This is a genomic window from Shinella sp. G-2 (assembly GCF_050172695.1).
Taxonomy (GTDB): Bacteria; Pseudomonadota; Alphaproteobacteria; order Rhizobiales; family Rhizobiaceae; genus Shinella.
Map to the genome: position 1 here is coordinate 1 of NZ_JBBEYH010000017.1, position 54,187 is coordinate 54,187.

At 65.5% G+C, this 54,187-nt stretch carries 57 protein-coding genes and 1 riboswitch (1 of these 58 cut by a window edge); of the genes, 20 read left to right on the plus strand and 37 right to left on the minus strand.

Annotated features, from left to right (window positions below; genetic code table 11):
- Positions 1 to 59: 59 nt before the first annotated feature.
- The 15 genes from V8U06_RS20585 to V8U06_RS20655 all read right to left on the minus strand — a co-directional run bounded on the left by V8U06_RS20585 (position 60) and on the right by V8U06_RS20655 (position 14,892).
- The gene (locus tag V8U06_RS20585) at positions 60 to 926 is read right to left on the minus strand and encodes a sigma-70 family RNA polymerase sigma factor (protein WP_427142286.1); all 867 of its coding nucleotides are present in this window, start codon (positions 924 to 926) and stop codon (positions 60 to 62) included.
- The gene (locus V8U06_RS20590) at positions 916 to 1,377 is read right to left on the minus strand and encodes a carboxymuconolactone decarboxylase family protein (RefSeq protein WP_427142287.1); all 462 of its coding nucleotides are present in this window, start codon (positions 1,375 to 1,377) and stop codon (positions 916 to 918) included. The genes V8U06_RS20585 and V8U06_RS20590 overlap by 11 nt, the downstream gene beginning before the upstream one ends.
- A 147-nt stretch (positions 1,378 to 1,524) precedes the next feature.
- A complete protein-coding gene (gene guaA, locus V8U06_RS20595; RefSeq protein ID WP_427142288.1) occupies positions 1,525 to 3,087 on the minus strand; it encodes a glutamine-hydrolyzing GMP synthase in 1,563 nt (520 codons plus the stop codon).
- A gap of 53 nt (positions 3,088 to 3,140) precedes the next feature.
- Positions 3,141 to 3,785 carry a 5'-methylthioadenosine/S-adenosylhomocysteine nucleosidase gene (locus tag V8U06_RS20600; RefSeq protein ID WP_226920903.1) on the minus strand — a complete coding sequence of 215 codons (645 nt, stop codon included), beginning with the start codon at positions 3,783 to 3,785 and terminating at the stop codon, positions 3,141 to 3,143.
- On the minus strand, positions 3,782 to 4,231 hold the full coding sequence (locus V8U06_RS20605; RefSeq protein WP_226920901.1) for a PaaI family thioesterase: 450 nt from the start codon (positions 4,229 to 4,231) through the stop codon (positions 3,782 to 3,784). Before V8U06_RS20605 ends, V8U06_RS20600 begins: the two co-directional genes overlap by 4 nt.
- A gap of 72 nt (positions 4,232 to 4,303) precedes the next feature.
- A complete protein-coding gene (locus V8U06_RS20610; protein WP_427142289.1) occupies positions 4,304 to 4,759 on the minus strand; it encodes a TspO/MBR family protein in 456 nt (151 codons plus the stop codon).
- A 44-nt stretch (positions 4,760 to 4,803) separates the two neighbouring features.
- Positions 4,804 to 5,898, minus strand: a complete 1,095-nt coding sequence (locus tag V8U06_RS20615; protein WP_427142290.1) for a DUF1513 domain-containing protein — start codon at positions 5,896 to 5,898, stop codon at positions 4,804 to 4,806.
- Positions 5,898 to 7,028: an imelysin family protein gene (locus tag V8U06_RS20620; RefSeq protein ID WP_427142291.1), complete on the minus strand. Its 1,131-nt coding sequence runs from the start codon at positions 7,026 to 7,028 to the stop codon at positions 5,898 to 5,900. Before V8U06_RS20620 ends, V8U06_RS20615 begins: the two co-directional genes overlap by 1 nt.
- On the minus strand, positions 7,028 to 8,563 hold the full coding sequence (locus V8U06_RS20625) for a di-heme oxidoredictase family protein (RefSeq protein ID WP_427142292.1): 1,536 nt from the start codon (positions 8,561 to 8,563) through the stop codon (positions 7,028 to 7,030). Before V8U06_RS20625 ends, V8U06_RS20620 begins: the two co-directional genes overlap by 1 nt.
- Positions 8,564 to 8,608: 45 nt before the next feature.
- Positions 8,609 to 9,886 (minus strand): imelysin family protein, encoded by a 1,278-nt coding sequence (locus V8U06_RS20630; protein WP_427142293.1) that lies wholly within the window; start codon positions 9,884 to 9,886, stop codon positions 8,609 to 8,611.
- Between the two features lie 195 nt (positions 9,887 to 10,081).
- Complete coding sequence (locus tag V8U06_RS20635) at positions 10,082 to 11,371, minus strand: RsmB/NOP family class I SAM-dependent RNA methyltransferase (protein WP_427142294.1); 1,290 nt, start codon at positions 11,369 to 11,371, stop codon at positions 10,082 to 10,084.
- Positions 11,372 to 11,448: 77 nt separating this feature from the next.
- On the minus strand, positions 11,449 to 11,811 hold the full coding sequence (locus V8U06_RS20640; protein WP_427142295.1) for a septal ring lytic transglycosylase RlpA family protein: 363 nt from the start codon (positions 11,809 to 11,811) through the stop codon (positions 11,449 to 11,451).
- 360 nt (positions 11,812 to 12,171) lie between these two features.
- A complete protein-coding gene (locus V8U06_RS20645) occupies positions 12,172 to 13,050 on the minus strand; it encodes an SDR family oxidoreductase (RefSeq protein WP_427142296.1) in 879 nt (292 codons plus the stop codon).
- On the minus strand, positions 13,047 to 14,189 hold the full coding sequence (gene queG / locus V8U06_RS20650) for a tRNA epoxyqueuosine(34) reductase QueG (protein ID WP_427142297.1): 1,143 nt from the start codon (positions 14,187 to 14,189) through the stop codon (positions 13,047 to 13,049). Before queG ends, V8U06_RS20645 begins: the two co-directional genes overlap by 4 nt.
- Positions 14,190 to 14,199: 10 nt before the next feature.
- Positions 14,200 to 14,892 carry a glutathione S-transferase family protein gene (locus V8U06_RS20655; protein WP_226920888.1) on the minus strand — a complete coding sequence of 231 codons (693 nt, stop codon included), beginning with the start codon at positions 14,890 to 14,892 and terminating at the stop codon, positions 14,200 to 14,202.
- Between the two features lie 189 nt (positions 14,893 to 15,081).
- Here V8U06_RS20655 and V8U06_RS20660 point away from each other — a divergent pair, with 189 nt between their 5' ends.
- The gene (locus V8U06_RS20660; protein WP_226920887.1) at positions 15,082 to 15,888 is read left to right on the plus strand and encodes an undecaprenyl-diphosphate phosphatase; all 807 of its coding nucleotides are present in this window, start codon (positions 15,082 to 15,084) and stop codon (positions 15,886 to 15,888) included.
- A 38-nt stretch (positions 15,889 to 15,926) separates the two neighbouring features.
- On the opposite strand, the gene V8U06_RS20665 is transcribed toward V8U06_RS20660, so the two are convergent.
- The 7 genes from V8U06_RS20665 to dnaN all read right to left on the minus strand — a co-directional run bounded on the left by V8U06_RS20665 (position 15,927) and on the right by dnaN (position 20,959).
- Positions 15,927 to 16,076 carry a hypothetical protein gene (locus V8U06_RS20665; RefSeq protein ID WP_226920886.1) on the minus strand — a complete coding sequence of 50 codons (150 nt, stop codon included), beginning with the start codon at positions 16,074 to 16,076 and terminating at the stop codon, positions 15,927 to 15,929.
- Between the two features lie 251 nt (positions 16,077 to 16,327).
- Positions 16,328 to 17,308, minus strand: a complete 981-nt coding sequence (locus V8U06_RS20670; RefSeq protein ID WP_427142298.1) for a complex I NDUFA9 subunit family protein — start codon at positions 17,306 to 17,308, stop codon at positions 16,328 to 16,330.
- Positions 17,309 to 17,427: 119 nt separating this feature from the next.
- The gene (locus tag V8U06_RS20675; RefSeq protein WP_226920884.1) at positions 17,428 to 17,715 is read right to left on the minus strand and encodes a DUF1330 domain-containing protein; all 288 of its coding nucleotides are present in this window, start codon (positions 17,713 to 17,715) and stop codon (positions 17,428 to 17,430) included.
- Positions 17,716 to 17,731: 16 nt separating this feature from the next.
- Entirely contained in the window at positions 17,732 to 18,430 is a 699-nt protein-coding gene (pyrF, locus tag V8U06_RS20680; RefSeq protein ID WP_226920878.1) for an orotidine-5'-phosphate decarboxylase, read from the minus strand.
- Positions 18,431 to 18,432: 2 nt separating this feature from the next.
- A complete protein-coding gene (locus tag V8U06_RS20685; RefSeq protein ID WP_427142299.1) occupies positions 18,433 to 19,014 on the minus strand; it encodes a histidine phosphatase family protein in 582 nt (193 codons plus the stop codon).
- 9 nt (positions 19,015 to 19,023) lie between these two features.
- Complete coding sequence (gene pmtA, locus V8U06_RS20690; RefSeq protein WP_427142300.1) at positions 19,024 to 19,626, minus strand: phospholipid N-methyltransferase PmtA; 603 nt, start codon at positions 19,624 to 19,626, stop codon at positions 19,024 to 19,026.
- A gap of 214 nt (positions 19,627 to 19,840) precedes the next feature.
- Positions 19,841 to 20,959, minus strand: coding sequence for a DNA polymerase III subunit beta (gene dnaN, locus V8U06_RS20695; RefSeq protein ID WP_226920872.1), 1,119 nt, complete (start codon positions 20,957 to 20,959; stop codon positions 19,841 to 19,843).
- Positions 20,960 to 21,190: 231 nt separating this feature from the next.
- Between dnaN and rsmI the strand changes: the two genes are divergently transcribed.
- The 10 genes from rsmI to V8U06_RS20745 all read left to right on the plus strand — a co-directional run bounded on the left by rsmI (position 21,191) and on the right by V8U06_RS20745 (position 31,594).
- A complete protein-coding gene (gene rsmI / locus V8U06_RS20700) occupies positions 21,191 to 22,117 on the plus strand; it encodes a 16S rRNA (cytidine(1402)-2'-O)-methyltransferase (RefSeq protein WP_427142301.1) in 927 nt (308 codons plus the stop codon).
- On the plus strand, positions 22,107 to 22,475 hold the full coding sequence (locus V8U06_RS20705; protein WP_427142302.1) for a YraN family protein: 369 nt from the start codon (positions 22,107 to 22,109) through the stop codon (positions 22,473 to 22,475). The genes rsmI and V8U06_RS20705 overlap by 11 nt, the downstream gene beginning before the upstream one ends.
- Before the next feature lie 102 nt (positions 22,476 to 22,577).
- Positions 22,578 to 23,876, plus strand: coding sequence for an extracellular solute-binding protein (locus V8U06_RS20710; RefSeq protein ID WP_226920866.1), 1,299 nt, complete (start codon positions 22,578 to 22,580; stop codon positions 23,874 to 23,876).
- Positions 23,877 to 23,941: 65 nt separating this feature from the next.
- Positions 23,942 to 24,823, plus strand: a complete 882-nt coding sequence (locus V8U06_RS20715) for an ABC transporter permease subunit (protein ID WP_427142303.1) — start codon at positions 23,942 to 23,944, stop codon at positions 24,821 to 24,823.
- A gap of 13 nt (positions 24,824 to 24,836) precedes the next feature.
- Positions 24,837 to 25,679 (plus strand): sn-glycerol-3-phosphate ABC transporter permease UgpE, encoded by an 843-nt coding sequence (gene ugpE / locus V8U06_RS20720; protein WP_226920862.1) that lies wholly within the window; start codon positions 24,837 to 24,839, stop codon positions 25,677 to 25,679.
- A gap of 12 nt (positions 25,680 to 25,691) precedes the next feature.
- Positions 25,692 to 26,828, plus strand: a complete 1,137-nt coding sequence (locus V8U06_RS20725; protein ID WP_427142304.1) for a sn-glycerol-3-phosphate import ATP-binding protein UgpC — start codon at positions 25,692 to 25,694, stop codon at positions 26,826 to 26,828.
- Complete coding sequence (locus tag V8U06_RS20730) at positions 26,825 to 27,817, plus strand: endonuclease/exonuclease/phosphatase family protein (RefSeq protein WP_427142305.1); 993 nt, start codon at positions 26,825 to 26,827, stop codon at positions 27,815 to 27,817. The genes V8U06_RS20725 and V8U06_RS20730 overlap by 4 nt, the downstream gene beginning before the upstream one ends.
- A gap of 60 nt (positions 27,818 to 27,877) precedes the next feature.
- Positions 27,878 to 28,822, plus strand: a complete 945-nt coding sequence (gshB, locus tag V8U06_RS20735; RefSeq protein WP_427142306.1) for a glutathione synthase — start codon at positions 27,878 to 27,880, stop codon at positions 28,820 to 28,822.
- 206 nt (positions 28,823 to 29,028) lie between these two features.
- Positions 29,029 to 30,561 (plus strand): YifB family Mg chelatase-like AAA ATPase, encoded by a 1,533-nt coding sequence (locus tag V8U06_RS20740; protein WP_427142307.1) that lies wholly within the window; start codon positions 29,029 to 29,031, stop codon positions 30,559 to 30,561.
- Positions 30,562 to 30,697: 136 nt separating this feature from the next.
- Positions 30,698 to 31,594 carry a hypothetical protein gene (locus tag V8U06_RS20745; protein WP_427142308.1) on the plus strand — a complete coding sequence of 299 codons (897 nt, stop codon included), beginning with the start codon at positions 30,698 to 30,700 and terminating at the stop codon, positions 31,592 to 31,594.
- 351 nt (positions 31,595 to 31,945) lie between these two features.
- Here the strand turns inward: V8U06_RS20745 and V8U06_RS20750 are convergent, their stop codons facing one another.
- From V8U06_RS20750 to dut, 5 genes are all read right to left on the minus strand, one after another.
- Positions 31,946 to 32,344, minus strand: coding sequence for a VOC family protein (locus V8U06_RS20750; protein WP_427142309.1), 399 nt, complete (start codon positions 32,342 to 32,344; stop codon positions 31,946 to 31,948).
- Between the two features lie 230 nt (positions 32,345 to 32,574).
- Positions 32,575 to 33,543: a cysteine synthase A gene (gene cysK / locus V8U06_RS20755; RefSeq protein WP_427142310.1), complete on the minus strand. Its 969-nt coding sequence runs from the start codon at positions 33,541 to 33,543 to the stop codon at positions 32,575 to 32,577.
- A 127-nt stretch (positions 33,544 to 33,670) separates the two neighbouring features.
- Entirely contained in the window at positions 33,671 to 34,288 is a 618-nt protein-coding gene (locus V8U06_RS20760) for a LysE family translocator (protein WP_427142311.1), read from the minus strand.
- A gap of 100 nt (positions 34,289 to 34,388) precedes the next feature.
- Positions 34,389 to 35,270 carry a GNAT family N-acetyltransferase gene (locus V8U06_RS20765; protein ID WP_427142312.1) on the minus strand — a complete coding sequence of 294 codons (882 nt, stop codon included), beginning with the start codon at positions 35,268 to 35,270 and terminating at the stop codon, positions 34,389 to 34,391.
- 3 nt (positions 35,271 to 35,273) lie between these two features.
- Entirely contained in the window at positions 35,274 to 35,735 is a 462-nt protein-coding gene (gene dut, locus V8U06_RS20770) for a dUTP diphosphatase (RefSeq protein ID WP_427142313.1), read from the minus strand.
- A 94-nt stretch (positions 35,736 to 35,829) separates the two neighbouring features.
- Here dut and V8U06_RS20775 point away from each other — a divergent pair, with 94 nt between their 5' ends.
- Both V8U06_RS20775 and thiD read left to right on the plus strand, forming a co-directional pair.
- Positions 35,830 to 37,410, plus strand: a complete 1,581-nt coding sequence (locus tag V8U06_RS20775; RefSeq protein WP_427142314.1) for a peptide chain release factor 3 — start codon at positions 35,830 to 35,832, stop codon at positions 37,408 to 37,410.
- A 228-nt stretch (positions 37,411 to 37,638) separates the two neighbouring features.
- A riboswitch (TPP riboswitch) is annotated at positions 37,639 to 37,735 on the plus strand.
- 40 nt (positions 37,736 to 37,775) lie between these two features.
- A complete protein-coding gene (gene thiD / locus V8U06_RS20780; RefSeq protein ID WP_427142315.1) occupies positions 37,776 to 38,579 on the plus strand; it encodes a bifunctional hydroxymethylpyrimidine kinase/phosphomethylpyrimidine kinase in 804 nt (267 codons plus the stop codon).
- Positions 38,580 to 38,582: 3 nt separating this feature from the next.
- Here thiD and V8U06_RS20785 read toward each other — a convergent pair whose 3' ends face one another.
- The 4 genes from V8U06_RS20785 to V8U06_RS20800 form a co-directional block, all read right to left on the minus strand.
- The gene (locus V8U06_RS20785) at positions 38,583 to 39,197 is read right to left on the minus strand and encodes a LysE family translocator (protein ID WP_427142316.1); all 615 of its coding nucleotides are present in this window, start codon (positions 39,195 to 39,197) and stop codon (positions 38,583 to 38,585) included.
- Positions 39,198 to 39,272: 75 nt separating this feature from the next.
- Positions 39,273 to 40,073: an AraC family transcriptional regulator gene (locus V8U06_RS20790; protein WP_427142317.1), complete on the minus strand. Its 801-nt coding sequence runs from the start codon at positions 40,071 to 40,073 to the stop codon at positions 39,273 to 39,275.
- A gap of 3 nt (positions 40,074 to 40,076) precedes the next feature.
- Positions 40,077 to 40,481, minus strand: coding sequence for a GFA family protein (locus tag V8U06_RS20795; RefSeq protein WP_427142318.1), 405 nt, complete (start codon positions 40,479 to 40,481; stop codon positions 40,077 to 40,079).
- Positions 40,482 to 40,536: 55 nt separating this feature from the next.
- On the minus strand, positions 40,537 to 41,448 hold the full coding sequence (locus V8U06_RS20800; RefSeq protein WP_427142319.1) for a pirin family protein: 912 nt from the start codon (positions 41,446 to 41,448) through the stop codon (positions 40,537 to 40,539).
- A 274-nt stretch (positions 41,449 to 41,722) separates the two neighbouring features.
- Between V8U06_RS20800 and V8U06_RS20805 the strand changes: the two genes are divergently transcribed.
- Entirely contained in the window at positions 41,723 to 42,544 is an 822-nt protein-coding gene (locus V8U06_RS20805) for a class II glutamine amidotransferase (protein WP_226920833.1), read from the plus strand.
- On the opposite strand, the gene coaBC is transcribed toward V8U06_RS20805, so the two are convergent.
- From coaBC to ubiE, 5 genes are all read right to left on the minus strand, one after another.
- On the minus strand, positions 42,537 to 43,742 hold the full coding sequence (gene coaBC / locus V8U06_RS20810; RefSeq protein WP_427142365.1) for a bifunctional phosphopantothenoylcysteine decarboxylase/phosphopantothenate--cysteine ligase CoaBC: 1,206 nt from the start codon (positions 43,740 to 43,742) through the stop codon (positions 42,537 to 42,539). The two genes, V8U06_RS20805 and coaBC, sit on opposite strands and share 8 nt — an antisense overlap.
- Before the next feature lie 106 nt (positions 43,743 to 43,848).
- A complete protein-coding gene (locus V8U06_RS20815) occupies positions 43,849 to 44,067 on the minus strand; it encodes a hypothetical protein (protein ID WP_427142320.1) in 219 nt (72 codons plus the stop codon).
- Between the two features lie 131 nt (positions 44,068 to 44,198).
- Positions 44,199 to 45,002: a potassium channel family protein gene (locus V8U06_RS20820; protein WP_427142321.1), complete on the minus strand. Its 804-nt coding sequence runs from the start codon at positions 45,000 to 45,002 to the stop codon at positions 44,199 to 44,201.
- A 46-nt stretch (positions 45,003 to 45,048) separates the two neighbouring features.
- The gene (gene ubiB, locus V8U06_RS20825) at positions 45,049 to 46,623 is read right to left on the minus strand and encodes a 2-polyprenylphenol 6-hydroxylase (protein WP_427142322.1); all 1,575 of its coding nucleotides are present in this window, start codon (positions 46,621 to 46,623) and stop codon (positions 45,049 to 45,051) included.
- Positions 46,624 to 46,660: 37 nt separating this feature from the next.
- Positions 46,661 to 47,437 (minus strand): bifunctional demethylmenaquinone methyltransferase/2-methoxy-6-polyprenyl-1,4-benzoquinol methylase UbiE, encoded by a 777-nt coding sequence (ubiE, locus tag V8U06_RS20830; protein ID WP_427142323.1) that lies wholly within the window; start codon positions 47,435 to 47,437, stop codon positions 46,661 to 46,663.
- A 179-nt stretch (positions 47,438 to 47,616) separates the two neighbouring features.
- Here ubiE and mutM point away from each other — a divergent pair, with 179 nt between their 5' ends.
- The 5 genes from mutM to V8U06_RS20855 all read left to right on the plus strand — a co-directional run bounded on the left by mutM (position 47,617) and on the right by V8U06_RS20855 (position 52,763).
- Complete coding sequence (gene mutM / locus V8U06_RS20835; RefSeq protein WP_427142324.1) at positions 47,617 to 48,504, plus strand: bifunctional DNA-formamidopyrimidine glycosylase/DNA-(apurinic or apyrimidinic site) lyase; 888 nt, start codon at positions 47,617 to 47,619, stop codon at positions 48,502 to 48,504.
- A 27-nt stretch (positions 48,505 to 48,531) separates the two neighbouring features.
- Positions 48,532 to 49,305, plus strand: a complete 774-nt coding sequence (locus tag V8U06_RS20840) for an enoyl-CoA hydratase (protein WP_427142325.1) — start codon at positions 48,532 to 48,534, stop codon at positions 49,303 to 49,305.
- A gap of 191 nt (positions 49,306 to 49,496) precedes the next feature.
- Positions 49,497 to 49,763, plus strand: a complete 267-nt coding sequence (gene rpsT / locus V8U06_RS20845; protein WP_226920817.1) for a 30S ribosomal protein S20 — start codon at positions 49,497 to 49,499, stop codon at positions 49,761 to 49,763.
- Between the two features lie 866 nt (positions 49,764 to 50,629).
- Positions 50,630 to 52,186 (plus strand): chromosomal replication initiator protein DnaA, encoded by a 1,557-nt coding sequence (gene dnaA / locus V8U06_RS20850; protein WP_427142326.1) that lies wholly within the window; start codon positions 50,630 to 50,632, stop codon positions 52,184 to 52,186.
- A 76-nt stretch (positions 52,187 to 52,262) separates the two neighbouring features.
- Positions 52,263 to 52,763: a GNAT family N-acetyltransferase gene (locus V8U06_RS20855; RefSeq protein ID WP_427142327.1), complete on the plus strand. Its 501-nt coding sequence runs from the start codon at positions 52,263 to 52,265 to the stop codon at positions 52,761 to 52,763.
- A gap of 9 nt (positions 52,764 to 52,772) precedes the next feature.
- On the opposite strand, the gene gcvA is transcribed toward V8U06_RS20855, so the two are convergent.
- Positions 52,773 to 53,669: a transcriptional regulator GcvA gene (gcvA, locus tag V8U06_RS20860; protein ID WP_427142328.1), complete on the minus strand. Its 897-nt coding sequence runs from the start codon at positions 53,667 to 53,669 to the stop codon at positions 52,773 to 52,775.
- Positions 53,670 to 53,806: 137 nt separating this feature from the next.
- On the opposite strand from gcvA, the gene V8U06_RS20865 reads away from it, so the two are divergent.
- Positions 53,807 to 54,187, plus strand: partial view of a DMT family transporter gene (locus V8U06_RS20865; protein ID WP_427142329.1) — the 5' portion only. 549 nt of this gene lie beyond the right edge of the window; the window shows 381 of its 930 coding nt (coding positions 1-381); the start codon lies at positions 53,807 to 53,809; the stop codon falls past the right edge of the window.

Sequence of the window (54,187 nt, forward strand, 5' to 3'; positions counted from 1 at the left end):
CTCGGGCTTCATTCACCTCATCGCAGCGATGATATGGATGCAGTGAATGTCGATCCGTCCTAGGACTTGCAGCCGGTCAGGCCGGTCAGCTTGTCCGGATTGCGCGTGATGTAGACGGCGGCGATGCGGCCGTCGGCGATCTCCACCGCGGTCGTCTGCACGTGACCGCCGACGCGGCTCACGAAGCCGGGCAGGCCGTCTATGACGGCATGACCTAGGAATTCCATCTGCGGACCCGGCTTGCGCGCCAGCCCGAGATAGAGGCGGATGAGGCGATCGACGCCGTGAATGGCGTTCGGGAAGGTGAGCACCTTGCCGCCGCCGTCCGAGCGCAGCGTCACGTCCGCCGCCAGCATCGCGCCGAGCGCCGCCGCATCACCCGCACGGCAGGCTTCGAAGAAGGCCCGTGCCAGCGCTTCGCCCTCCTTGCGCGGAATTTCATACCGCGGCTGATCGATCCGCACATGGGCGCGCGCCCGCGCCGCGAGCTGCCGGGTCGCCGCGGGACTGCGTTGCAGCGTCGCCGCCACGGTGTCGAGCGGCTGGTCGAAGACGTCGTGCAGCAGGAACGCCGCACGTTCCAGCGGCGAAAGCCGCTCCAGCGCCACCATGAGCGTGAGCGTGATGTTGTCGGCGCGTGTGTCCTCATCCGCCGGCTCGATCAGCGGTTCGGGCAGCCACGTGCCGGGATAGGTCTCGCGCCGCGCGCGGGCGGATTTCATCGCATCGAGGCAGAGGCGCGAGACGATGCGGGTGAGCCATGCCGCGGGTTCGGCCACCGCTTCGCGGTCGCTGCGGTGCCAGCGCAGCCAGGCCTCCTGCACGATATCCTCCGCCTCGGCGCGCGAACCGAGCATGCGATAGGCAAGACGCAGCAGGCGGGGCCGCTGCGTCTCGAAAACCGCGGTGGCCGGGTCAGGCCGCATGGCGCTTGTCGACCGGATGCTCCGCGCGGAAACCGACCTGCACCCGGTTCCAGACATTGATCGCACCGATGGCGAGCGGCAGCCAGGCCTGTTCATCGGGCGTGAAGGCGGCCTGAACAGCGTGCCAGTCTTCGTCGGGCGCACCCGTTTCGGCCACCAGAGTCAGGGCTTCCGTCCAGGCAAGAGCCGCCCGTTCCCGTTCGGTGTAGAGCGAGGAATCGCGCCAGCCGGCGAGGAGGTGGAGCCGCATCGGATCTTCACCGTCCTTCAGCGCCTCGCCGACATGCATATGGATACAATAGGCGCAGCCGTTGATCTGCGAGGCGCGCAGCTTGATGAGATGCAGCAGGCTCGCCTCCAGCGGGCTGGCCTTCAGGGCGGCTTCCAGGGCGAACATCGCCTTGAAGGCGGGTTCGGCGCGTTTGAAATAATCGGTCATGCGGGCGGACATTCCAGTCTCCTTTTCAATCCTACACCGCCATGACGAGGCAGGCATGCCGGATGTGACATGGTCCGCGCGATTTTTTTGCCGACAAGCAAAAGCCCCGGCGCGAACACCGGGGCTTTCAGGATTTCCGTCATGTCGAGAGCCGTGCTCTCATTCCCACTCGATCGTGCCCGGCGGCTTGCTCGTCACGTCATAAACGACGCGGTTGATGCCGCGGACTTCGTTGATGATGCGGGTGGCGGCACGGCCGAGGAAGTTCATGTCGTAGTGATAGAAGTCGGCGGTCATGCCGTCGACCGAGGTAACGGCGCGCAGCGCGCAGACGAATTCGTAGGTGCGTCCGTCGCCCATGACGCCGACGGTCTGGACCGGCAGCAGCACGGCGAAGGCCTGCCAGATCTTGTCGTAGAGACCGGCCTTGCGGATTTCGTCGAGATAGATGGCGTCGGCTTCGCGCAGGATCTCCAGCTTGTCGCGGGTGATGCCGCCCGGGCAGCGGATGGCAAGACCCGGACCCGGGAAGGGGTGGCGGCCGATGAAGCTGTCCGGCAGGCCGAGCTCGCGGCCGAGCACGCGCACTTCGTCCTTGAAGAGCTCGCGCAGCGGCTCGACGAGCTTCATGTTCATGCGCTCGGGCAGACCGCCGACATTGTGGTGCGACTTGATCGTCACCGAGGGGCCGCCGGTGAAGGAGACGCTTTCGATGACGTCGGGATAGAGCGTGCCCTGGGCGAGGAATTCCGCGCCGCCGAGCTTGCCGGCCTCTTCCTCGAACACCTCGATGAACAGGCGGCCGATGATCTTGCGCTTGGTCTCGGGGTCGGAAACGCCTTCCAGTTCGCCGACGAAGCGGTCGACGGCGTCGACATGGATGAGGTGCAGGTTGTAGTGCTCGCGGAACATGGCGACGACGTCGGCCGCCTCGTTCTTGCGCATCAGGCCGTGGTCGACGAGGATGCAGGTAAGCTGCGCGCCGACGGCCTCATGGATGAGGAGCGCCGCGACGGAACTGTCGACGCCGCCCGAAAGGGCGCAGATGACACGCTTGTCGCCGACCTGTTCGCGGATCGCCTCGACGGCGCGGGCGCGGTAGGCGGACATCGACCAGTCGCCCTTGATGCCGGCGATCTTGTGCACGAAGTTCGACAGCAGCTTGGCGCCGTCGGGCGTGTGCACCACTTCCGGGTGGAACATGGTCGTGTAGTAGCGCTTCGCCTCGTTGACGCAGATGGCGAAGGGGGCGTTTTCCGAAACGCCGATGATCTCGAAGCCTTCGGGCGCGACGGTGACGCGGTCGCCGTGGCTCATCCAGACCGGATATTTCTTGCCGACTTCCCAGAAGCCCTCGAAGAGCGGACTGTCCTTCAGGATCTCCACGTCGGCGCGGCCGAATTCACGGGCATGTCCGCCCTCGACGGTGCCGCCGAGCTGGGTGGCGAGCGTCTGCTGGCCGTAGCAGATGCCGAGGATCGGCAGGCCGGAATCGAAGGCGATCTGCGGTGCGCGGGGGCTGCCCTGGTCGAGAACCGAGGCCGGGCCGCCGGAGAAGATGATCGCCTTCGGCTGCATGCGGTGGAAGGCGTCTTCCGCCGACTGGAAGGGAACGATCTCGCAATAGACGCCTGCTTCGCGCACGCGTCGCCCGATGAGCTGGGTCACCTGGCTGCCGAAATCGATGATGAGAACGCTGTCGGGATGAGCTGTCTGGGTCATGGCGAGCCTTTAAAGAATATCCGCGCGGCGCGCAACGGGGCAGAGCCGGATTTTCAGCCGTTGCGCGCGATGGTGGACGAGGCGATGGCGCTTTCCAGCGCATCGACCGCGTCGGCCAGTTTCTCGTCGATCACATGCAGGTATTCCGTCCAGTCGCCGATATGGGTGAGTTCGGCCTTGCCGTCCGAAATGCCGCGAAGACCGATGAGCGGCACGTTGAAGGCCTGGCAGGCGCGCAGTTCGGCATAGGTTTCCATCTCTACCATGTCGGCGTCGATGGTGGCATAGGCGGCGCCCGAGACGATGTTGGCGCCAGTCGAAAGCCGGGCCTTGGCGATGCCGGGAATGGAGCAGGGCAGGGCGATTTCGGCCGGCTGATCGAGGAAGGGCGTCGCGCCTTTGGTGAAGCCGAGCGGGGAAGCGTCCATGTCGCGGTAGGAGACGGAGGTCGCCTGGTAGACGCCGGTCTGTTCCAGCGTCGCCGAGCCCGCCGAGCCGAGCGAGACGACGTAGTCGGGAAGATTTCCCTCCGCTTCCAGATGGCAAAGGGCGAGCGTCAGTTGCACGGCCGCCTCGACCGGGCCGACGCCGGTCATGAAGGGCGCGATGCGGGCCTTCAGGTGCGGGCCGTATTCGGCATCGGCGGCCATGACATAGAGGATGCGCTTGCTGCCGACAGTCTTGAGGGTAAAGCTCATTCGGCGATGTCCTCGCGGCCGCGCACGACCATCATCGTGCCGGTCATGGACGCGATCAGCTTGGCGGGACCGTCGGAGACGGCATAGCCGCGCCCGTCGGCGACGATGATGTTGCTGCCGGGCTTGGTGACCTCGCCGCGGAACAGGAAGCGCTCGCCGCGCCCCGGCGACATGAGGTTCACCTTGAACTCGATGGTGAGGATGGAGGCATCCGCATCGATGACGGAATAGGCGGCATAGCCGCAGGCGGTGTCGAGGGCGGCGGAGATGACGCCGGCATGGAGGAAGCCGTGCTGCTGGGTCAGCTTGTCGTCGAAGGGCAGTTCGATCTCCACCGTGCCGTGCTCGACACGGGTGAGTTCGGCGCCGATCAGCCGCATCGCCGCCTGCCGGTCGAAGCTCTTTGCGATGCGGTCGGCGAAGGTCGCCGATGGAAAACCTGTCATGATGCGCCCGTGCTGCCAGCCCCTGGATCGGCCGAAGGTTGCACGGCGCATGCTGCGCTGCAAGCGCTCCCGTCAGTTGAGCGCGAGAATTGCGCCATTGAGCGCGCTCGCGAAGGCGACCCAGGCGAGATAGGGCAGAAAGAGCAGGGCGGCGGTGCGGTCCTGCCGCCAGGAGACGGCGATGAAACCGGCGACGGAAACGAGAAGGCCGAGGATGATGATCATCGCGGATGTCGGATCCCGGAGGCCGAAGAAGACCGGCGACCAGGCAAAGTTGAAGATCATCTGGGCGAACCATAGCCGCATCGCCATGGAGCGGCGAAGAGAAAGCCAGGTGCGGGCGCCGACCACGCCGATGACGATGTAGAGCAGGCTCCAGACCGGCGCGAAGACCCAGTTCGGCGGGTTGAAGGATGGTTTGGCCAGCGACTGATACCAGTCGTCGGGCACATTGCTGGCGCCGATCAGCAGGCCTATGCCGAGAACGAGGATGATGAAGGCGAGATAGACGAGAGGCTTGTTGTTCATGCCGGGGAGGTAGAGCGCCCCGGCCCGTCGTCCAGGGGTGAAAATCAGCGGGGCGTCAGGCTGGCAATGTGCTGGTCCCAGGCGACGCCTTCGCGGCGGCCGGCGAAGCGCCCGTCATAGGAGGAGACGGCAAAGCCGTGCGGCGCGGCGGCGATGCCGGCGGCATCCGCGACGGCCTCCTCCCTGAGCACGCGGCCGGTCCCGGCATCGAGCAGAACGAAGCGACCGCCGTTGGGCGAGGTCAGGCCGACATGGTTCTCGTGCCGGTTGACGGCGATGGCGCCCACATAATTGGCAAGCCCGATGGTGGTCTCTTCCGGCAGGGAGAGGAAGGTGAGGTCCTCGCCCTTGCCGAAATGGCCGACGAGCGGCGGCAGGTCGTTGCGCGGACCCTCATACTGGCAGGCGAACCAGATGCGGCCCTTGGCGTCGAGGTCGATGTGGCGGGTGGAAAGCTGGCGCAGCGTGTCCGGCAGCGCATGCCGCTCGACGAGCGCGCCCGTCGCCGCGTCGACAAGGGCAAGCGAGGGCTCCATATGGTCGAGGTTCAACTTGGTGCGGCCGAAGTCCGGATGGGTCTCGATACCGCCGTTCGCGGCGATCAGCAGGCTGCCGTCGTCGCTGACGGAAAGGTCGTGCGTGCCGATGCCGAAGGTCGAATATTCGCCGATGCGGCGATAGCCGTCGCGGGCGTCGTAGAGGCCGATGACGCCCCGGTTGGCGTCGAAATCGTTCTCGCTGGCATAGAGGGTCCGTCCGTCCGGCGAAAAGCAGCCATGGCCGAAGAAATGCCGGTCCTCGGCGGCGGCGATGGTGACGGGGGGCGTTGCGCCGGAACGGTCGATGACCAGCGCGAAGGTGCCGGGGCGCCGCGCAAAGGCGACGAGATGGTTGGTGACGGGAGAAAAGGCCATGCCGTGGCTGCGGGCGGGCAGCGGCGTTCGTTCGATGATCGTGCCGTCTTCCGTCAGGACCGCGATGCCGAAGCTGCCGTCGGGCTCCCTGTAGCCGGAGGCGAAGACCGCGTCGGTGCGGGCAAGCGCGAAGGCCGGGCGGGCGGCGAGCGAGGCCGCCCAGGCCGCGCCCGCCATGCGCAGGAAGGCGCGGCGGTCGAGCCGCGCGCTGGGGCGGGCCGGCATCAGTCGCCGTCCGCGAAGGAGAAGCCGGCGCCGAGGCCCATCGCGCCGCCATATTCGCCGTTGAGACGCAGGATCAGGTCCCGCGTGTTGACGAGCAGGAAGGCGATCTTCTGCTGTTCCTCGGGCGTCGAAACGGCCTTTTCAATGTCGGTGTCGATGGTCGGCGCCACCCGGTGCAGCGATTTCAGCACGAAATCGATGTTGCCGCCGATGGAGACGAAGTTCGGGTCGATGAGGCCGACCATGCCGGATTTGTCGAAGAGCATGTGCAGGCCCTCGATATTGGCGTCGATCGAGGTCCAGGTGTTGCCCGAGCGCCAGAAGACCGCCGATTTCGGCCGCGCCGTGCCACCGTGGCGGTAGAAGGTTTCGATGCGCTGGTCGCGCACCGCCTCCGCGCCGTGCACGAGAATGCCGAGAAGCGCGGTGACGGCCTCCTTGCCGGTGCGGAAGACCGGGTTCTGCGGGCCGGGATGTTTCCAGTCGCGCTGCACGCCGTCCGGCGCCTCCCAGGCCGCCGCAAGCTGGCCGGCCGTCGCCCGGATATGGGTTGCGACGGCGGCGGCATAGCGGCAGCGGAAGCTCTCCGGCGTTTCCATCAGCGTTTGGGAGCCGGTGCCGTAGAGCGCGAATTCGAGCGCGCCGAAGCCCTGGATGGCGACGCTCTTGCCCGCCATGGCGGCGGCGTCCGCATCGGCCTCGTCCTGCTTCTGCAGCAGCGCCTGCACCTGCTTCAGGCCGGTGCTCTTGCGGTCGGGGTAGAACAGGATGCGCTCGAAGCGGTTGTCGTCGAGGACCGGGCCGATGCGCACGATCTCGATACGGCCCCAGTCGGCGACGGCCTGGCGGAAGGCGTCGTCCACGCTCGTGCGGCTTGCCTGCGACGGCGCCTTGCAGAAGGCCTCCGTCGCCTGCGCGAGCGTGCCGGCAGAGGCCTCGAAGGCGTGGTAGCCGGGACGGATGACGTCGTCGACGGCACGCGTCATGACGTCGACGACGTTGTCGTCGGTGAGATCGGGCAGCACGGGAGCCGCGCCCTCCTGCGCCAGCGCCGGCAGGGTGGCGGAGAGGAGGAAGCTAGCCGCGGCAAGCGCAGCGAGCCGCGGGAAGAAAAGGCGCCGGGTCGTCATCAGAGGCTCTCCAGGAAGGTCAGAAGGGCGTCGCGGTCCTGTTTTTCCAGCGCGGCGAAGCGGTCGCGCGCCGCCTTGGCCTCGCCGCCGTGCCACAGAATGGCTTCGGTCAGGGAGCGGGCGCGTCCGTCATGCAGGAAGAACGTATGGCCGTTGACGGTTTTTGTAAGGCCGATACCCCAGAGCGGCGGCGTGCGCCACTCCCGGCCGTTTGCCACGCCGACCGCCTGCCCGTCGGCAAGGCCTTCGCCCATGTCGTGCAGCAGGAAATCGGAATAGGGCCAGATGAGCTGGAAGGCATGGGCCTTGTTGCCGGCATCGCGCCGGGTCACGAATTTCGGCTGGTGGCAGGCGGTGCAGCCGGTCTCGTAGAACACACGTTTTCCGCCGAGCGTTTCGGCGAAGCTCGCCTTGCGCCGTGCCGGCACGGCGAGGTTTTCCGCATAGAAGGTCACGAGATCCATGATCGGCGGCGGCGCTTCGACGTCGCCGAGCCGCGCCTGCACGCCGTCGGGGCGTTCAAGGCAGGCGGTCTGCGCCGGCGTGCAATCGCCCTGGTGCAGCGGCACCTCGGGTGTGGAAATGCCGATATCGAAGGCGAAGGCATCGGCGCTCTGCTGGCGCACCGTCGCCGATTGCGCCTTCCAGCCGAACCGGCCGAGCGCCTCTTTCCCGGTCTTCGGATCGATGGCGATGGCCGCCTTGCCGCTGATGCCGTCGCCATTCGCGTCGTCGGGGTCGGCGAGCGCCAGAATGTCCGCTTCGTGGATCGCCTGGATGAGGCCGAGGCCGAGCATCGGCTGGGTGACGCGTGGCGAGAGTGTCGTCGTCGGGTCGAGATCGCCATAGGCGAGGTTCACGGCGGAATAGGTCGGGCGACGCAGGGTGACGACCTCGCCGCCGGCAAGCGTCACCGGCACCTCGCTATAGTCGATCGCCATGCGGCCTTCGGCCTTGAGGCCGGGAATGGCAAGGTCCTGAAGCTGGCGGCCGTAAACCGGGTCCGGCAGGCTCATCTCGCGCAGGCTCTTCAGCGTCGCCGTTTCGTCCGGCGTCTTCGCATGCCGGGCGAGGCGCAGGAACATTGAGGTCGCCTCGTCCGCCCCCTCCGGCGGGTGGCCGCGGCCGTCCTTGATGTGGCAGGTCTGGCAGGAGCGCGCGTTGTAGAGCGGTCCGAGACCGTCGGAGGCCTGCGTGGAGGAGGGCGAAGAGACCCAGAGCTTCTGGAACAGCGCGTTGCCGAGCTTGAAGGTTTCACGCTCCTCGAAGGTGATGTTTTCCGAGAAGTGGGAGAAGCTGTTGATGTCGATTTTGGCAAGCGAGGTCGCCGCGCCGCCGGACATCGCCTCGTATTGCTCCGCCTTGGAAAAATCCGACGTCAGCGCCGTCACGGCGGCAACGCGCTTGCGGTCCTTCGTCGAAAGATCGTCCCGCTCCCTGTCCGTCGAATGCGCATGCCCCAGAACGAAAACGCCCGCCGCGACGGTGAACGCGGCGGAAACCGCGAGCAGGAGACGGGCGGGGCGTTCTGTCATGTACGGGATCGGGCCGCCATCCGGGACGGCGGCCCGCCTTCCTGCTTATTTGAAGACGGCGCTAGGATTATCCAGGCTGTCGGAGCCTTCAAGCTCGATTTTGCCAAGGTCCAGCGACCCGATGACGCGCTCGATGGTCTTGGTCTGGTCGATCAGGCTGTCGATGGCGGTCTGCACGACCTTGTTGCCCTCTTCGTTGCCTTCGCCGATCATCTGGTCATAGGCTTCGCCGCCGTCCGCACGGTCCACCAGCGCCTTGAAGGCGGCTTGGCTGGCGTCGAGCTTGCCCTTCAGCTCCGTGTCGAGCGCGGCGTCCTTTTCCGCGACCAGTTCGGAGAGCGACGGGCCGGTCATCTTCGAGCCGTCCGGGCGGGTATATTCCCCGGTATAGACGGTCTGGATGCCGACGACGTCGTAGTAGTGCGAGTTGTGCGTGTTGTCGGAGAAGCAATCGTGCTCCTCTTCCGGATCGTGCAGCAGCAGGCCGAGCTTCATGCGCTCGCCGGCCAGCTCGCCGTAGGAGAGCGAGCCCATGCCCGTCAGCATGGCGGTGATGCCGGCCTTCGGATCGGCGGTCACGTTCTTGGTGGCGTCGCCATCGGCTGCCCAGGCCTTCACCATCTCCTCGAGATCGGTGACGAGCAGCGACGAGGCGGATTTCAGGTAAGCGGCGCGGCGGTCGCAATTGCCATTGGTGCACGTGGCCGTGTCATAGTCGCTCGCCGGGCGGTTGCCGGCGCCCTTGCCGGTGCCGTTCAGGTCCTGGCCCCACAGCAGGAATTCGATGGCGTGGTAGCCGGTTGCGACATTCGCCTCGACCTCGCCGGCCTCATGCAGTTCCTGCAGGACCTCAGGGGTGATCTTCGTGGCGTCGATGGTCTTGCCGCCGATCTCCAGCTTCGGATTGGCGATGACATTGCCGACGAAGAGAGCGTTTTCATCGCTTTCCGTGCCGTAGCTCGGATCGACATAGTCGATCAGGCCTTCGTCGAGCGGCCAGGCGTTCACCTTGCCTTCCCAATCGTCGACGATCGGGTTGCCGAAGCGGTAGGCTTCGGTCTGCTGGTAGGGGATGCGGGACTTCAGCCAAGCCTCGCGCGCCGCCTTCAGCGTTTCGTCGCTCGGCTTGGCGATGAGGGCGTCGACGGCTGCATCGAGCGCCTTGGCGGCGTCGAGCGCGTCGGAATACTTGGCATGCGCAATCTCGGCATAGTGCTTGACGATGGCCGCCGGATCGGCCGCCGCATGGGCGGAGCCGATGGCAAGGCTGGACGCCGCGGCAGCAAGCGCAAAGGCGGCCGCGCGAAGGAAGGAAGTGGTCATGACGTCTCCTGGTGTCCTGTTTGACGTGTCCCCCCGACACCGGAGCAGCCGACGGCCGACCGGATGGCCCGGCAGGAGGCCGGACCCGGGATTATTCAGGCCTCGCTGTCATGGACCAAATAAAAACTGGTGTCAAAGTGTATAGTTTAGAACGGTTTCAAGCTGTTGCGCCCGTTTTGACGAAGCGCAATAGGCTCAGGCCTTGCGCTCCATGGCGCAGAAGAAGAAGCCGTCCGTATCCGTCGAGGCCGGTGTCAACGTGACGGACTTGCCGTCGCGGGACCAGGGCTGCGGCTTGTCGCCGCCGAAGAGCTTGCGCCAGGTCTCGGCGGCCGGCCGGATCTCGAAGTCGGGATTGGCCGTGCAGAAGCCGTGCACCTGCGCCTCGTTCTCCTGGGGCAGGATGGAGCAGGTGACATAGAGCAGGAAACCGCCGGGCCGCACGAAGCCGCTGGCATTGGCGAGCGCTTCCTGCTGCTGGGTCAGCCGCTCCTCGAGGTTCTTCTCGGTGAGGCGCCACTTGGTATCGGGCCGGCGCCGCCAGGTGCCGGTGCCGGTGCAGGGCGCATCGACCAGAACGCGGTCGAACCGGCCGGCGAGCGGGGAAAGGCTGGACAGGTTCTCATGGACCTGCACGTTACGGGTGCCCGCGCGCTTCAGCCGCTCGATGATCGGGGCAAGGCGCTTGCGGTCGGTGTCGTAGGCGTGAACCTGGCCCTTGTTGTTCATCGCCGCCGCCATGGCGAGGGTCTTGCCGCCGCCGCCGGCGCAGAAGTCCAGCACCTGCTCGCCCTCCTGCGGCACGACGAGGTCGGCGACGATCTGCGAACCTTCGTCCTGCACCTCGAACCAACCCTTCTGGAAGGCAAGGTCGGCGGTGACGTTCGGCAGGCGCGAGGGGCCTTCCCCGGCGGGAATGCGGATGCCCTGGCGGGCGATGGCGGAGGCGACGGCGGCGTTGCGCTCCAGCGCCTTCAGCACCTTGTCGCGGCCTGCCTTGAGGGTGTTGGCGCGCAGGTCCAGCGTCGGCCGTCCGGCGAGCGCCTTGGCCTCGGCGAGCCAGCTTTCGGCAAAGTTCGTCTCGAAGGCGGACTGGATCCATTCGGGAATGTCGCCCTGCACATGCGGGGCGGCCGTATCGAGATCGCGCGCATGGAAGGCGGCCAGCTTTTCGTCGGTGAGCGCTTCCGGGGCGAAGCGGTCGCCGTCGAATTCGGCGGCGAGGGCCTCCGGGGCGAGGCCCCACTGGCGCAGGAGCACGGCATAGCCGAGGGCGGTGGGACTGTCGTCGTCCATCAGGAAGGCGTGCGACAGCTTCATGCGCAGCGCGTCATAGACGATGTTGCCGATGGCGGCGCGGTCGCCGGAACCGGCGAACCGATGGGAGAGGCCCCAGTCCTTGAGCGCATCGGCGACGGGGCGCCGCCGCGTCTCGATATCCGTCAGAACCTCGATGGCTCCCGAGAGCCGCCCACCCAATCGCATCCGTTTTCTCCGTTTTGCGTCGTGGTAGCGGCGGAATGCGCCAAGAGCAAGCCGGCGCGGGCAGATTTGCCGAGCGCTTAGCCGAGGACTTCGTAGCAGATCTTGGCGTGGCCCGAGCGGATCATGCCGATGTTGGAGGCGGCAGCCTTGGAAAGATCGAGCACGCGGCCGCGGATGAACGGGCCGCGATCGTTGATGCGCACCACGACGCTCTTGCCGTTCTTCGCATTGGTGACCTTCACCTTGGTGCCGAAGCGCAGGGTCCGGTGGGCGGCCGTCAGCATGTTCGGGTTCATCCGCTCACCCGATGCGGTGCGCGAATGCAGCGCATACCACGAGGCGCGACCGCAGCCGGCGGCCTGAGCATCGGAAAAGGAAACGAAGGAGGAGGAAACGGTGACGAGCGAGGCGAGAGCGAGGCTGGAGAGCTTGAGCATCATGTATCGGATGACCTTCCGGGAAAGTTGCGAATTTCCGCTGTGTTGGTCGCCCTATGAGGAAGCAAAAGTGGCAAAAACGTGCCTCAACCGACCACAATTGCTGTCGGAGCCCCGCCGGATATACAGTCCATCGCCAACGATGGATTTTTAACCTTCGTTAATGAGGGAAAAAGAATCTTCCGAATCAGTGACTAAACTGGATCGACTTCGGACTTGGAATAGTCGTGCGACGATCGCGCAAATTTTCGGAAAAAACTTTCAATATTAGCAATTACTGCGCAGGAATTCGGCGGCAAAAATGAGGCAAATAAATCATAGGTTGTGCAAAATCGCAAAAGCCACGCCTGCCGGCCTCCCCCGTCAGCCTCGCCAGCGCCCGGAAGCCTTCAGCTCGGCGAGCGATTGACGATAATTCGGGAAGCGGAATTCAAAGCCCGCAGCTTTCAGTTTCGCGTTCGAGACGCGCTTGTTCTCCCCGTAGAAAGACCGGGCCATGGGGGAAAGTTCCGCCGTCTCGAAAGGAATATCGGGCGGGGTCGGCAGATCCATCAGCCGGGCGGCCTCCGCAACCACGTCCTGCGGCGGGCCGGGCTCGTCGTCGGTGATGTTCCACACGCCGCCAAGGTGGTTCTCGGCAAGGAAAAGCGCCGAGCGGCCGATATCCTCGACACGGATGCGGTTGAACACCTGGTCCTTCTTGATGAGCCGGCGGGCGCTGCCCTCTTCCATGTTGCGCAGCGCATTGCGTCCCGGCCCGTAAATGCCGGCAAGGCGCAGCACGGCGACGGGAAGGGCCGAGGCCTTGCCGTAGTCCAGCCAGTGGTTTTCGGCCTCGACCCGTTCGACCGAGCGGGCGGAGACCGGGTTCAATACCGTGTCCTCGTCCACCCAGCTGCCCTTGTGGTCGCCGTAGACGCCGACGGTGGAGAGATAGCCGGCCCATTCGAGCCGCGGCATCAGGCCTGAGAGGGCGGGCATGCCGGCGCGGAACAGGGGATCGCCATCCTTGCCGGGCGCGATGGACTGCACGACATGGGTGGCGCCCGCCATGTCGGCGGCAAGGGTGTCGGAAATCGTGCCGCCATCATAGACGATGGGCGCGATGCCGAGCGTGCGAAGGGCCTCCGCCTTCTCGGCCGAGCGCGTCGTGCCCGAGATCGTAAAGCCGGCCCCCCTGAAAACGTCGCCGATGGCCTTGCCGGAAAACCCGGCGCCGAGGATCAGAAGGTGCTTCGTCATCGCTCTGCCTTCGCTCTTTCATATTCCGCGCGCACGTCCTCGTCCGCGTCGTCATCCCTTCCTGCCGCAAATTGCCGGAATTCGGAAGCCGTCATCAGGCGGGAGAGCGCCCATGCGGCCATGCCACGCACCACCGGCGCGGCATCGTCCGCAAGGCGGAGGCAAGGGGCGATCAGGTCGCGTTCGCCGGAATTGCCGGCGGCGATCAGCACATTGCGCACGAAACGGTCGCGGCCGATGCGTTTGACCGGCGATCCGGAAAAATGCGCCCGGAAGCCGGCATCGTCGAAGGCGAGCAGATCGGCGACAGCGGGTGCCTTCAATTCCTCGCGCGCGACGAGCTTCATTTCGGAGGCCGCGGCGGCGAACTTGTTCCAGGGACAGGCGGCAAGGCAATCGTCGCAGCCATAGATGCGATTGCCGATCCTCTCGCGGATGTCCGGCGCAATCGGTCCCTTGTGCTCGATGGTGAGATAGGAAATGCAGCGCCGGGCGTCGATCCGGTAGGGCGCGGGAAAGGCATCGGTCGGGCAGGCGTCGAGGCAGGCGCGGCAGGAGCCGCAATGGTCGCGCTCCGGCTCGTCGCGGACAAGGTCGGCGGTGGTGAAAAGACTGCCGAGGAACAGCCAGGAGCCATGCGTGCGGCTGACGAGGTTGGTATGCTTGCCTTGCCAGCCGAGACCGGCGGCGGCGGCGAGCGGCTTTTCCATCACGGGAGCCGTATCGACGAAGACTTTCACGTCCGCCCCGCCGCGCGCGGCGAACCGTGTCGCCACTTCCTTCAGCCGGCCCTTGATGATGTCGTGATAATCGCGGTTCTGCGCGTAGACGGAGATCGCTGCGCGGTCCGGCATGGCAAGCACGGCACGCGGATCGTGGTCCGGGCCGTAGTTCATGGCGAAGAGCACGACGGAGCGAACCTCGCTCCACAGGACGCGCGGATCGGCGCGGCGCGCCTGCGTCTCCGCCATCCACTCCATGGTGCCGTGATAGCCGGCGTCGAGAAAATCGGCGAGCCGTGCCGGGGCCTCGGGAATGGCATCGGGCCCCGTGATGCGACAGAGATCGAACCCCTTGTCGGCGGCCTCGGCCTTCACGAAATCCGTCAGGCGGCGGCGTTGCCTGTCGTCGCCCGACATCGTCTTATCCTCAGAAGTCGAGGTCCGCGTAGTGCGAGACCGGCGTGACGCCGCGCACGCGCTCGGCGAGCAGCGGGCGGAAGGAGGGGCGGGATTTCAGCCGCTGGTACCATTCCTTGGCCTGCGGCGCCTCGGTCCAGTTGATCTCGCCCATATAGTCGAGCACCGAAAGACAGGCCGCGGCGGCAAGGTCGGCATAGCTCAGCCGGTCGCCGGCAAGATAGGTACGCGAGCCGGCAAGCCAGGACAGATACTTCATGTGCTGGCGGATATTGGCGCGCGAATTGCGCAGGATCTTGCTGTCCGGCGGGCCGCCGCCCTGATCCGACGTCATCTGCAGCTTGAAGATACGCTCGCGCACCAGCGGGCGCGTCACGTCCTGCTCCATCTTCTGCAGGAACCATTCCGTCAGGCGGCGGATTTCCGCGCGCTGGAAGGGGTCTTCCGCCAGAAGCCGCCGGTCGCGCTTGAGGACGCCGTGCGTCTCGTCGAGATATTCGGAGATGATGCTCGCCCCGCACAGCGCCCGCATGCTGTCATCGACATAGACCGGCAGCGTGCCGGCCGGGTTCAGCGCGAGGAAATCGCGGCGGTTTTCCCACGGCTGCTCCTCGGCGAGTTCCGTCTGGAAGCCGTATTCCGCCAGGATAAGGCGGACGAAGCGGGAGGCCGAGGACATCGGATGATGATAGAGTGTGGGCATGAACGCTGCTTCTGGACTCACGTGCGGAAGGGAATTGCCGGGCCGGCCGCATCATGCGGAACTGATTTGGCCAAGGCTGATTTGACGAACCTATAGAAATTTGGTGGTACAAACACAAGCGAATCGGGCTTTTTGCCGTACGCCTGCATTCGCAATGTGCCTTTCCTCCCCCTATCCCAAGGAACTTTCATGGCAGACCAGTCCATCGTCAGCGCCCTGATCCTCGGCCTCATCGAGGGCCTGACAGAATTCATCCCGGTATCGTCCACCGGCCATATCCTGCTTGCCGGCCACTTCCTCGGCTTCAAGTCGCCGGGCAACACCTTCGCCGTTCTCATCCAGCTCGGCGCGATCCTGGCGATCCTCTCGGTCTACACGGCAAAGCTGCTGCGCATCGCCTTCGCGCTGCCGTCGAGCCCCGAGGCGCGGCGCTTCGTCGCCAGCGTTCTCATCGCCTTCCTGCCGGCCGCCGTCATCGGCGCCCTGGCGCATGATTTCATCAAGACCGTGCTCTTCGAAACGCCGATGCTGATCTGCATCGTGCTCATTGTCGGCGGCGTCATTCTCTATGTCATCGACCGCCTGCCGCTGAAGCCGCGCTATACGGATGCGATGAAATACCCGCCGTCGCTCGCTTTCAAGATCGGTCTTTGCCAGTGCCTCGCCATGATCCCCGGCACCTCGCGCTCAGGCGCGACGATCGCCGGCGCGCTGCTGATGGGCACGGACAAGCGCTCTGCGGCGGAGTTCTCGTTCTTCCTGGCGATGCCCACCATGGTGGGGGCTTTCGCGCTCGATCTTTACAAGAACCGCGACGCACTGTCGTCGGACGATCTTCTGGTCATCGGCGTCGGCTTCATCGCCGCCTTCATCGCCGGTCTCTTCGTCGTGCGTTCGCTGCTCGACTTCGTGTCGCGCCGCGGCTTCACGCTCTTCGCCATCTGGCGCATCGTCGTGGGCACGCTGGGCCTGATCGCCCTTTTGATCTGGGGTTGAAAGACCGGCTTCGGCCGGTCCCTTCGACTGGCCGGAGCTTACTTGACCGAAGCGGTCGTGCAGGGATCGACGCCATAGGCCGGCGAGCAGCCGTGCTTGCTGGCGGAAACCGTCGACGGCGCGGCAAAGGATCCGGCCACGATGATCAGAGCCGAAAATCCGAAGAAGATTGCAATTGCCTTGCCCATTTGCGCCGAAAGCCTCTCAAAGTGCTGAAATGCGCCGCTGCATGATCCTCATGCATCACGCGGCGCGGGCGGTGTTTATTCGCTGCTCCGAGGACAATCAATATCGCGACATGCTGAATCGCGCGTAAATGCCGCAACGCTTTTTTTAACCGCTGCATAACTGCAACAGCAGGCCCAAAGCGCTTTCGAAAAAAGAACCGGCCGCCGCGGGCAGGATCCCGCGGCGGCCGGTTTGCATGGATGAAAAAGGATCAGGCCGTGCGGTCGATCTTCGTGAACTGGCCCTGCGGGCGGTAGCGCACGAGGTAGCTGGGCAGGATGGCTTCGGCGAGAACCGGTTCGATGCCGAGGCCCTCCAGCGTGCGGCCTTCCGCGCGCGCGGCCTCGGAAACCACGTTGTCGACGCGCAGCAGCGTGACCTGATCGGCCGTCAGCGGCGGCTTGACGAAGGGGATGAGCGAGGCGATGGAGCCGATCAGCGAGGCGATGCCGAAGGGCAGCGAGACCAGCGGGTTCTTGCGGTCGACCACGCGCAGCATCAGTTCCAGACACTGGCGGAAGCTCAGCACTTCCGGACCGCCGAGTTCATAGACGCGGCCGCGCTCGAGCGTGCCGTCCACCGAACGGGCGACGGCTTCGGCGACATCGTTGACATAGACCGGCTGGAACTTCGTGTTGCCGCCGCCGATCAGCGGCAGGACCGGCGCATAGCGCGCCATGGTGGCGAACTTGTTGAAGAAGCCGTCCTCCGGCCCGAAGACGATGGAGGGACGCAGGATCACGGCATCCGGGATCGTGCGAAGCACGGCGGCCTCGCCGCGCCCCTTGGTGCGGGCATAGGCCGAGGCGGAATTCTCATCCGCACCGATGGCGGAGATGTGGGTGAGCCTGGCGCCGGCGGCACGGGCCGCTTCGGCAACGGCGCGGGCACCGAAATCCTGCACGGCGTCGAAGGTGTTGCGGCCGGTCTCGAAGAGCACGCCGACGCAGTTGATCACGTGGTCGGAGCCCTCGACGGCGCGGTCGACCGACTGACGGTAGCGCAGGTTCGCCTGGACGAAGGAGATCTGGCCGACGCCGCCGATCGGCTGCAGGAAGCCGGCAAGGTCGGGGCGGCGGACGGCGACGCGGATGCGGTAGCCGCGGCGCGCCAGCGCGCGCACCACATGACGTCCGACGAAGCCCGAGCCGCCGAAGACGGTGACGAGCGGCGGAAGGTTGGACAAGGTCATGAGGCTGCTCCTGAAGAATAGGATAGGTAGGTGAGGCCTACATAGCCCAAAGAACCGGCAAGGTGAAGCGCGGCGAAGCGTCTCTTCGTCCGGTTCTGCGGGCGTCCGGCCGTGTCGCCTCAGAGGCCTTCGACGACCACCATTTCCGCATCCGCCACTTCCTGGCGGATGGCGGCGGCGATCTGGTACTCAGGCGAATTGTAACAGTCGACGGCGGCCTGCAGCGAGGGGAATTCGATGATGACGTTGCGGGCGCGCACGCGGCCTTCAAGCTGCGCATAGGCGCCGCCGCGGGCGACGAAGTTCGCGCCGTATTTCTCGAAGGCCGGCTTGGCGGCGGCGACATAGTCCTTGTAGCGTTCGGGGTCGCGCACGTCGACCTGTGCAATCCAGTAGCCCTTGGGCATGTCTGTCTCCCTCTTGTTATGCTGCGAGCGCGCCGTCCATCTCAGCGAGGATCGCCTTCGTGGCGGCGAGCGGATCGGCGGCCTTGACGATGGGGCGGGCGACGACGAGATGGCTGGAGCCGGCCTTCAGCGCGTCGGCAGGCGTCATCACGCGCTTCTGGTCGCCGAGTTCAGCGCCGGCCGGGCGAATGCCCGGCGTGACGATGGCCATGTCGGGGCCGAGGATCTTGCGCACGGCGCTGGCCTCTTCGGCGGAACAGACGACGCCGCCCATGCCGGCGATGCGCGCCTGCTCGGCGCGGCGCAGCACGAGCGTATGCGGGTCGTATTCATAGCCGGCGTCGATGACGTCCTTGGCATCCATCGACGTCAGCACCGTGACGCCGAGGAGGCAGAGGTCCGAGCCTCTGGCGGCCGAGACGGCGGCGGCCATCGCCTTCGGATAGGCGTGCAGGGTCAGCATGGACATGCCCATCTTGACGATGTTCTCGACGCCCTTGGCCACCGTGTTGTCGATGTCGAGCAGCTTCATGTCGAGGAAGACCTTCTTGCCGTCCTTGGCAAGGTCACGGGCGAATTCCAGGCCGCCGGCAAAGACCAGCTGGTAGCCAATCTTGTAGAAAAGGGCGGTGCTGCCCAGCGTCCGGACCACCTTTTCCGCCTCCGCGATGGTTGGAACATCGAGGCCAACGATCAGGTGGTCGCGCGCGGACATGGTCAAAACCCTTTCCAAGATTCCATTGCCGTCCAGTCGCATGACACGCTGTTGTCCGCAAGACGGAAAGCGAAAAGATTGCCGCCGCCCGGCGGCTGGTCGCCGTCGCGGCGGATGGGCGTACCCTTGAGGTGGCATTTGAGCAGCGTGCCGACGCCGCCATGGCCGACAAAGGCGATGGGTGTCGCCGGATCGTGCGTCGCCAGCACCTGTTCCACGGCGGCCACGATGCGGGCCTGCGCGTCCACCGCCCGCTCCCAGCCCTGGAAACTGTCGTGCGGATGGGCGAAGAACCGGTCCGCGGCCGCCTCGAAGGCGTCCGGCGGCAGAAAGCCGGTGGCGGATCGGTCGTTCTCGCCCATCGCGTGATCGGTCTCGACGGGAAAGCGCCCGGCGGAAAGGATCTCCGCCGTCTCGATGGCCTTGCGCTCCGTGCTGGCGACGAACCGGCCGATTTGCCGTGCCCAGCCGGAGGACGCGGCCAGGGTCGCGCGGTCGCGCCCCCGACCGGAAAGGCCCCAGTTCGGCACCGGCACCGCCGGGTCGATCAGCACTTCGGGATGGGTGATGTAGAGCGCGAACATCGCCGTCGCTCAGTGCGTGCGGCGATAGGTCCACAGCTGCGCCGGCGGAATGTTGCGCACGACGAAGTCGAGATGGGTGATCTGGTAGCGGTCGGGCATGGCGACGACGGGGGAGAGCGGGCCGTAGGAAATCTGCACGATGGGCCGGCCGACGGGGATGCGGGAAAGCAGATCCTCGATCAGCGAGACGCGCTGGTGCATGGGGAAGTTCAGCAGCGGCACGGCGGAGACGACGCTGTCGAAGGTCGCATCGCGCAGCTCCCCGAGCGTCTTGTCGAGGTTGAAGGCATCGCCATTGATGAAGTTGACGCCGTCGAAGCGGGCGACGAGATGATTGTAGAAATCCGTCGAGAATTCCACCGAGGTCAGCTTTTCCGGGGCAAGGCCGGTTTCCAGGATCGCCTTGGTGATGACCCCGGTTCCCGGGCCGAGTTCGAGGACCGGCAGGCCCGAGGCGGGATTGACGACGCTCGCCATGCGGCGCGCGGTGACCGAGGAGGTGGGGATGATCGAGCCGACGGCCCGCGTGTTGCTCATCCAGCCCTTGAAGAAGCGGATTTCGTCGTCGAACTTCTTGCCCAGCCGTTCCTTCACCTTCACACGCAGCGTCATGCCATCCCCCTTCATGGTCGCATTTCCGGCCGGCGGCGGGTCTCATGCCCGACGCGTCCTTCGGCCCTTGCGAATATGTGACGCGGTTTGCGTCAAAAACAAGTCTGATTGCGCCGTCGCCCGCAGGTTTTCCCCCGAGCGGCTCCGCTGCTTACAAAAGAACCCGCCGGTGACCGGCGGGTTCCAGAACGGTTTGCGGGACGCGCAGACCCGCCTAGACGCGCATCGGCATCAGAACGTAGAGCGCGTCGTCGCCGGCAAGATCGCGCACCAGCGTCGGCGAGCCCGGATCGGCCAGCATGAAGACGGCTTCCGAACCGGAAAGCTGCGCGGTGATGTCGAGCAGGTACTTCGCGTTGAAGCCGATCTCGAGCGGGTCGTTGTCGTAGCCAACCGCCAGCTCTTCCGTCGCGCTGCCCGAATCCGGGTTGTTGACGGTCAGCGTCAGCTGGCCGTCGGTCAGCGCCAGCTTCACGGCGCGGCCGCGTTCGGAGGAAATGGTGGAAACGCGGTCGACGGCCTGCGCGAAGGACTGGCAATCGATCTTCAGTTCCTTGTCGTTGTTGGTCGGGATCACGCGCTGGTAATCCGGGAAGGTGCCGTCGATCAGCTTGGAGGTCAAAACGATGGAGCCGATGGTGAAGCGGATCTTGGCGTCCGACACTTCCACGGTGACGGTGAGGTCGGGATTGTCGACCAGCTTCTGCAGCTCGCCGACCGTCTTGCGCGGGATGATGATGCCCGGCATGCCCTCGGAGCCCGAGGGAGCCTCCACGTCGGCACGGGCGAGGCGGTGGCCGTCGGTCGCGACGGCGCGCAGCTTCAATTCGCCCTTGCTCTCGATCGTGTGGATGAAGATGCCGTTGAGATAGTAGCGGGTCTCTTCCGTCGAGATCGCGAACTGGGTGCGATCGATCAGCATCTTGAGATCCGTCGCCTTGAGGCGGAACGTGTGCGAGAAGCTACCGGCGGTCAGATCCGGGAAGTCGGACTGCGGCAGGCATTGCAGCGAGAATTTCGAGCGGCCCGAGGCGACGGTCATCGATGCGCCGTCGGCGCTCGTCGCCAGCAGCACTTCCGAACCGTCGGAAAGCTTGCGCACGATGTCGTAGAGAAGGTGGGCCGGAACGGTGGTCGCGCCGGCCTGCTCGACCTGCGCCGGCGTCGCCTCGGTGATTTCGAGGTCGAGGTCGGTCGCCTTCATGTCGAGGCTCGCGCCGTCCGAACGCAGCAGCACGTTCGAGAGGATCGGAATCGTGTTGCGCCGTTCGACCACGCGGTGAACGTGGTTCAGCGACTTCAGAAGATTGGACCGCTCGAGAGTAATGCGCATGGAACTGTACCGCTTTCGACCGCTAGCACGCCGGAAGCCGGCGCGGCATTGCCTTGAAGGTCCGGCAGGCGCCGGAAGATGTGGACGGGCAAAATGGCAGAAGTTCAAGCAGGATTGCAAGTGCTAACGGCGCGGCATGCACGATAGTCAACCGCCGGACCTTGCGGGGGCATAAAGGCTCGCCCATAAGGGGTGAAAAGTGCAGCCATTCACGGCTGGAAAGGACAGGCGATGCGGGACGAGGGTGCAGCGGGCGGAGCAGGGGAAAGCGCGAAAAGCTTCCGCCTGCACAATGCCGTCATCCCCGCCCGGCCGCTGGCGCCGGCGCTCTATCTCGTCGCAACGCCCATCGGCAATCTCTCCGACATCACGTTGCGCGCGCTTGAAACCCTGGCCGGTGCGGATGTGCTCGCCTGCGAGGACACGCGCGTCACCCGCGTGCTGCTCGACCGCTACGGCATCGTGAACCGGCCCTACGCCTATCACGAGCACAATGCGGAGGAAGCCGGCCCGCGCCTCATCGCGGCGCTGGAGGCCGGAAAGTCCGTCGCGCTCGTCTCGGACGCCGGCACGCCGCTCGTCTCCGATCCCGGTTATCGCCTTGCGCTGCTTGCCATCGCCGCCGGCCACCGGGTCGTGCCGATCCCCGGCGCCTCCGCGCCGCTTGCCGCCCTTGTCGGCTCCGGCCTGCCGAACGATGCCTTCTTCTTCGCCGGCTTCCTGCCCTCCAAGGACAAGGCCCGCCGCGACCGTCTTGCGGAACTCGCCAGCGTTCCGGCAACGCTCCTTTTCTTCGAATCGCCGCATCGCATCGCCGCGACGGTCGAGGCCGCCGCCGATGTTCTCGGCGAGGCGCGCGCCGCCTGCGTCTGCCGCGAACTGACGAAAACCTTCGAGGAATTCCGCCGCGGCACGCTCGGCGAGCTGGCCGCGCATTATGGCGACGGCGCCGCTGTCAAGGGTGAGATCGTCTTCGTCGTCGGCCCGCCGGGCGAGGCGGCCGCCCCCGAGGCGGAGGATGTCGACCGGCTGCTGACGGCGCTCGCAAGGGACATGTCCACCGGCAAGGCGGCGACCGAGGCGGCCCGCCAGACCGGCCTGCCGCGCAAGGACCTCTACCAGCGTCTGCTCGACCTGAAGGATGCCGATGCGGGATAGACCGGCGAATCCGAACAGGCTCAAGGCCTTCCGCCGGGGGCATGTCTCCGAATATCTCGCTGCGCTCTACCTGCTTACCAAGGGCTATCGCATCCGCGCCATCCGGTATCGGACGAAACTGGGCGAGATCGATATCATCGCCCGGCGCGGTGATCTCGTCGTCTGCGTCGAGGTGAAGGCGCGCCGCGATGTCGACAGCGCTGTCTTCGCCGTTACGGGCGCCGCCCAGCAGCGCATCCATGCGGCGAGCGCCATCTGGCTCTCCCGCCAGCCGGACGCCCATCGCCTGTCCCTGCGCTACGATATCGTCGCGGTCTTGCCCTGGCGGCTTCCCCGGCACTTCGTGGATGCGTTTTGAACAAAAGGAAAATGTAACGAAACTGACACGAAAGCGTAACGCGCCTGTCACGGAGCGCCCTTAGTGCACCCCTCACACCAAGTCCGGTGCAGAGGAGCTCCCATGTTCAAGCCGCTTTCCCTCGCAGGTTTCGCACTCGCCGTTTCCGCCACGACGTCGATGGCCGCCACCAACATCACCTGGTGGCACGGCATGGCCGGCCGCAATGGCGAAGTCATCAACGAGGTCGCCCAGAAGTTCAACGCCGCCCAGTCGGCCTGCGCCATCACGCCGGTTTCCAAGGGCACCTACGAGGAAGCGCTGGCCTCCGGCATCGCCGCCTTCCGCTCGGGCGAGCAGCCGAACATCCTGCAGGTCTTCGATGCCGGCGCCGCGACGATCATCAACGCGCCGAACGCCGTCATTCCGGCGGAAGACCTGATCACGCAGGCCGGCTACACGTTCGACCGCGAAGCCTTCATCGAAGGCGTGCGCTACTTCTACGCCGCCCCGGACGGCAAGTTCGTCGGCATGCCGTTCAACTCCTCGGCGCCGATCATGTATGTCAACACGGAAGCCCTCGAAAAGGCCGGCGTCGAAGCGCCGAAGACCTGGGAAGAGTTCGAGGCGATCGCCCCGAAGCTGAAGGAAGCCGGCTACCTGCCGCTCGTCCAGTCGCAGCTCACCTGGCAGTTCACGGAAAACTTCTTCTCGCGCCACAACATCCAGTTCGCGACGAACAACAACGGCTACGACTCGGTCGTCGACACCAGGATCAACATGACGGACCCGAACCTCGTCATGATGTTCACCAAGCTCAAGGCCTGGGCTGACGAAGGCTATTTCGGCTACTATGGTGCCGGCTGGAACGACAACCAGAAGCTCTTCGAGGACGGCAAGGCCGCCTTCTGGATCGGCTCGTCGGGTTCGTTCGGCGGCCTTCAGAAGACCGCGCAGAAGCCGTTCTCGGCAACCTTCCTGCCCTACTGGCAGAGCGTGAAGGGCGCCGGCACCAACACCTTCATAGGCGGTGCGGCCCTCTTCGCCATGTCCGGCAAGCCGGAAGCGGAAAACAAGTGCACGGCTGACTTCTTCCAGTTCCTGACCTCGCCGGAAATCCAGAAGTTCTACCACCAGGCCACCGGTTACGTCGCCATCACCAAGGCGGCCTATGAGCTGGCGAAGTCCGAAGGCTACTACACGGAAAAGCCGGCCGCCGAAGTCGGCATCCAGCAGCTCATGCTGCCGGGCGGCGAGTGGTCGAAGGGCTACCGCCTCGGCTTCTACCCGCAGATCCGCGAAATCATGGAGCGTGAATACGGCCGCATCTTCGCCGGGGAAACCTCGGTCGAGGACGCCCTGAAGACGATCGAGACCGAAGCGAACGACCTGCTCGCCCGCTTCGCCAAGACCGCCGGCTGATCTGCCGCTTCCTGACCATCCGTGCCGGGAGCAGCGCTCCCGGCACGCCGCTATGAAGGTGGCCCATGAAGCGCGTGCAATTTTCCTCGCCCTTTCTGCCCTATCTCTTTCTCGCACCGCAGATGGCGATCATCTTCGTCTTCTTCTACTGGCCGTCGGTCCAGGCGATCCAGTCGTCCTTCTATCTCGAAGATCCCTTCGGCTTCGGCGCGACCTTCGTCGGCCTTTCCAACTACACCGACGCGCTCGGCTCGGCGCAGTATCAGGCCATCGCCCGCTTCACCGTCGTCTTCACAGCGCTCGTGACGTTCCTGTCGCTCGGCATCGGCATGCTGCTCGCCGTGAAGGCCGATGCGGTGCTGAAGGGGAGCGCCACCTACAAGACGCTGCTGATCTGGGTCTATGCCATCGCCCCGCCGGTCGCCGGCCTCATGGGCATGATGTTCTTCGACCAGCATATCGGTCCGCTGGTGAAGTTCGCCGCGCTTTTCGGCTGGGACATGAAGGTCGGCCTCAACTACACCGACACCGCCTTCGCCATGATCGCCGTCTCGGTCTGGAAGCAGATCCCCTACAACTTCATCTTCATCCTGTCGGGCCTGCAGAGCATTCCGGCCGCCGTGCGCGAGGCCGCCGCCATCGACTGCCGCTCCGGGTTCCGACGCTTCTGGACGATGACGCTGCCGCTGCTCGCGCCCACCGCCTTCTTCCTGCTCATCATCAACATGACCTATGCGCTCTTCGACACCTTCGGCGTCATCGACGTGATGGTGAAGGACAAGGCCGCCAACAACCCGATCACGCTGGTCTACAAGGTCTACATGGACGGCTTCCGCGGCAACGATCTCGGCGGCTCCTCGGCCCAGTCCGTCATCCTGATGATCGTCGTCTTCGTGCTCACCATCTTCCAGTTCCGCTTCATCGAGCGGCGCGTGCACTACAATTGAGAGGGCGCCCGCCATGAACCGCATCCGTCTTTTCGATCATCTCGTCCTCATGCTCGGCGTCTTCGTCATGGTGGCGCCCGTGGTCGTCGCCTTCATGACCTCGACCCACGAGGCCGCCGACATTCACCGCAACGGCCTGTCGCTGACCTGGGGTGGTCATTTCACCGAGACCTACACCACCGTGCTGACGCGCAAGGGCGGCTTTACCGGCGAGATCACCGGCGCGCGCATGATCTGGAATTCGCTGATCCTCGGCATCGGCTTTGCTGCCGGCAAGATCGTCCTGTCGATGCTTGCCGCCTATGCCATCGTCTATTTCCGCTTCCGGCTCGGCACGCTGTTCTTCTGGATGATCTTCACCACGCTGCTTTTGCCGCTCGAGGTGCGCATCGTTCCCTCCTACGAGGTGATGAACAAGCTCTCGCTGACCAACACCTATACCGGCCTCATCGTGCCGCTCCTGGCATCGGCCACCGGCACCTTCTTCTTCCGTCAGTTCTTCAAGTCCGTGCCGGAGGAACTGCTGGAGGCTGCGCGCATCGACGGGGCGGGGCCGTTCAAGTTCTTCATCGACGTCCTGGTGCCGCTCTCGCGGACCATGATCGCCGCCATCTTCATCATCATGTTCGTCTACGGCTGGAACCAGTATCTCTGGCCGACGCTGATGACCACCGATGAGCGTTTCTTCACGCTGGTGCGCGGCATCAAGCAGATCCTGCTCGTCTGGGTCGGCTCCAACATTCCCGATTATAACGAGGCCTTTGCGCTGGCGATCCTCGCCATGCTGCCGCCGGTCATGATCGTGCTGATCTTCCAGCGGTGGTTCATCAAGGGCCTTACCGAAAGCGACAAATAGGAGTTTCGTCCCATGGCATCCATCGGCATCAAGGGCGTATCCAAGATCTACAATGGCGGCGTCACCGCGGTCAGCGCCGTCGATATCGACATCGCGGACGGCGAGTTCATCGTGCTCGTCGGCCCCTCGGGCTGCGGAAAATCGACACTGCTGCGCATGGTCGCCGGGCTGGAGACGATCAGCAAGGGCGAGGTCTCCATCGGGGGCCGCGTGGTCAACGACGTCGATCCCGCCGACCGCGACATCGCGATGGTGTTCCAGAACTACGCGCTCTACCCGCACATGACGGTCTACGAGAACCTCGCCTATGGCCTGAAGAACCGCGGCACGCCGAAGGCCGAGATCGACGCCCGCGTGGCGGAGGCCGCCCGCATGCTCGAGCTCCAGCCCTATCTGGAACGAAAGCCTCGCGCCCTCTCCGGCGGTCAGCGCCAGCGCGTCGCCATGGGGCGTGCCATCGTGCGCAAGCCCTCGGCCTTCCTCTTCGACGAGCCGCTGTCCAACCTCGATGCCAAGCTGCGCGTCTCCATGCGTGGCGAAATCAAGCGCCTGCAGCGCCGCGTCGGCACCACCTCGCTCTACGTGACGCACGACCAGCTCGAAGCCATGACGCTCGCCGACCGTCTCGTCGTGCTCTCGGGTGGCAGGATCGAGCAGATCGGCCGCCCGCTCGATGTCTACCACCGCCCGGCGACGACCTTCGTCGCCAGCTTCATCGGCTCGCCGGCCATGAACCTCGTCGCCGGCGAGCTGCACGGCAACAGGCTCGCGCTCGGCCCGGCGATCATCGACCTCGGACCGGCCGTGCCGACGCAGGGCGCCCTGACCGTTGGCCTGCGCGCCGAGGACCTGCGCCTTCATGCAGGCTCGGACGGCGCCATGCCCTTCCGCATCGACTATGTCGAGGAACTGGGCGCGCAGCGCCTCGTCCATGGTCTCGTCGGCGATCAGCCGCTCACCGTGGCCGTCTCCTCGGAAATCCCGCTGCCGGAAACCGCTTCGCTCTCCATCGCACCCTCCAGGCTGCATTTCTTCGACACGGCCAGCGGCCGCCGCATCGATTGGGCCAGCGAGGATATGAGCGCTGACCGGGACGCGGAACAGGGCGCGGTCACGGCCGTTCCCCATCTGGAGGTCGCCGCATCATGATCCGCACCACCGTCGAACGTCTCGCCGCCCCGAGCCCGGAAGACCGCGCCGCCATCGCCACGCTGGAAAGGTCCATCGACGCGCACGATGCGCGCATGGCGGACCTGCCCTGCATGAATGCGGTGGAAACCGGCGGCCGCGCCGAACGCGCCGAACCGCTGCCATTCCCCTTCACGGTGGCCGCCTGGAACCTGGAACGCTGCCTCTTCCCGCTGCAGAGCGCCGAGCATCTCGGTGCGACGGGTGCGGAAATCGTGCTGCTCTCCGAGATGGACGACGGCATGGCCCGCACGCGCCAGGCCCACACCACGGCCGATCTCGCGGACGAACTGGGCATGGCCTATCTCTACGGCGTCGAATTCATCGAGCTCGGCCTCGGCTCGCAGACCGAGCGGGAATTCTGCAAGGACGATTTCAACCGGCGCGGCCTGCACGGCAACGGCCTGCTCTCCACCGTGCCGCTGCACCAGCCCTTTCTCCTGCGGCTTCACGGCGAACGCCTGTGGTTCACAGGCGAGGTCGACCAGCCACGCCTTGGCGAACGCATGGCGATCGGCGGCACGATCAACACGGCATCCGGCCCGCTGGTCCTCGTCTCCACGCATCTGGAAAGCGCCACCACCGCCGCCTATCGCGAGCGTCAGGTGGTCGGCCTCATCGATGCCCTCGATGCGGCCTTCCCCGGCCGGCCGATCCTCATCGGCGGCGATCTCAACACCGGCAACCACGCGGATGGCGATTTCGAGGCGGAGGGCCTCTTCGCCCGCGCCGCCGAGCGCGGCTTCACCCGCCACGGCGGCCCGCTCGACGTCATGACCACGCGCCCGAGCCTCATCACGCGCTGGCCCGACCGGGCGATGAAGCTCGACTGGTTTTTGTCGCGCGGCCTTGCCGTCTCGGGGGTGGAGATCGTCTCCTCGCTCTCGCCGACGGGCAAGCCGCTTTCGGACCACGACATGATCACCTGCCGCATCGACGGCTTTGCCTGAGACCGTTGCCATAGCGCCTGACGCATCCTAAATGTGTCGGGCATTCCTAGGGGACTTTTCATGGCAAAGATCAAGAACGTCGCGGTCCAGATGGACCATGTGTCGACCATCAATATCGCGGGCGATTCCACCTTCGCCATGAGCATCGAGGCGCAGAGCCGCGGCTACAAGCTCTTCCACTATACGCCCGATCGCCTGAGCCTGCGCGACGGCACGGTCTATGCCACCGTCGAGCCGATGGAACTGCGCGACGTCAAGGGCGACCACTACACGCTGGGCGCGGCCGAGCGCATCGATCTTTCGACGATGGACGTGGTGCTGCTGCGCCAGGACCCGCCTTTCGACATGTCCTACATCACCTCCACGCATCTGCTCGAGCGCATCCATCCCAAGACCCTCGTCGTCAACGACCCGGCCTGGGTGCGCAACTCGCCGGAAAAGATCTTCGTCACTGAATTCGCCGATCTGATGCCGGCAACCCTCATCACCCGCGACCCGGCCGAAATCCGCCGCTTCCGCGACGAGATGGGCGACATGATCCTGAAGCCGCTCTACGGCAATGGCGGCGCCGGCGTCTTCCATTCCACCAAGGACGACCGCAACCTTTCCTCGCTGCTCGAAATGTTCGGCCAGATGTTCCGCGAGCCCTTCATCGCCCAGCAGTACCTGCCGGACGTGCGCAAGGGCGACAAGCGCATCATCCTCATCGACGGCGAGCCGGTCGGCGCGATCAACCGCGTGCCCGCCGAACATGACGCCCGCTCCAACATGCATGTCGGCGGCCGGGCGGAGGCGACCGAACTCACCGCACGGGAGAAGGAAATCTGCGCCCGCATCGGTCCGGCGCTGCGGGAGCGGGGCTTCATCTTCGTCGGCATCGACGTCATCGGCGACTACATGACCGAGATCAACGTGACGTCGCCCACAGGCATCCGCGAGGTCAAGAAATTCGGCGGCGCCGATATCGCGGCCCTTCTGTGGGACGCCATCGAAAAGAAGCGCTGAGCGCCCATCTGTAAGCGTGCGGGACGTCCGTCGCTGACGTCTCGCCCTTCGTTCCCGTGACACAATCAATGCCATCGCTGCGCGGGAGATCTTCCGCGCAGGTTCTATGATTGTTCTTGTTTCATTCCGTAATTCGTGCCAGATTTGACTTGCAACCCAAGGGCGGCGTCTGCGGCCGCCCTCAGTCAGGGCGGGCGGGGACGGTCATGGTGGCACGGGTCGGTACAATTGCGTTTCAGGGCATCGAGGGCGTACCCGTCGACGTTCAGGTCATGGTGGCGCCCGGCAAGGTCGGCATGCAGGTCGTCGGCCTTCCCGACAAGGCGGTCGCCGAAAGCCGGGAGCGGGTTCAGGCCGCGCTGCATGCCTCCGGTCTCTCGCTGCCGCCCAAGCGCGTGACGATCAATCTCGCGCCCGCCGACCTTCCCAAGGAAGGCAGCCACTACGATCTTGCCATCGCCCTCGGTCTCATGGTGGCGCTCGGCGCGGTGCCGGGCGATGCGCTGGAGGACTATCTTGTCATCGGCGAACTCAATCTCGACGGCACGATCGCGCCGGTCGCCGGCGCACTGCCCGCCGCCATGGGCGCCAATGCGCTCGAAAAGGGCCTGATCTGCCCGGCGGAGAACGGCGCGGAAGCCGCCTGGGCGGGCGGCGAGATCGATATCCTCGCCCCGCGCAGCCTCATCGCCCTTGCCAACCATTTCAAGGGCACGCAGGTTCTTTCGCGCCCGACGCCGGCGATCCGTGCACCGGCGGGAGATCTGCCGGACCTCGCGGATATTCGCGGTCAGGAAAGCGCCAAGCGCGCGCTGGAGGTTGCCGCCGCCGGAAACCATAATTTGCTGATGGTCGGCCCGCCGGGATCGGGCAAATCCATGCTCGCGGCGCGGCTTGCCGCCATCCTGCCGCCGCTCTCGCCGATGGAACTGCTTGAAGTCTCGATGATCCATTCCATCGCCGGCCAGCTTTCGGGCGGCCGCCTGTCGGATCGCCGGCCCTTTCGCACGCCGCACCATTCGGCGACCATGGCGGCGCTTATCGGCGGCGGGCCGCGCGCAAGGCCCGGCGAGGTCTCGCTCGCCCATAACGGCGTGCTCTTTCTCGACGAACTGCCGGAGTTCACGCCGCAGGCGCTCGATGCCTTGCGCCAGCCGCTCGAGACCGGCGAATGCATCATCGCGCGCGCCAATCACCGCGTCAGCTATCCCGCCGCCGTCCAGCTCGTCGCGGCGATGAATCCCTGCCGTTGCGGCATGGCGGGCGAGCCGGGCCGAAGCTGCGCCCGTGGCCCGCGCTGCATGAGCGATTATCAGGCCCGCGTCTCCGGCCCGCTGATGGACCGCATCGATATTCGCATCGACGTGCCGGCCGTTTCGGCGGCGGACCTTATCCGTCCCATGGCCGCCGAGACGAGCGAGACCGTCGCCCGCCGCGTCGCAAGGGCGCGCGCCCTGCAGGTCGATCGCTACGCACGCCTCGGCATGGCGTCGGTCACCAGCAATGCCCGCGCCTCGACCGCGCTCGTCGAAAAGGTGGCCGAGCCCGATCCCGGCGGGCTCCAGCTTCTGCGCGATGCGGCAGAGAAGATGCGCTTTTCCGCCCGCGGCTATCACCGCGTCCTCAAGGTTGCCCGCACCCTTGCCGATCTCGACGAGGCAGCTGTCGTCGGCCGCATCCATCTCGCCGAGGCGATCTCCTACCGCATCGCCGGCGAGCGGCTGGTTGCCGTGGCGTAACTCCGCTTTGGAAATGGCTTGGCCCTGTTGCGGAAGTGACCGGGCTGGATGTTGCTCTCCATTTTGCGAGGGATTCCCATGCCTTGCACTTTTTATATGTGAGTTTTACTACAATCCTACGTAGAGGGGGCTGGGCATGGAAGCATACGCTTATCAACTGCTGACAATTGGACAATTTGCTTCGCTTGCATTGTCGTGGGTGATCATGACGGTGTCCGCTGCGGCTGCTGTCGCGCTAACAAAATCGCAGTGGAAGCTGGGTCGGGCAGGTTATTTTTTGTCGATGGGGTTCATTGTTCTATTGACAGTAATACCTAACTTTCTGCTGCTTTATACAGCGGAAGCAATAAAGAATGAACATCTCGCTTTACTCGTTGGTGCGATCTATGGTGCCTTGGTTCCGATTGGCGGCCTCGCTGGTATTTTTGCAGCGGCGCGATCGATGGACGCGCATGGTACGAGAGAAAAATGGGTCTTGGGTTTCATTCCCATTGTGAATCTATTTCTGCTCTTCGCTCAGCCGATGGCTTCTTCAAAAAAAGGTTTTGTTAAATTACTTGGGGCGGTCGCTACGGTGATCCTTGGATTCGCGCTGATGTTTGCTGGAAAGAGTCTTGAGAGCGTAGCGAAGCAAAATATTCAGCGTGTCGACGCGAGTACTCAGGACGATGTAGCGCTTGTGGCGAAGAAGATGGCATACGAGGCTAAAAATAAAGGTCTGGAAAAATACTTAAAAGAAATAGCAAATGCAGTTCCTGTTCCGGAGAAAATCGATAGTATCACGACGCTTACTGCCTTGAAGGCAGAGGGTAATGCGTTGAAATATACCTATGAAATTTCGGGGGCAGATTTTAAGTTCGATAAGGCCTGGAAGGATCTTATGATGAGTCGGTGGTGCGCACCAGAAGTGTTCAAGCCGATGTTTGATATTGGTGCGTTGGTGACAGGGCACTACGTCGATACGAAAGGCAATACTCTAGCCGAAATCTCCGTGAGCCCCTCGCTCTGCGACGTGTGGCGGCTCAATCGATAAAGGGCCGGTGAAAGTAGATGCGGTAACGACCCTTACGGGGGCCTCCTACGCGTCAAAAACCTACAGTTACCACTATACTGTATCCGTAATTCTGCATGATCTATGGAAGGACGTCGTGAAAACAAATTTTGCAAATCTTCCGAAATGAAGCAATTGACGGAGCTCGGTTTGACTGTCCGTGGGGTCTATACTTTGGAAAATGGCGCTCCGGTTGGGGAGGTTTCCATAGACAAGACGGCATGCCCCGCACCTTAGGATTGATGGAGTATCTTACGGATCGTTTCAATCCTTATGGGGCTGAGCTGGTTGGACGCCGCACAGTCCCCGGCCCCGCAATAGGAGAGCGGACGGTCAGGTAGGCTCCTTGCAGACGGCTTTGATCCGGTGTCCATCGGGGTCGATGACGAAGGCGGCGTAGTAGGTCGGGCCATAGGCGAGGCGCAGCCCCGGCGCGCCGTTGTCGGTGCCGCCGGCGGCAAGGGCCGCCTCGTGGAAGGCATCGACGGCCTTTCGGCTCGGCGCGGCGAAAGCGATGTGGAAGCCGGGGCCGGGCGCGCGGGCGGCATCGCCGCAGTGCTTGAGGGCCAGCTTGTCGCCACCGCCCGGCAATCCATAGCCAACGGCCTGGTCCGGTTCGCCGGGCCGAAGATCGGACCAGACGCGGACAAAGCCGAGCGGTGCGAGGGTCGCATCGTAGAACCGTGTTGCGTGTTCGATATCGCGGACGCCGAAGGAGATGTGGTGCAGCATGGCGTGATCCGGGAAGAGGCAGCTTAACCACCGGAGGAAATCAGGGGCACGGCGAGCGGTGTTCGCTCCCCTCCGTCGTCGGGACACGGTACGGCTGCGACGAAGCGGAGGGATATCCGCTTGCCTCCTCGCTCAATTTCGCGCGCCCGCTTTTGGCCGGCGAACGGCAGATATACTGCGCTCCCGCAGGAAGATCCGTGGCGCGGTGGGCTGCGCCACGGACCGCGAACTCAGCCGCCGAGGCCGTCGAAGAGGGCGGTGGACAGATAACGTTCGGCGAAGGAGGGGATGATGACGACGATGGTCTTGCCGGCATTTTCCGGACGGCTGCCCACCCTGGCGGCGGCGGTCAGCGCGGCGCCGGAGGAAATGCCGACCGGCACGCCTTCGAGGCGGGCGACGAGGCGGGCATTCTCGAAGGCTTCGTCATTGGTGACCGTGACGATCTCGTCATAGATCGCGGTGTCGAGCACGGCAGGTGCGAAGCCCGCGCCGATGCCCTGGATCTTGTGCGGGCCGGGATTGCCGCCCGAGAGCACCGGGCTGTCGGCGGGTTCGACGGCGATGACCTTGAGGCCGGGCTTGCGTGCTTTCAGCACCTGGCCCGCGCCGGTGATCGTGCCGCCGGTGCCGATGCCGGACACGAAGATATCGACCGCGCCGTCGGTGTCGTTCCAGATTTCTTCCGCCGTCGTGCGGCGGTGGATGTCCGGATTGGCCGGGTTCTCGAATTGCTGGGGAATGACGGCGCCCGGGATGTCGGCGGCCAGTTCTTCCGCCTTGGCGATGGCGCCCTTCATGCCCTTCGGCCCCTCGGTCAGCACCAGTTCGGCGCCCAGCAGCACCAGCATCTTGCGTCGTTCGGCCGACATGGTCTCCGGCATGGTGAGGATGAGGCGGTAGCCCTTCGCGGCGGCGGCGAAGGCGAGCGCGATGCCCGTATTGCCCGAGGTCGGCTCGACCAGCGTGGACTGGCCGGGCGTGATCTTGCCCGCCGCTTCCAGCGCCTCGATCATCGCGACGCCGATGCGGTCCTTCACCGAGGCGATCGGATTGAAGAATTCGAGCTTGGCGAGAAGGTTGGCCTGGACGCCCTTTTCCTTCGCGAACTTGTCGAGCCGCACGATGGGCGTATCGCCGATGGTTTCGGTGATGGAGGCGTAGATACGGCCGCGGCCGGGTTTGCGGGTGTCGGTCATCAGGGGCTCCCTCGGTTCTCGTTGCTGAGAACATAGGAAGGAATGCACGCTTAGACGAGTCCGGATTTTGCGGCAAAAGCGCCGCGGGTGGAAGAATTTGGCCGCCGCTTCACCGCGACGGTGCAATTCACGCCGCGCGCGTGGCGATATAGGCGGCCGTACCGGCGAGAATGCCGGCGGCGACGCGGTTCATCCGCTGCAGCGCCTTCGGCTGCTTGAGCAAATGCCGGGCGCGCGCGGCGAGCGCCATATAGGGAACGAGCACCGCGAGCAGCACCACGAAGGTGGCGGCCAGCAGCAGGCCGTAATCCCGAAGGCCGATCGTGTCGAGGTCGACCAGCGTCGGCACGAGGGCGACGTAGAAGAGCATGGTCTTCGGGTTGCCGAGCGTCACGAAGAGGCCGGAGAGGAAGGACATGGTCATGCTGGTCGAACGCTGCGCCTCGATGGTCTGTGGTATCAGGCCCGTCGTCCAGAGCTTCCAGGCGATGTAGACGAGGTAGAGCGCCCCGGCGATCTTGATCAGCGCGAAGGCGGTGGTGAAGGTCTGGGCGATGAAGGCAAGGCCAAGGATGACGGCGGTGAGGTACACCATGTCGCCGAGGATGAGACCCAGTCCCATGAAGAAGGTGGGCCGGAAGCCGGAGCCGAGCGCGCGGGCGACGATGGCCGTGACGCCGGGGCCGGGGATGATGGCGGCAATGAACAGCGCGCCGCTATAGGCAAGAAGGACGGCAAGGGTCATGGATCGGCTCCTCGAAGGCCTTGTTCTACGCCCGTCCATCCTCGGCGGCAATGCCCGGGGCTCCGCGGCGCATGGCGGCGGAGGCCCGGTGCTCCATGGTTCAGAATTCGGCCATCGGTGGCAGGGCGAAAGGATGCTGTGGCAGGAGGCCGTCCGGCGCCCGCAGCATCAGAACCATCTCGCCCGCATCGGCAACGGCCTCGCCCGTCCAGCCGAGCCTGTCCGGCGCAAAGTGCACGATGACGCGCGATGGCGCGATCCGCAGGCTCGCGAGGATATCCGCAAGGCTGGGAAGATCCGGGCCGGCAATATCGAGCAGTTCGAAAAGTCCTTCCTCCTCCATTCTCCAGGCGACGGCAGCCTCGCCCACGAGGTCCAGTCGCAGGTCCGGCATCAGGGACGCGTTGAAGAGGAACATCGCCCGCTGGCGGAGCGGCGCGAAGCGCGCGGAGACCGGCTGCCGTTCGTCCAGCAGCCGGGTCACCGCCGCGATGTCGTCCGCCTTGCCGATGTCGAGCCGCCGCGTCGGTGCCGCCTCACCGCCCATGGGCGCAGGACCGGAAAAACGATACTGCGCCACGGGGCGAAAGCCATGGCGGGTATAGAGATCGGGCGTATCGGTGAGCAGCGCGACGGCTTCAAAGCCCTCGTCGTCGCAATGGCGAAGCGCCGCTTCCATCACGTCGCGGTAGAGACCCTGCCCGCGATGATCCGGCCGTACCGCGCCCGATTGCAGGCCGGCGGCCTGAACGACCGCGCCATCCACGACGAGGGGCAGGGAAAAGGCGGTGATGTTGGCGATGCAGGCGCCGGCCGCATCGAACCATGCGAAGGGCACGCTCGACGGATCCGGTCCGCCCAGCCGGTCCATCACGGTCACATCGATGTCGAAGACCGCCTCCAGCAGGCCGGCGAGCGCACGCCAGGCGGCGGGGTCGTCGAAATAGCGGGAACGGAAGGTGAGGCCTCTGCGCTCGGGCATGCCTTAGCGCACGCCGGTGGAGCCGAAGCCGCCGGCCCCGCGGGTGGTCTCGCCGGCCTCTGCCGTCTCCTGCACGGCGACCTGCGTCACCGGCGCGATGACCATCTGGGCGATGCGCATGCCGCGTTCGATGACGAAGGGCTCCTCGCCGAGATTGACCAGCAGCACCTTCACCTCGCCGCGATAGTCGCTGTCGACGGTGCCGGGCGTGTTGAGGCAGGTGATGCCGTGCTTGAAGGCAAGGCCGGAGCGGGGCCGTATCTGGCCCTCGTAGCCGTGGGGAATTTCGAAGATGAAGCCGGTCGGCACCAGCGCGCGCGCACCGGGCGCCAGCGTCAGCGGGGCTTCGGTGGAAACGGCGGCGCGCAGGTCCATGCCGGCCGCGCCGGCGGTCTCGTAGGCGGGAAGGGCGATGGCTTCGCCATGGGCGAGGCGGATGAGGGCGAGTGTGGGCTGGGAGATCATGGGCCCATAAGCCGAACCGCCTGTCCGCCCGTCAATTGCATCTTCGGGGCGGAGCCTGTAAAGACCGCGGCAACTCACAGGATATTGCTTGAACATGGCCGAAACCCTTGCCGAGGCGGTCTCCCGCCGCCGCACCTTCGCGATCATCGCGCACCCGGACGCCGGTAAAACCACGCTCACCGAAAAGCTGCTGCTCTTCGGCGGCGCCATCCAGCTCGCCGGCGAAGTCAAGGCGAAGAAGGATCGCATCCAGACCCGTTCGGACTGGATGAAGATCGAGCGCGAGCGCGGCATCTCGGTCGTCACCTCGGTGATGACCTTCGAGTATGACGGCAACGTCTTCAACATTCTCGACACGCCCGGCCACGAAGACTTCGCGGACGACACCTATCGCACGCTGACGGCGGTGGATGCGGCCGTCATGGTCATCGACGCCGCCAAGGGTATCGAGCCGCGCACGCTGAAGCTGTTCGAGGTCTGCCGCCTGCGCGACATTCCGATCATCACCTTCGTCAACAAGATGGACCGCGAAAGCCGCGATCCCTTCGAGATCCTCGACGAAGTGGAAGAAAAGCTCGCCCTCGACACGGCGCCGGTCACCTGGCCGGTCGGCCGCTCCAAGACCTTCTGCGGCTCCTACCACCTTTCCGACCGCACCTTCCGCGGCTCGGACACGCAGGTCCAGCCGACGAAGATCGACGACGCCGCGGAAGTGGCCAAGCACCTGCCGGAAAACGAGCGCGCGGCCTTCATCGAGGAGATGGAACTGGCGCGCGAGGCCTGCCGGCCATTCGACCGCGAGGCCTTCCTCGAGGGGCATATGACGCCGGTCTTCTTCGGCTCGGCCCTCAGGAATTTCGGTGTGCGCGATCTCATCAACGCGCTCGGCGCCTTCGCGCCGCCGCCGCGCGACCAGGTGGCGGATATCCGCAAGGTCCATGCGGCGGAAGACAGGATGACGGCCTTCGTCTTCAAGATCCAGGCCAACATGGACCCGAACCACCGCGACCGCATCGCCTTCGCCCGTGTCTGCTCCGGCATGCTGGAGCGCGGCATGAAGGTGCGCCTTGCTCGCACCGGCAAGACCATCGGCCTTTCGGCGCCGCAGTTCTTCTTCGCCTCGCAGCGCCAGCTCGCCGATACGGCCTATGCCGGTGACGTGGTGGGCATTCCCAACCATGGCACGCTGCGCATCGGCGATACGCTGACGGAAGGCGAGGCGCTGGTCTTCGAAGGCGTGCCGAATTTCGCGCCGGAAATCCTGCGCCGCGTGCGACTCGAGGACGCCATGAAGGCCAAGAAGCTGAAGGAAGCGCTCCAGCAGATGGCGGAAGAGGGCGTCGTGCAGCTCTTCTCGCCGGAAGACGGTTCGCCCGCCATCGTCGGCGTCGTCGGCGCGCTGCAGCTCGACGTTCTGAAGGAACGGCTTTCGGCGGAATACGGCCTGCCCGTGTCCTTCGAAATGTCGCGCTTCTCCGTCTGCCGCTGGATTTCCTCCGACAATGCGGGCGAACTCGACAAGTTCGTCACCCAGCGCCGCGGCGATATCGCCCGCGACCTCGATGGCGACCCGGTCTTCCTCGCGCAGGACGCCTTCTCGCTGCGCTACGAGGCGGAACGCTATCCGGCAATCAAGATGGTCGCCATCAAGGAATATCACGTCACCAAGGCGTGACGGCGGGGGCATTTGCCCCCCTTCTGCCCTTCGGCCCCCTTCTCCCCACAGGTGGGGGATGGGACCGTGCCGCGTTTCCAGATTGCCACGGCGTGGCGCGCTGCCATTCTCTCGCAGCCGCCGCGTCGGCGGTTTGCCGGCATCGACGGGCAGAATGAGCCGGCGCGCTTGCGGGAATTGGCCCCCGCCACTTTCGACGTGACAGCCTGCCCCGCATCTGCCAAAACCATCCCGAGACAGGGGCGTCCGCCGGAAGGCGGGCTGAGAAGCACCCTTTGAACCTGAACCGGATCATGCCGGCGGAGGGAGTCCACGGGTGCCGCATCGCCGCTGCCCGAAGGCCGCCTCCGCCCGAAGGAGGCGCGATGGCCATTGCAAACAGTCTTTCGATCGCGGGCTCGGACCCGTCCGGCGGCGCGGGCATCCAGGCCGATCTCAAGACCTTCGCCGCCTGCGGCACCTATGGCATGGCCGTGCTGACGGCGTTGACGGCGCAGAACACGCAGGGCGTTTCCGGCGTGCACCTCGTGCCGCCCGCCTTCGTTGCCGCGCAGATCGCCGATGTCTTTCGCGACGTGCGTGTCGATGCGGTGAAGATCGGCATGATCGCCTCGGCGGAGATCGCCGTCGCCGTGGCCGATGCCCTGTCGCCCCATCGCGGCGTGCCCGTCGTGCTGGATCCCGTCATGGTGGCCAAGGGCGGCGCCTCGCTTCTGGCGCGGGAGGCGGTCGCAGCGCTTGTCGGCCGGTTGCTGCCGCTTGCGACGGTGCTGACGCCGAACCTGCCGGAAGCCGCAGTGCTGCTGGGCGAGGCGGAGGCGGTCGACCGCGCGGCCATGGCGGATCAGGCGCGGCGCCTTCTCGCGCTCGGCCCGATGGCGGTGCTGCTGAAGGGTGGGCATCTGCCGGGCGCCGAAAGCCCGGACGTGCTGGCGACGCCGGAGGGACTTTCGTGGTTCGAGGGCGTGCGCGTCCTGACGCGCAACACCCATGGCACCGGCTGCTCGCTGTCGAGCGCCCTTGCCGCGGAGCTCGGCAAGGGGCGGCCGCTTGCCGACGCGGCGGCGGCGGCGAAGCGCTTCGTCGCCGGCGCGGTGCGGGCCTCCGATGCGCTGTCCGTCGGCAGCGGCCACGGGCCGCTCCACCATTTCCACGCGCTGTGGACGTGACCGTCAGCGATCGGCAAGCGCCAGCCGCAGGCCCATCAGCCCGAGTGCGGCGGCAAAGCTGCGCTGCGTCCAGACCATGATCTTCGGCCGGCTCAGCACCTGCTGGCGCAGGCCCGCCGCGAGCCCGGCATAGAGCGCGAAGACGAGAAAGGTCAGCAGCATGAAGACGCCGCCGAGGAGGAGCATCTGTCCCGTTGCGCCGGTGGCGCTTGCCGGTACGAATTGCGGGAGGAAGGCCAGGAAGAACAGCGAGAGCTTCGGATTGAAGATATTGGTGAGGATGCCCTTGCGCACGATGCGCAGCGCCTTTTCCGCCGGCGCCTCCTGGGGGCCGAGGTCCAGCGCATTGCTCTCGCGCAGCAGGCTCCAGGCGATGAAGAGCAGATAGGCGACGCCGATATAGCGCAGCACCTCGAAGGCGAGCGCGCTGGCATGCAGGAGAGCGGCAAGGCCGACGACGCTGGCGAGGATATGCGGGACGATGCCGAGCGTGCAGCCGAAGGCGGCAAGCAGCCCGGCGCGAAAGCCGCCGCTGATGCCGAGCGCCAGCGTATAGATCACGCCGGTGCCCGGCAGCAGGATGACGACGAGCGAGGTGATGAGGAATTCAAGTGTCATGGCGGGTTCCCAGATGCCGAAAGAACGGCAGGAAACACCGCGCGCTGGGCCTGGGTCTTGAACGAAATTGCGCTGTCAGACGAGGGCGGCGAGATAGGCGCCGGGCGTATAGCCGTAGCGGCGCGTGAAGTTGCGCGTCATGTGGCTCTGGTCGGCAAAGCCCGCCGTGATGGCGGCGTCGGCAAGCGGCGTGCCGCCGCCAATTAGCCGGCGGGCAAGCTCCGTGCGGCGTTGCAGCAGGTAGGCATGCGGCGTGAGACCCGTCGCGCGGGCGAAATCGCGCAGCAGCCGGAAACGCCCGAGACCGCAATCGGCGGCAAGGCTCTCCAGCGTGACGGCCGAGGCTGGGCTGCTGTCGAGCCGTTCCCGGGCGCGCGCGACGGCGGATGCGGCGACGCCCTCCCGTCGCGGCTTCTGCTCGCGCAGGACTGCGGCGAGCAGCAGGAAAAGGCGCTCATCGCGTCCGAGCGGCCCGGTGCGCTCGTCCGTCAGGGCGTCGAGCGTTGCTGCAACGAGCCCGGCGATGCGCCCGTCCGCCAGCACCGGCGCATGAAATTCCTCGCGCGGCCGGCCCTCGAAGATATCCTCGGCGGCCGCCGCGACGACGGTGGGCTGCAGGTAGAGCATGCGCCAGGCGCGCGGCGCATCGCCGATGGGCGCCCCGTCATGCACCTCGCCAGGATTGACGGTGATGGTGTCGCCAGCCGCGGCCTCGACCTGACCGCGCCCGCTCGCCGATCTCTGCGCGCCGCGCTCGACCACGCCGATGCCATAGGTCTCGTGCGTGTGGCGCGCGAAGGCATGGCGGCTGTCGGCGAAGACCGCTTCGATGCCGTCGATGCCCGTTCTGCAGATGCGGAAACGGCCTGACGCCATGGCTCAGTCCCTGGGCTTGCCGGGCAGCGCGGCCGTCTCGCCGAACCAGTCCGTGGCGGATGCGCACCAGATCTGGCGCACGGGCCTCAGGTGGGCGCGCTGGTTGATGCTGCCCCAGCGGATGCCCCAGGTCTCGGCATCGTCCCCCGTGCCGGTGGCGAAGAGCGGCGATCCGCATTCGGGACAGAAATACTGCAGCCGCTGGCGGCCGTTCTCGGCGGTCTTGGTGTAGAGTTGCGGCGGGTTGCCGGTAAGGTGCACGGCCGCACGCGGCACGGTGGCGGTCACCCGGTAGGGTGAGCCGGTCAGCCGCTGGCAATCCGCGCAGTGGCAGATGGAGACTGCCCCGGGGTCGATTTCGGCCTCGTAGGTCACGAAGCCGCAATGGCACTGCCCGTCGATGCGCATATGCAATCCTTCCGCCGCAGGGTACGGCGGAAGGATAGGGTTTCATGGGCCAGCGTCAATGCGCCGGCTTGATGAAGGTGCCGTTGCGCAGTTCGCGCATCGCCTGCTGCAATTCGGCCTGCGTGTTCATCACGATCGGGCCATGCCAGGCGACGGGCTCCTCGATCGGCTTGCCGGAGACGAGCAGGAACCGGATGCCCTTCTCGCCCGCCTGCACCGTCACTTCGTCGCCGGTGTCGAAGACGACGAGCGTGCGGTTGCCGGAGAGGTCGCGGATGTTCAGCTCCTCGCCCTCATATTCCTTCTCCACCTTCACGCCGAAGGGTTTCGAAGCGTCGCGGAACGTGCCGGATCCGGCGAAGATATAGGCGAAGGCCGACCGGTAGGTGTCGACCGGCAGGCGCTTCGTCTTGCCCGGCGGCACGGAAATGTCGAGATAGACGGGCTCGGCGGCGATGCCGTCGACCGGGCCGGTCTTGCCCCAGAAGCTGCCGGCGATGATGCGCGCTGCCGTGCCGTCGTCATCGACGACGACGGGGATGTCGGCGGACTTGATGTCCTGGTAGCGCGGCGCGGTCATCTTCAGCGACGAGGGCAGGTTGGCCCAGAGCTGGAAGCCGTGCATCTTGCCGGCAAAGTCGCCGCGCGGCATCTCCTGGTGCAGGATGCCGCTGCCGGCGGTCATCCACTGCACGTCGCCGGCGCCCATCACGCCGTGATTGCCGAGGCTGTCGCCGTGTTCGACGGTGCCGGCCAGCACATAGGTGATGGTCTCGATGCCGCGATGCGGGTGCCAGGGGAAGCCGCGGATATAGTCCTGCGGATCGTCGTTGCGGAAATCGTCCATCATCAGGAAGGGGTCGGTCATCGACGGATCGCCGAAACCGAAGACGCGGTGCAGCTTGACGCCGGCGCCTTCCATGGCGGGACGGGCGATGCTTTCGTGTTTTACGGGGCGTATGGACATGGCTGGGTCCTTTCGACTGGGTTGCTTGCAGCCCTTATACGCCGTGGCCATTGTTCACGAAATCGGGCCGGTTTGAAACGCAGTGTTCACAAAACAATGTTCCGCCGGAAACTGCCCGGTTTTCTGCCCGTCATCATAATGACACGCATGGTTTCGGCCCGTTTACATTCGTTAACGCATTTTTACCCATTTGCGTTGAAAATCCGGGCAGTGCCATGGTTAATGCGTCGGATCAAACACCGGTTTCCACCGGTCCTTTCAAGCGGGAAGTGTCATGTGCCGTTGGGCAGCCTATCGCGGAGAGCCGCTTTATCTCGAGGAACTCGTCTCCTCGCCCGCCCACTCGCTGATCGAACAATCCCACTGCGCCACCCGCGCCAAGACGGCCACCAATGGCGACGGCTTCGGCATCGCCTGGTACGGCGAACGGCCGGAGCCCGGCCGCTACCGTGACATCCTGCCCGCCTGGTCGGACTGCAATCTCCGGAGCATCGCCCGCCAGGTCCGCTCGCCGCTCTTCCTTGCCCATGTGCGCGCCGCGACCGGCGGCGGCACGCGGCGCGACAATTGCCATCCCTTCGTGCATGGCGTCTGGTCCTTCATGCACAACGGCCAGATCGCCGATTTCGAGCATCTCTGCCGCCCGCTCGAAACCATGCTCGACAACGATCTCTATCACGCCCGGACCGGCTCGACGGATTCGGAGCTGCTCTTCCTGCTTGCCCTGCAGTTCGGTCTCGCCCGCGATCCGCTCGGCGCGATGGCCGAGACGATCGCCTTCGTCGAGCGTCTCGCCGCGCATCTGGAGCGTCGCGTTCTGGTGCGCTTCACGGCGGCCTTCTCCGATGGCGATCAGCTTTATGCGGTGCGCTACGCCACCGACTTCAAGGCGCCGACGCTTTATGCCGCGCCGATGGGGGAAACCGGCGGCTACTGCCTCGTGTCCGAACCGCTGAACGACGATACGGAAGCCTGGGTGGAAATCCCCGACGGCAGCGCCGTCGTGCTGGGGGAAAACGGCGTCGACATGCGCATCTTCTCGCCCGCCGGCCGCCCGGCCGGCGCGATGGAAGCCAAGCTCGCCCTCGTCAAGTAAGCCGCGCCGCGATCCACGCCGCAAGACGGTCCGCAACCGCATCCTTCGACAGATCGGGCCATTGCTCGATGCCGGCGGCGGTGATCAGCTTCACGCTGTTATGCGTGCCGCCCATGATGCCGGTCTCGGGAGAGACGTCGTTGGCGACGATGACGTCGGCCCCCTTCTTCTGAAGCTTCACACGGCCGTTGGTCTCGACGTCCTGCGTCTCGGCGGCAAAGCCGACGACGACCTTCGGGCGCTGCGCGTGATGGCCGATGGTCTTCAGGATATCGGGGTTTTCCGCGAGCAGCAGCGGCGGCGGGCCTTCGCCCGGCTTCTTCTTGATCTTCTCCGTGTTCGCCGTCGCCACGCGCCAGTCGGCGACGGCCGCGACCATGACGGCGATATCCGCCGGCAGCGCGCCGAGCACGGCCTGCAGCATCTCTTCCGCCCGCTCGACCCTGATGACATCAACCCCCTTGGGATCGGGCAGCGTGACGGGGCCGGAGACGAGCGTCACGTCGGCGCCGAGCCGGGCGAGGGCGGCCGCGATGGCGTGGCCCTGCCGGCCGGAGGAACGGTTGGCGATGTAGCGCACCGGGTCGATCGGCTCATGCGTCGGGCCGGAGGTGACGATGGCGGTGCGGCCGGCAAGCGGTTTCGCCCCGCCGTCCAGAAGGCCTTCCACGGCGGCGACGATCTCCAGCGGCTCGGCCATGCGTCCAAGGCCGGCCTCGCCGCCTTCCGCCATCTCGCCGGCATTGGGGCCGACGAAGGAAAGCCCGTCCTTGCGCAGTGTCTCGACATTGCGGCGCGTCGCCGGATGCGCCCACATCTTCGGGTTCATGGCGGGGGCGACCAGCACCGGCCGGTCGGTGGCGAGCAGCACGGTGGAGGCAAGGTCGTCGGCATGGCCGTTTGCCATCTTGGCCATCAGGTCGGCCGTGGCGGGGGCGACGACGATGAGGTCGCAGTCGCGCGCCAGCCGGATATGGCCGACATCCTGCTCGTCCTCGCGGGAGAAGAGGTCCGTATAGACATGCCCCGCCGAAAGCGCGCCGACGGCAAGCGGCGTCACGAATTCCCGCGCGCCCGCCGTCATGACGGGCCGCACCTCCGCGCCGCGCTCGCGCAGGCGGCGGATGAGGTCGAGGCTCTTGTAGGCGGCGATGCCGCCGGAGATGACGAGAAGGATGCGTTTTCCTGCAAGCGGCATGGCGGGTCCCGGGCTCATGAGGCGCACGACCGGCCGAGGGAAGGGCGGTCATCCCGTCCTACCCCGTTGCCACGGCATTTCCAAGCCTTGTCGGGCGGCGGGCTGCCTAGCGGCAGACCTTCACCTTCTTGATGATGACGTTGCCATAGTAGTCGTGCTTCTTGATTTTCTTGAAGAAACACTTCGGCTTGTGGCCGTAGTAGTGGGTGGCGAGTTCGACAAGGCTCGTCTGCCGCAGCGATGTGGCGTCCGGCATGACGCCGGCGAAGGACGGTGCGACGAAGGATAAGGCTGCGATGGCGGAAACAAGCATGATCGTGCGCATGGACGGTCCCCTCTGGCCCTTGGTTGTGCGGTCTGCCCGGCGATCCCTCGGTCGATCCGGCATCGCTAAAGTAGCACGGTCCCGTCCAGGCGGGAACGGGCGGGACGGGGCAAGATGGGGCGGATTTGCGTTCAGGCGCCCTCGTCGGGAATGTTCAGGACATGGCCGCAGGCCTTGCAGTGCACGGCGTCGGCCTCGTGACGGGACAGGCCGCATTGCGGGCAGGGGAACGTCACCTTGTAGGGCCGGATGATCGCCTGCGCGAGCCGCACGAAAAGCGAGATGCCGATGATCATGGTGACGATGGCGGTGAGCTTGCCGAGCGTGCCGGGCAGGACGATATCGCCGAAGCCCGTCGTGGTGACGGTCGCGACGGAGAAATAGAGCGCGTCGACGAAGCCGGCAAAGCCCTCCGCGCCGTAGAAGAAATTGCTGTAGACGAAGCCGGTGACGAGGAAGAGGAAGACGAGGAAATTCACGCAGGCCTGGATGATGTCTTCCTTGTCGCCATGGCCGGTCCGCCGCAGCATCAGCGTTACCAGCTTGCTCTGGCTGATCGCCCAGATGCGCAGGACGCGCAGGAAGGCGAAGTTGTGCAGCTGGTTGGGAAAGAGCAGCGTGCCGAGGATGACGACGTCCACCCAGGTCATCGGCCGCATCGCCCAGTAGCGCAGGTTCGGCGCGATCAGCGCCCGCGCGCCGAGCTCGAAGGCGATGACGGCCGCGATGAGATAGTCGACGATGACATAGGCCGAGCCGGTGCGCAGGTAAGGCCCGGCGACGAAGAAGGCGAGCACCGCGACATCGACCAGCAGCATGCCGACCTGGAAGCGGATCGCCTCCCGGTCGCGTCCGAAATAGAGCCCGCGCAGCTGCCGGCGCGCCCGTTCGAGGAAGGGTTGCGGTTCGGCGATGCTGATCGGTTCTTCGCTCATGACGGGGAGACTAGCGCCGGGCCGGCGCCGGTCAAGCGGCGCGGGATCAGTGGAGCTTCCAGGCGATATAGACGAGCGTCGCCGCGATGACCCAGAGCGCGAGGCGGCCGGACCGGCTGTGGCGCGCCTCGGACCGGCCGATCGCCTCGGCGGTTTCCGCGTCGAAGCGCAGGCCGCGTTCCGCCATGGCGGTCAGGTCCTGCGAGAATTTTTCGGCCTTGGCCGCGATCTCCGGTGCCGCTTCCGCCAACCGGAGGGCGGCATGCGCGCCGTCGCGCAGGTCCGTCAGCAGCCGCTTGGGGCCGAGATTGTCGCGGATCCAGTCGCCGACGACCCCCTCGGAGGCCTTCCACATGTTGAAGCGCGGGTTCAGCGTGCGCGACACGCCCTCCACCACCACCATGGTCTTCTGCAGCATGACGAGTTCGGTGCGGGTCTCCATGTCGAAGAGTTCCGTCACCTCGAAAAGCAGGGTCAGCAGCTTGGCCATGGAGATCGTCTCGGCCGGCTGGCCGTGGATCGGCTCGCCGATGGCCCGGATCGCCTGGGCGAAGCTTGCCGTGTCGTGATGCGAGGGCACGTAGCCCGCCTCGAAATGCACATCGGCGACGCGCTGGTAGTCGCGCGTGATGAAGCCGTAGAGGATTTCGGCGAGGAAGCGGCGTTCCTTCTTGCCGAGCCGCCCGACGATGCCCATGTCGACCGCGACGATCACGCCCTGCGGATCGACGAAGAGATTGCCCTGGTGCATGTCGGCATGGAAGAAGCCGTCACGCAGCGTGTGGCGCAGGAAGGACTGGATCAGCGTGTCGGCGAGCCGGTCGAGATCGTGGCCGGCGGCGCGAAGCCCCTCGACGTCGGACATCTTGATGCCGTCGATCCATTCCATGGTGACGACGTCGCGCCCCGTGCGCTCCCAGTCGACCGTCGGCACGCGGAAGCCGGGATCGTCCCCGGTGTTCTCGCCGAGTTCGGACAGCGCGGCCGCTTCCAGCCGGAGGTCCATCTCGACCTTTGTCGTCTGCTCCAGCGTGCGCGTCACCTCCACCGGCTTCAGCCGGCGGGTGTTGGGCAGGATCTTCTCCTGCAGCCGCGAGGCGGCGTACATGGCTTCGAGATCGTGCGCGAAACGCTGGCGCACGCCGGGGCGGATGACCTTCACGGCAACCTGTCGCTCGCCATTGGCGTCGCGCACCGTGGCGGGATGGACCTGAGCGATGGAGGCGGCGGCGATGGGGTCGCCGAAGCTGGTATAGAGATCGGCGAGCGGCCGGCCGAGCGAGCCTTCGACCGTGGCGACGGCCGCCTCGCGCGGGAAGGTCGCCATGCGGTCCTGCAGGGCCGAAAGTTCGACGGCGATCTCCGCGCCCACCACGTCGGGGCGGGTCGCCAGGAACTGACCCATCTTCACATAGGAGGGGCCGAGGCGCTCGATGGCGCGGGCGAGATTGTCGCCGCGCCCCTTATGGGCGGACCGGCGGCGCGCGAAGAGGCCGGCGAAAGCCTGCGCCGTGCGGGCGAGCGGCGGCATGCCTTCGGCCGGCAGGGCCGAGACGACGCCCTCGCGCACGAGAACCCAGCCCACCCGGGCAAGGCGGAAATAGGCGCCGACAACGCTCATGCGGAAAGGCTGCGCAGGACGGAGAAAAGGGTCATGCTCAGAGCTTCCAGCCGGAGTGCAGCGCCGCGATGCCGCCGGTATAGTTGGTGTAGCTCACGCGCGAAAAACCGGCCGTGCGGATCATCGCGGCAAAATCCTCCTGGTTGGGGAACTTGCGGATGGATTCCACGAGATACTGATAGGGCTCGGCATCGCCGGTGATCATCTTGCCGAATTGCGGGATCGCCTTGAACGACCAGGTGTCATAGACTTTGTCGAGCAGTGGCATCTCCACCTCGGAGAATTCCAGCACGAGCAGCCGTCCACCGCGCTTCAGCACGCGATAGGCTTCCGACAGCGCCACGTCGATGCGCGGCACATTGCGGATGCCGAAGGCGATCGTATAGGCATCGAAGCTGCCGGACTCGAAGGGCAGGTCCTCGGCATTGGCCTCGACGAAGTCGAGATTGGCCGAAAGCCCCTTCTTCGCCGCGCGGTCCGCACCCACGCCGAGCATCGAGCCGTTGATGTCGAGCACGGTGGCGTGCGCCAGGCGGCCGGAGGCTTCCACGATGCGGAAGGCGATGTCGCCCGTGCCGCCGGCGACGTCCAGAACCCTGTAGGCCGCGTCCTTGCGCGGGTTGAGGCTCGCGATCATCGCGTCCTTCCAGGCCCGGTGCAGGCCCGCGGACATGACGTCGTTCATGATGTCGTAGCGCTTGGCGACCTTGTGGAACACGTCGTTGACGAGCGCCTGCTTCTCGCCTTCGCGCACCTCGCGGAAGCCGTAGGACGTTTCCATGCCGCCGTCTGCGGATGTGCGCTGTTCGGTCATCGTCGTCTCCATGGCGGTCTGTCGCAGGCACGTTACCGCAAAGACCATAGCGAATTGCCGCAGGCCACGCTATCTGAACACCACGCCCGCCGCTTCGCCGGGTATATAGGACATAGATTGCCGAGAGGGAAATGCCGCGCCGCGGCAAATGCGCCCAAGGTTAAGACGAGGAGCGGACAATGCCGGAATTGCCGGAAGTGGAAACGGTCAGGCGCGGCCTTGCGCCCGTCATGGAGGGATCGCGCATCCGCCGGGCGGAGTTGCGGCGCCCGGATCTGCGCTTTCCCTTCCCCCCGGCCTTTTCGCAGATGCTGGAAGGCCGCCGCGTCGTCTCGCTCGGCCGGCGCGCCAAGTATCTGCTGATCGACCTGGAGGGCGGCGACGTGGTCATCGCCCATCTCGGCATGTCCGGCTCCTTCCGGGTGGAAGGAGTGGAGACGGAAACGCCCGGCGACTTCCACATCCCGCGCAGCAAGGATGCAAGGCACGACCACGTGGTCTTCCATCTGGAAACGGCCGAGGGCGAGCGCCGCGTCGTCTACAACGATCCGCGCCGTTTCGGCTTCATGGACATCGCACGCCGCGAAGATCTCGCCGGCCACGCCTTCTTCCGCGATCTCGGCACGGAGCCGACCGGCAATGCGCTCGATGCCGACTATATCGCCGAAAAGTTCCGCGGCCGGCGCACGCCGCTGAAGGCCGCGCTGCTCGACCAGAAGAACATCGCGGGCCTCGGCAACATCTATGTCTGCGAGGCCCTGTGGCGCGCGCATCTGTCGCCGGAGCGGCTGGCCGGCACGCTGGTGACGGCTGCCGGCAAGCCGAAGAAGGAGCTGGTCGTCCTCACCGAGGCGATCCGGCAGGTGATCGCCGATGCCATCGAGGCGGGCGGCTCGACGCTGCGCGACCATATCCGCGCCGATGGCTCGCTCGGCTATTTCCAGCATTCCTTCTCGGTCTACGACCGCGAGGGGGAACCTTGCCGCACGCCCGGCTGCACGGGCACGATCGGCCGCATCGTGCAGAGCGGTCGGTCGACCTTCCATTGCGCCGTCTGCCAGAAATAGAATTGCCGAAACCAAGAGGAGAAAGACATGGCCCATGAAACCCTGCTGGTGGAGACGCGCGGGCGCGTCGGCCTCATCACGCTCAACCGGCCGCAGGCGCTGAATGCGCTGAACCGCCAGCTGCTCGACGAGTTGAAGGGCGTGCTCGCCGGGTTCGAGGCGGATGCCGGCATCGGCGCCATCGTCATCACCGGTTCGGAGAAGGCCTTCGCCGCCGGCGCCGACATCAAGGAGATGCAGCCCTACGGCTTCGCCGACGCCATGGTCGAGGACCTTGCCGCCGGCTGGGACGACGTCGCGGCCTGTCGCAAGCCGATGATCGCCGCCGTCAGCGGTTTCGCGCTCGGCGGCGGCTGCGAACTGGCCATGATGTGCGATTTCATCATCGCCTCGGAGACCGCCAGGTTCGGCCAGCCGGAGATCACCCTCGGCATCATTCCCGGCATGGGCGGCACGCAGCGCCTGACGCGCGCGCTCGGCAAGGCCAAGGCCATGGACCTCATTCTTACCGGCCGCATGATGGACGCCGCCGAGGCGGAGCGCTCCGGCCTCGTTGCCCGCATCGTCGCCCCGGAAAAGCTCCTGGACGAGGCGCTGGCGGCGGCGGAAAAGATCGCCGGCTTCTCCCTGCCCTCCACCATGATGGCGAAGGAGGCGGTCAGCCGCGCCCATGAGACCGTGTTGTCGGAAGGCATGCGCGCCGAGCGCCGGCTGTTCCATGCGCTCTTCGCCACGGAAGACCAGAAGGAGGGCATGGCGGCCTTCATCGAGAAGCGCAAGCCGGCTTTTCGCAACCGTTGATTCCGTCGGGCGGCGTTTCTTGCAGAATCCGCGTTGACGCCACCGTGGTTTCCAGCTATACGCCGCCCACAGTTTGGAAAGCCGAACTCCAGGGTTTTCCGATATTGCTCCCGAATTGCTTTGATGACAGGTCGCAGTGACCCGGCACGGCGAGGGTGGAGTTTGTGTCAGATTTCTGAAGAGAGACATAGATGGCAAATACAACCTCGGCAAAGAAGGCGACCCGCAAGATCGCCGCGCGCACCGCAGTCAACAAGTCGCGCCGCTCGCGCGTCCGCAACTTCATCCGCAAGGTCGAAGAAGCCATCGCCTCCGGCGACCAGGCTGTCGCCGCAGCCGCTCTGAAGGCTGCCCAGCCGGAACTGATGCGCGCCGCCACCAAGGGCGTCCTTCATGCCAACACGGCATCCCGCAAGGTCTCGCGTCTGGCGAACCGCGTGAAGACGATGTCGGCCTGATAGCCCATCGAGCTATGCAATATTAGAAAAAGCCCGGCGCTTGCGCCGGGCTTTTTCTTTGCTTTTTCGGCCCCGCTATGGTTAACGCGCAAGGCTCGATCGTGTCAAAAGCGTGACGGGGAAAATCCTTTAAATTCAGTTATTTGCGGGAGGTTGTCCCCCGTGCTCGCCCCTTTCGTTGCGGGAGTTTGACAGCAATTTGAGTCAAGCGAATTTTTATTTTTTTCGTTTTCCGGGCCGTCCGAAACCCACCCGAAAACAAAGCCATTGATTCCTAACGGATTCTCGTTGGAGGGCCTGAGTCCGAGTCAAAAACGGCCTTCCGAGTCAACGCCCGCCCCTTAATTTTGCGTAAAATTCGTGATTGATCTTGGTACCTGATCCTGCCTAAATGCTTTCCACAGGGGGCGCGGACACAGCCTTAAAAATGATCGCCGACAAGACTGTCTCACAAGGCAGCGGAGATTGTTTGTCCCCTGTAACGGAGCGGCTCCGCTTCGTAAAATCATCAAACAGGCAAAGCTTGCCCCAGGTGCCCCTGGCACTCTGGCAAAGGCTTTTTGCGACCTTCGGTTGCGCCGGTTCCAGGCCGCGAGGACGGCCGGATGATGAGGGGAATGCCCGCCGGACGTTCGACGAGGGAGCGAACGGCGCGGCCACAAAGGGAACCAGGAGATCGGGCATGATGCCGGATCGCAATGGCTCCCATTGTGTTTGGGAACAGGGATTGCGCCGGAGGTAGGGGGCCGGAGCAATCGGGACACCGGATCCCGGACGGGCTATGGCTCGGCTCCGCTGGGTGACGGCAAACATGAAAGGCGCCGGCAGGAATGCCGACGCGGCGAAGAAGCATGAAAGGCGGCAAGATGCAGATGAATACGGCCAGAACGGCTGGTGCATTCGCAAACGGGGAAAATGCACGACAGGCGCTCCCGCAAGAAGGGGTGCAGGCAGCGGCGGGAGTTCCAACCGATATGAAGCAGGACGCGCTTTTCGACCGTGTCAGTGCGCGACTGAAAGCGCAGGTCGGTCCGGACGTCTTCGCAAGCTGGTTTGGACGCCTGAAGATCCATTCGGTCTCCAAGAGCGTCGTGCGCCTTTCGGTGCCCACGACCTTCCTGAAGTCGTGGATCAACAATCGCTACCTCGACCTCATCACCAATCTCTTCCAGCAGGAAGACTCGGAAATCCTCAAGGTGGAAATCCTGGTGCGCACCGCGACCCGCGGCGCCCGCATCGGTGTCGCCGAGGAAACCGCGGCCGTCGAACCTGCTCCCCAGGCTCAGCCGCGCCGTACGGCCGGTGGCCCGCAGCCGGTGGCCAGCGCCGTGGCTTCGGTCGCAGCCGCTGCCCAGCCGCGCGTCCAGCCGTCCAGCCCGCTCTTCGGCTCGCCGCTCGACCAGCGCTACACGTTCGACGCCTTCGTCGAAGGCACCTCGAACCGTGTCGCCCTTGCCGCCGCCCGCACGATTGCGGAAGCCGGTGCCGGCGCCGTGCGCTTCAACCCGCTGTTCATCCATTCCAGCGTCGGCCTCGGCAAGACGCATCTTCTCCAGGCGATCGCGCTCGGGGCCCTCTCCAGCGCCCGCAATCCGCGCGTCGTCTACCTGACGGCCGAATACTTCATGTGGCGTTTCGCGACCGCGATCCGCGACAACGACGCGCTCTCCCTCAAGGAGACGCTGCGCAACATCGACCTGCTGATCATCGACGACATGCAGTTCCTGCAGGGCAACTCGATCCAGAACGAGTTCTGCCACCTGCTGAACATGCTGCTCGATTCCGCCAAGCAGGTCGTCGTCGCCGCCGACCGCGCGCCGTGGGAACTGGAATCGCTCGATCCGCGCGTGCGCTCGCGCCTTCAGGGTGGCGTCGCCATCGAGATGGAAGCGCCGGACTATGAAATGCGCCTCGAAATCCTCAAGCGCCGCCTCGCCGCCGCGCAGCAGGAGGACCAGTCGCTCGATATCCCGGTCGACATTCTCAGCCACGTCGCCCGCAACATCACGGCCAGCGGCCGCGAGCTGGAAGGCGCCTTCAACCAGTTGCTCTTCCGTCGCTCCTTCGAGCCGAACCTGACGATCGAGCGTGTCGATGAACTGCTCGGTCATCTCGTCGCCGCCGGCGAACCGCGCCGTGTCCGCATCGAGGACATCCAGCGCGTCGTTGCCAAGCATTACAACGTCTCGCGCCAGGAACTGGTCTCGAACCGCCGCACGCGCGTCATCGTCAAGCCGCGCCAGATCGCCATGTATCTGTCGAAGACGCTGACGCCGCGCTCCTTCCCGGAGATCGGCCGCCGCTTCGGTGGGCGCGACCACACGACCGTGCTGCATGCCGTGCGCAAGATCGAGGAACTGATCTCCGGCGACACCAAGCTCAGCCACGAGATCGAGCTTTTGAAGCGCCTGATCAACGAATAGGCCCTCGCGCCTTTCATCGTACCGAACGCCGTGCGTGCCAGGGGCTGCACGGCGTTCCGCTTTCCGCAGGGCCGGCATGCGACTTCTCGTCACCTATCTGGAACGGTTCGAGCCTCCGGCGGAGCACGCCGCGCTGGCAATGCCGCCCGGCGCTCTCGCGCTCGAGGCCGAACGTCTCACCGTCGAAGCCTATCTGACGCTCTACCGGGAGATCGGCGGGCCATACAGCTGGGACCAGCGCCTGCGCTTGCCGCACGAGACGCTGGCGGCGTTTCTCGCCGCTGAGACGACGCGCACCTTCGTGCTGCGGGAAGAGGGAAGGCCGGTCGGCCTTTGCGAATTCGACCGTTTCCGGGGCGAGGATGTGGAACTCACGCATTTCGGCCTGGTCCCGGCGGTCTATGGTCGGCGGCTTGGCCCCTTCCTGCTGGATGCGGGGCTGCGCGCTGCCTGGGGGCCCGCCACGCGCCGCATCTGGCTCCACACGGATACGAACGATCATCCCAAGGCCATGGCGACCTACGGGCGTGCCGGCTTCAAGCCCTATATGCAGAGAATGGAAGAGTTTCCGGACTGATCCGGCCGCTCAACTGCCGCGCACCGCGCGGGCTTCCTCCGTCAACCATGCCCGCAGCGCCGCGACGGCCGGCCGATCGAGCGCGCCGGGCGGATAGACGATGTAATAGGCAAGCCCCGTCGAGACGCCGCGCGGGAAGGGGGCAACGAGCCGCCGCTCCCGGATTTCCCGCGCCACCATCGACAGCCGCACCAGCGCCACGCCGTCGCCGGCCTTGGCCGCCTCGATGGCGCCGTTGCTGTCGGTGAAGACGGGGCCGCGCAGCGCATCGATGCCGGTCGCGCCCATCGCCTCCAGCCACAGCCGCCAGTCCTGCCGGTGCACGTCGTGGATCAGCACATGGTGGGCGAGATCGCCGGGCGCGTCGAGCGGTGTGCTCTCGCGCAATGCGGGGGCGATGACGGGCACGAGATCGTCGTCGAGCAGCCGTTCGCTGACCAGCCCCTCATAGCGGCCGAAACCATGGCGGATGGCGATGTCGACGCCATCGCGGGCAAAATCAACCAGACGGTTCGACGCGCCGATGCGGATGTCGGCGCCCGGCACGCGCTCCTCGAAATTCGGCAGCCGCGGCACAAGCCACTGCGCGGCGAAGGTCGGCGTGCAACTGATCGAGAGCGTCGCCGGCGACCGGGCGCGCAGCAGAAGTTCGTCCGTCGCCTCGCGCATCATCCGGAAGGCCGAACGCATCGCCTTGAAATAGCCTTCACCCTCCTCCGTCAGCGAAAGCTGCCGCGGCCGGCGCAGGAAGAGCTGCACCCCCAGCGACTGCTCCAGTTCGCGGATCTGCAGGCTGACCGCGCCGGGCGTCACGCTAAGCTCGCCGGCGGCGAGGGTGACGCTCAGATGCCGTGCCGCCGCCTCGAAGGCGCGCAGGCCGGACAGGGAAGGAAGGCGCCCGTTCATGATTTAGTTTTCCTCGCTTGTTGGGCGAAATATGATCGTTTGTAACCGCTGGAAATTACCGGAATTATGGCATGAACGCTACGGAATGGCACGTGGCATCATCATTCGGTTTAGAAAATTTCCGGAAGGAACGCATCATGTCCACCCGTCCCATGACCTCCGTCGAATGGGGTCTCCTCCTCGTGCTCTCGCTCCTGTGGGGCGGTTCATTCCTGTTCAACGGCATCCTGGTGCGCGAGTTGCCGCCCTTCACCATCGTCACCGCCCGGGTGGGGCTGGCCGCCATCGCGCTCTGGGTGATCGTGCGCCTGTCGGGCCATGCCGTGCCGCGCAGCCGCGACGCCTGGCTCGCCTTCTTCGGCATGGGCGTCATGAACAACATCATTCCCTTCTCGCTGATCGTCTGGGGCCAGACGCATATTGCGAGCGGCCTCGCCTCCATCCTCAATGCCACCACGCCACTCTTCGCGGTCATCGTCGCCCATGTGCTGACGCAGGACGAAAAGATGACCGGCAGC

Bases quoted from the DNA above. Each gene is read 5' to 3' on its own strand.
- cysK (WP_427142310.1), bottom strand. From the start codon at position 33,543: ATGACCGACACCCGCAAACCCGGCCGCGGCCGTATCTACGCCTCCATC.
- guaA (WP_427142288.1), bottom strand. From the start codon at position 3,087: ATGACCCAGACAGCTCATCCCGACAGCGTTCTCATCATCGATTTCGGC.
- V8U06_RS20640 (WP_427142295.1), bottom strand. From the start codon at position 11,811: ATGATGCTCAAGCTCTCCAGCCTCGCTCTCGCCTCGCTCGTCACCGTT.
- thiD (WP_427142315.1), top strand. From the start codon at position 37,776: ATGGCCATTGCAAACAGTCTTTCGATCGCGGGCTCGGACCCGTCCGGC.
- V8U06_RS20765 (WP_427142312.1), bottom strand. From the start codon at position 35,270: ATGCCCGAGCGCAGAGGCCTCACCTTCCGTTCCCGCTATTTCGACGAC.
- V8U06_RS20665 (WP_226920886.1), bottom strand. From the start codon at position 16,076: ATGGGCAAGGCAATTGCAATCTTCTTCGGATTTTCGGCTCTGATCATC.
- ubiB (WP_427142322.1), bottom strand. From the start codon at position 46,623: ATGAGCGTTGTCGGCGCCTATTTCCGCCTTGCCCGGGTGGGCTGGGTT.
- V8U06_RS20790 (WP_427142317.1), bottom strand. From the start codon at position 40,073: ATGGCGTCAGGCCGTTTCCGCATCTGCAGAACGGGCATCGACGGCATC.
- V8U06_RS20760 (WP_427142311.1), bottom strand. From the start codon at position 34,288: ATGACCCTTGCCGTCCTTCTTGCCTATAGCGGCGCGCTGTTCATTGCC.
- dut (WP_427142313.1), bottom strand. From the start codon at position 35,735: ATGATCTCCCAGCCCACACTCGCCCTCATCCGCCTCGCCCATGGCGAA.
- ugpE (WP_226920862.1), top strand. From the start codon at position 24,837: ATGAACCGCATCCGTCTTTTCGATCATCTCGTCCTCATGCTCGGCGTC.
- coaBC (WP_427142365.1), bottom strand. From the start codon at position 43,742: ATGCCGCTTGCAGGAAAACGCATCCTTCTCGTCATCTCCGGCGGCATC.
- V8U06_RS20670 (WP_427142298.1), bottom strand. From the start codon at position 17,308: ATGACCTTGTCCAACCTTCCGCCGCTCGTCACCGTCTTCGGCGGCTCG.
- V8U06_RS20715 (WP_427142303.1), top strand. From the start codon at position 23,942: ATGAAGCGCGTGCAATTTTCCTCGCCCTTTCTGCCCTATCTCTTTCTC.
- V8U06_RS20725 (WP_427142304.1), top strand. From the start codon at position 25,692: ATGGCATCCATCGGCATCAAGGGCGTATCCAAGATCTACAATGGCGGC.
- V8U06_RS20590 (WP_427142287.1), bottom strand. From the start codon at position 1,377: ATGTCCGCCCGCATGACCGATTATTTCAAACGCGCCGAACCCGCCTTC.
- queG (WP_427142297.1), bottom strand. From the start codon at position 14,189: ATGTCGGGCGACGACAGGCAACGCCGCCGCCTGACGGATTTCGTGAAG.
- dnaN (WP_226920872.1), bottom strand. From the start codon at position 20,959: ATGCGCATTACTCTCGAGCGGTCCAATCTTCTGAAGTCGCTGAACCAC.
- V8U06_RS20785 (WP_427142316.1), bottom strand. From the start codon at position 39,197: ATGACACTTGAATTCCTCATCACCTCGCTCGTCGTCATCCTGCTGCCG.
- dnaA (WP_427142326.1), top strand. From the start codon at position 50,630: ATGCAGATGAATACGGCCAGAACGGCTGGTGCATTCGCAAACGGGGAA.
- V8U06_RS20795 (WP_427142318.1), bottom strand. From the start codon at position 40,481: ATGCGCATCGACGGGCAGTGCCATTGCGGCTTCGTGACCTACGAGGCC.
- pyrF (WP_226920878.1), bottom strand. From the start codon at position 18,430: ATGTCCGCGCGCGACCACCTGATCGTTGGCCTCGATGTTCCAACCATC.
- V8U06_RS20655 (WP_226920888.1), bottom strand. From the start codon at position 14,892: ATGCCCACACTCTATCATCATCCGATGTCCTCGGCCTCCCGCTTCGTC.
- V8U06_RS20605 (WP_226920901.1), bottom strand. From the start codon at position 4,231: ATGACAGGTTTTCCATCGGCGACCTTCGCCGACCGCATCGCAAAGAGC.
- rpsT (WP_226920817.1), top strand. From the start codon at position 49,497: ATGGCAAATACAACCTCGGCAAAGAAGGCGACCCGCAAGATCGCCGCG.
- gshB (WP_427142306.1), top strand. From the start codon at position 27,878: ATGGCAAAGATCAAGAACGTCGCGGTCCAGATGGACCATGTGTCGACC.
- V8U06_RS20750 (WP_427142309.1), bottom strand. From the start codon at position 32,344: ATGCTGCACCACATCTCCTTCGGCGTCCGCGATATCGAACACGCAACA.
- V8U06_RS20675 (WP_226920884.1), bottom strand. From the start codon at position 17,715: ATGCCCAAGGGCTACTGGATTGCACAGGTCGACGTGCGCGACCCCGAA.
- V8U06_RS20685 (WP_427142299.1), bottom strand. From the start codon at position 19,014: ATGTTCGCGCTCTACATCACCCATCCCGAAGTGCTGATCGACCCGGCG.
- V8U06_RS20615 (WP_427142290.1), bottom strand. From the start codon at position 5,898: ATGCCGGCCCGCCCCAGCGCGCGGCTCGACCGCCGCGCCTTCCTGCGC.
- V8U06_RS20820 (WP_427142321.1), bottom strand. From the start codon at position 45,002: ATGAGCGAAGAACCGATCAGCATCGCCGAACCGCAACCCTTCCTCGAA.
- mutM (WP_427142324.1), top strand. From the start codon at position 47,617: ATGCCGGAATTGCCGGAAGTGGAAACGGTCAGGCGCGGCCTTGCGCCC.
- V8U06_RS20840 (WP_427142325.1), top strand. From the start codon at position 48,532: ATGGCCCATGAAACCCTGCTGGTGGAGACGCGCGGGCGCGTCGGCCTC.
- V8U06_RS20775 (WP_427142314.1), top strand. From the start codon at position 35,830: ATGGCCGAAACCCTTGCCGAGGCGGTCTCCCGCCGCCGCACCTTCGCG.
- V8U06_RS20855 (WP_427142327.1), top strand. From the start codon at position 52,263: ATGCGACTTCTCGTCACCTATCTGGAACGGTTCGAGCCTCCGGCGGAG.
- V8U06_RS20800 (WP_427142319.1), bottom strand. From the start codon at position 41,448: ATGTCCATACGCCCCGTAAAACACGAAAGCATCGCCCGTCCCGCCATG.
- V8U06_RS20620 (WP_427142291.1), bottom strand. From the start codon at position 7,028: ATGACGACCCGGCGCCTTTTCTTCCCGCGGCTCGCTGCGCTTGCCGCG.
- V8U06_RS20585 (WP_427142286.1), bottom strand. From the start codon at position 926: ATGCGGCCTGACCCGGCCACCGCGGTTTTCGAGACGCAGCGGCCCCGC.
- V8U06_RS20705 (WP_427142302.1), top strand. From the start codon at position 22,107: ATGCGGGATAGACCGGCGAATCCGAACAGGCTCAAGGCCTTCCGCCGG.
- V8U06_RS20710 (WP_226920866.1), top strand. From the start codon at position 22,578: ATGTTCAAGCCGCTTTCCCTCGCAGGTTTCGCACTCGCCGTTTCCGCC.
- gcvA (WP_427142328.1), bottom strand. From the start codon at position 53,669: ATGAACGGGCGCCTTCCTTCCCTGTCCGGCCTGCGCGCCTTCGAGGCG.
- pmtA (WP_427142300.1), bottom strand. From the start codon at position 19,626: ATGACGCTGCGTGTGAAGGTGAAGGAACGGCTGGGCAAGAAGTTCGAC.
- V8U06_RS20600 (WP_226920903.1), bottom strand. From the start codon at position 3,785: ATGAGCTTTACCCTCAAGACTGTCGGCAGCAAGCGCATCCTCTATGTC.
- V8U06_RS20740 (WP_427142307.1), top strand. From the start codon at position 29,029: ATGGTGGCACGGGTCGGTACAATTGCGTTTCAGGGCATCGAGGGCGTA.
- V8U06_RS20660 (WP_226920887.1), top strand. From the start codon at position 15,082: ATGGCAGACCAGTCCATCGTCAGCGCCCTGATCCTCGGCCTCATCGAG.
- V8U06_RS20645 (WP_427142296.1), bottom strand. From the start codon at position 13,050: ATGACGAAGCACCTTCTGATCCTCGGCGCCGGGTTTTCCGGCAAGGCC.
- rsmI (WP_427142301.1), top strand. From the start codon at position 21,191: ATGCGGGACGAGGGTGCAGCGGGCGGAGCAGGGGAAAGCGCGAAAAGC.
- V8U06_RS20610 (WP_427142289.1), bottom strand. From the start codon at position 4,759: ATGAACAACAAGCCTCTCGTCTATCTCGCCTTCATCATCCTCGTTCTC.
- V8U06_RS20630 (WP_427142293.1), bottom strand. From the start codon at position 9,886: ATGACCACTTCCTTCCTTCGCGCGGCCGCCTTTGCGCTTGCTGCCGCG.
- ubiE (WP_427142323.1), bottom strand. From the start codon at position 47,437: ATGACCGAACAGCGCACATCCGCAGACGGCGGCATGGAAACGTCCTAC.
- V8U06_RS20815 (WP_427142320.1), bottom strand. From the start codon at position 44,067: ATGCGCACGATCATGCTTGTTTCCGCCATCGCAGCCTTATCCTTCGTC.
- V8U06_RS20745 (WP_427142308.1), top strand. From the start codon at position 30,698: ATGGAAGCATACGCTTATCAACTGCTGACAATTGGACAATTTGCTTCG.
- V8U06_RS20805 (WP_226920833.1), top strand. From the start codon at position 41,723: ATGTGCCGTTGGGCAGCCTATCGCGGAGAGCCGCTTTATCTCGAGGAA.
- V8U06_RS20635 (WP_427142294.1), bottom strand. From the start codon at position 11,371: ATGCGATTGGGTGGGCGGCTCTCGGGAGCCATCGAGGTTCTGACGGAT.
- V8U06_RS20625 (WP_427142292.1), bottom strand. From the start codon at position 8,563: ATGACAGAACGCCCCGCCCGTCTCCTGCTCGCGGTTTCCGCCGCGTTC.
- V8U06_RS20730 (WP_427142305.1), top strand. From the start codon at position 26,825: ATGATCCGCACCACCGTCGAACGTCTCGCCGCCCCGAGCCCGGAAGAC.